At 70.9% G+C, this 56,336-nt stretch carries 52 protein-coding genes and 5 tRNA genes (2 of these 57 running past the window's edge); 32 read left to right on the top strand and 25 right to left on the bottom strand.

Annotated features, from left to right (window positions below; translation table 11 throughout):
- A protein-coding gene (locus ACIOJD_RS29670) for a histidine phosphatase family protein (RefSeq protein WP_401919116.1) crosses the window boundary here: on the top strand, positions 1-160 show its end. The gene continues 416 nt to the left of window position 1, outside the view; 160 of the gene's 576 nt are visible here — the last part of the coding sequence; its start codon lies beyond the left edge, outside the window; the stop codon is at positions 158-160.
- 93 nt (positions 161-253) lie between these two features.
- On the opposite strand, the gene recQ is transcribed toward ACIOJD_RS29670, so the two are convergent.
- Positions 254-2,191 (bottom strand): DNA helicase RecQ, encoded by a 1,938-nt coding sequence (gene recQ / locus ACIOJD_RS29665; protein WP_401919115.1) that lies wholly within the window; start codon positions 2,189-2,191, stop codon positions 254-256.
- Positions 2,192-2,442: 251 nt separating this feature from the next.
- Between recQ and ACIOJD_RS29660 the strand changes: the two genes are divergently transcribed.
- Positions 2,443-3,303: a VOC family protein gene (locus tag ACIOJD_RS29660; RefSeq protein WP_401919114.1), complete on the top strand. Its 861-nt coding sequence runs from the start codon at positions 2,443-2,445 to the stop codon at positions 3,301-3,303.
- A gap of 64 nt (positions 3,304-3,367) precedes the next feature.
- Here the strand turns inward: ACIOJD_RS29660 and ACIOJD_RS29655 are convergent, their stop codons facing one another.
- The 3 genes from ACIOJD_RS29655 to ACIOJD_RS29645 all read right to left on the bottom strand — a co-directional run bounded on the left by ACIOJD_RS29655 (position 3,368) and on the right by ACIOJD_RS29645 (position 6,816).
- Positions 3,368-3,559 (bottom strand): DUF1059 domain-containing protein, encoded by a 192-nt coding sequence (locus ACIOJD_RS29655; RefSeq protein WP_401919113.1) that lies wholly within the window; start codon positions 3,557-3,559, stop codon positions 3,368-3,370.
- A 76-nt stretch (positions 3,560-3,635) separates the two neighbouring features.
- Positions 3,636-5,126 carry a hypothetical protein gene (locus ACIOJD_RS29650; protein ID WP_401919112.1) on the bottom strand — a complete coding sequence of 497 codons (1,491 nt, stop codon included), beginning with the start codon at positions 5,124-5,126 and terminating at the stop codon, positions 3,636-3,638.
- A gap of 115 nt (positions 5,127-5,241) precedes the next feature.
- Complete coding sequence (locus ACIOJD_RS29645) at positions 5,242-6,816, bottom strand: TIGR03086 family metal-binding protein (protein ID WP_401919111.1); 1,575 nt, start codon at positions 6,814-6,816, stop codon at positions 5,242-5,244.
- A gap of 359 nt (positions 6,817-7,175) precedes the next feature.
- Between ACIOJD_RS29645 and ACIOJD_RS29640 the strand changes: the two genes are divergently transcribed.
- Positions 7,176-7,685 carry a GNAT family N-acetyltransferase gene (locus ACIOJD_RS29640; protein ID WP_401919110.1) on the top strand — a complete coding sequence of 170 codons (510 nt, stop codon included), beginning with the start codon at positions 7,176-7,178 and terminating at the stop codon, positions 7,683-7,685.
- 80 nt (positions 7,686-7,765) lie between these two features.
- Here the strand turns inward: ACIOJD_RS29640 and ACIOJD_RS29635 are convergent, their stop codons facing one another.
- Positions 7,766-8,572 carry a GPP34 family phosphoprotein gene (locus ACIOJD_RS29635; RefSeq protein WP_401919109.1) on the bottom strand — a complete coding sequence of 269 codons (807 nt, stop codon included), beginning with the start codon at positions 8,570-8,572 and terminating at the stop codon, positions 7,766-7,768.
- Positions 8,573-8,630: 58 nt separating this feature from the next.
- On the opposite strand from ACIOJD_RS29635, the gene ACIOJD_RS29630 reads away from it, so the two are divergent.
- The 8 genes from ACIOJD_RS29630 (at position 8,631) to ACIOJD_RS29595 (ending at position 16,787) form a co-directional block, all read left to right on the top strand.
- Positions 8,631-9,557 carry an ABC transporter ATP-binding protein gene (locus ACIOJD_RS29630; protein ID WP_401919108.1) on the top strand — a complete coding sequence of 309 codons (927 nt, stop codon included), beginning with the start codon at positions 8,631-8,633 and terminating at the stop codon, positions 9,555-9,557.
- Entirely contained in the window at positions 9,554-10,366 is an 813-nt protein-coding gene (locus ACIOJD_RS29625) for an ABC transporter permease (RefSeq protein WP_401919107.1), read from the top strand. Before ACIOJD_RS29630 ends, ACIOJD_RS29625 begins: the two co-directional genes overlap by 4 nt.
- Before the next feature lie 33 nt (positions 10,367-10,399).
- Entirely contained in the window at positions 10,400-11,668 is a 1,269-nt protein-coding gene (locus tag ACIOJD_RS29620) for a sensor histidine kinase (RefSeq protein WP_401919106.1), read from the top strand.
- A gap of 105 nt (positions 11,669-11,773) precedes the next feature.
- Entirely contained in the window at positions 11,774-12,802 is a 1,029-nt protein-coding gene (gene argC / locus ACIOJD_RS29615; protein WP_401919105.1) for an N-acetyl-gamma-glutamyl-phosphate reductase, read from the top strand.
- Positions 12,803-12,926: 124 nt separating this feature from the next.
- Complete coding sequence (gene argJ, locus ACIOJD_RS29610; RefSeq protein ID WP_401919104.1) at positions 12,927-14,123, top strand: bifunctional glutamate N-acetyltransferase/amino-acid acetyltransferase ArgJ; 1,197 nt, start codon at positions 12,927-12,929, stop codon at positions 14,121-14,123.
- Positions 14,120-15,040, top strand: a complete 921-nt coding sequence (gene argB, locus ACIOJD_RS29605) for an acetylglutamate kinase (protein ID WP_401919103.1) — start codon at positions 14,120-14,122, stop codon at positions 15,038-15,040. The genes argJ and argB overlap by 4 nt, the downstream gene beginning before the upstream one ends.
- Positions 15,037-16,230 carry an acetylornithine transaminase gene (locus tag ACIOJD_RS29600; RefSeq protein ID WP_401919102.1) on the top strand — a complete coding sequence of 398 codons (1,194 nt, stop codon included), beginning with the start codon at positions 15,037-15,039 and terminating at the stop codon, positions 16,228-16,230. The genes argB and ACIOJD_RS29600 overlap by 4 nt, the downstream gene beginning before the upstream one ends.
- A gap of 14 nt (positions 16,231-16,244) precedes the next feature.
- Positions 16,245-16,787: an arginine repressor gene (locus ACIOJD_RS29595; protein ID WP_401919101.1), complete on the top strand. Its 543-nt coding sequence runs from the start codon at positions 16,245-16,247 to the stop codon at positions 16,785-16,787.
- Positions 16,788-16,862: 75 nt separating this feature from the next.
- On the opposite strand, the gene ACIOJD_RS29590 is transcribed toward ACIOJD_RS29595, so the two are convergent.
- The 6 genes from ACIOJD_RS29590 to ACIOJD_RS29565 form a co-directional block, all read right to left on the bottom strand.
- On the bottom strand, positions 16,863-17,594 hold the full coding sequence (locus ACIOJD_RS29590; RefSeq protein ID WP_401919390.1) for an FAD:protein FMN transferase: 732 nt from the start codon (positions 17,592-17,594) through the stop codon (positions 16,863-16,865).
- Between the two features lie 71 nt (positions 17,595-17,665).
- Entirely contained in the window at positions 17,666-18,514 is an 849-nt protein-coding gene (locus ACIOJD_RS29585; RefSeq protein WP_401919100.1) for an FMN-binding protein, read from the bottom strand.
- An 8-nt stretch (positions 18,515-18,522) separates the two neighbouring features.
- Positions 18,523-19,854, bottom strand: a complete 1,332-nt coding sequence (locus ACIOJD_RS29580) for a ferric reductase-like transmembrane domain-containing protein (protein WP_401919099.1) — start codon at positions 19,852-19,854, stop codon at positions 18,523-18,525.
- A gap of 129 nt (positions 19,855-19,983) precedes the next feature.
- Positions 19,984-20,751, bottom strand: a complete 768-nt coding sequence (locus ACIOJD_RS29575; RefSeq protein ID WP_401919389.1) for a L,D-transpeptidase — start codon at positions 20,749-20,751, stop codon at positions 19,984-19,986.
- Between the two features lie 268 nt (positions 20,752-21,019).
- Positions 21,020-21,601 (bottom strand): pyridoxamine 5'-phosphate oxidase family protein, encoded by a 582-nt coding sequence (locus ACIOJD_RS29570; RefSeq protein ID WP_401919098.1) that lies wholly within the window; start codon positions 21,599-21,601, stop codon positions 21,020-21,022.
- Positions 21,602-21,692: 91 nt separating this feature from the next.
- Positions 21,693-22,646 (bottom strand): hypothetical protein, encoded by a 954-nt coding sequence (locus tag ACIOJD_RS29565; RefSeq protein ID WP_401919097.1) that lies wholly within the window; start codon positions 22,644-22,646, stop codon positions 21,693-21,695.
- A gap of 207 nt (positions 22,647-22,853) precedes the next feature.
- On the opposite strand from ACIOJD_RS29565, the gene ACIOJD_RS29560 reads away from it, so the two are divergent.
- The 4 genes from ACIOJD_RS29560 (at position 22,854) to ACIOJD_RS29545 (ending at position 28,079) form a co-directional block, all read left to right on the top strand.
- Entirely contained in the window at positions 22,854-24,047 is a 1,194-nt protein-coding gene (locus tag ACIOJD_RS29560; RefSeq protein ID WP_401883329.1) for an argininosuccinate synthase, read from the top strand.
- An 84-nt stretch (positions 24,048-24,131) separates the two neighbouring features.
- Positions 24,132-25,559: an argininosuccinate lyase gene (gene argH / locus ACIOJD_RS29555; RefSeq protein ID WP_401919095.1), complete on the top strand. Its 1,428-nt coding sequence runs from the start codon at positions 24,132-24,134 to the stop codon at positions 25,557-25,559.
- 433 nt (positions 25,560-25,992) lie between these two features.
- Complete coding sequence (locus tag ACIOJD_RS29550; RefSeq protein ID WP_401919093.1) at positions 25,993-26,541, top strand: TetR/AcrR family transcriptional regulator; 549 nt, start codon at positions 25,993-25,995, stop codon at positions 26,539-26,541.
- Positions 26,538-28,079, top strand: a complete 1,542-nt coding sequence (locus ACIOJD_RS29545; protein WP_401919091.1) for an MFS transporter — start codon at positions 26,538-26,540, stop codon at positions 28,077-28,079. The genes ACIOJD_RS29550 and ACIOJD_RS29545 overlap by 4 nt, the downstream gene beginning before the upstream one ends.
- A gap of 214 nt (positions 28,080-28,293) precedes the next feature.
- Here ACIOJD_RS29545 and ACIOJD_RS29540 read toward each other — a convergent pair whose 3' ends face one another.
- The 6 genes from ACIOJD_RS29540 to ACIOJD_RS29515 form a co-directional block, all read right to left on the bottom strand.
- Complete coding sequence (locus ACIOJD_RS29540; RefSeq protein WP_401919089.1) at positions 28,294-29,733, bottom strand: SLC13 family permease; 1,440 nt, start codon at positions 29,731-29,733, stop codon at positions 28,294-28,296.
- Entirely contained in the window at positions 29,730-30,671 is a 942-nt protein-coding gene (locus ACIOJD_RS29535) for an NAD(P)-dependent oxidoreductase (RefSeq protein WP_401919087.1), read from the bottom strand. The genes ACIOJD_RS29540 and ACIOJD_RS29535 overlap by 4 nt, the downstream gene beginning before the upstream one ends.
- A gap of 142 nt (positions 30,672-30,813) precedes the next feature.
- Positions 30,814-31,671 carry a ketose-bisphosphate aldolase gene (locus tag ACIOJD_RS29530; RefSeq protein ID WP_401919085.1) on the bottom strand — a complete coding sequence of 286 codons (858 nt, stop codon included), beginning with the start codon at positions 31,669-31,671 and terminating at the stop codon, positions 30,814-30,816.
- The gene (locus ACIOJD_RS29525) at positions 31,671-33,122 is read right to left on the bottom strand and encodes a four-carbon acid sugar kinase family protein (RefSeq protein WP_401919083.1); all 1,452 of its coding nucleotides are present in this window, start codon (positions 33,120-33,122) and stop codon (positions 31,671-31,673) included. The genes ACIOJD_RS29530 and ACIOJD_RS29525 overlap by 1 nt, the downstream gene beginning before the upstream one ends.
- A 162-nt stretch (positions 33,123-33,284) precedes the next feature.
- Positions 33,285-33,983: a FadR/GntR family transcriptional regulator gene (locus ACIOJD_RS29520; RefSeq protein WP_401919081.1), complete on the bottom strand. Its 699-nt coding sequence runs from the start codon at positions 33,981-33,983 to the stop codon at positions 33,285-33,287.
- Positions 33,984-34,226: 243 nt separating this feature from the next.
- Positions 34,227-34,856 carry a lysophospholipid acyltransferase family protein gene (locus tag ACIOJD_RS29515; protein ID WP_401919388.1) on the bottom strand — a complete coding sequence of 210 codons (630 nt, stop codon included), beginning with the start codon at positions 34,854-34,856 and terminating at the stop codon, positions 34,227-34,229.
- Positions 34,857-35,205: 349 nt separating this feature from the next.
- On the opposite strand from ACIOJD_RS29515, the gene ACIOJD_RS29510 reads away from it, so the two are divergent.
- From ACIOJD_RS29510 to ACIOJD_RS29500, 3 genes are all read left to right on the top strand, one after another.
- A complete protein-coding gene (locus ACIOJD_RS29510; protein WP_401919079.1) occupies positions 35,206-36,363 on the top strand; it encodes a glycerophosphodiester phosphodiesterase in 1,158 nt (385 codons plus the stop codon).
- A 374-nt stretch (positions 36,364-36,737) separates the two neighbouring features.
- Positions 36,738-37,280 carry a sigma-70 family RNA polymerase sigma factor gene (locus ACIOJD_RS29505; RefSeq protein WP_401919386.1) on the top strand — a complete coding sequence of 181 codons (543 nt, stop codon included), beginning with the start codon at positions 36,738-36,740 and terminating at the stop codon, positions 37,278-37,280.
- A gap of 37 nt (positions 37,281-37,317) precedes the next feature.
- Positions 37,318-37,821 (top strand): GNAT family N-acetyltransferase, encoded by a 504-nt coding sequence (locus ACIOJD_RS29500; RefSeq protein WP_401919077.1) that lies wholly within the window; start codon positions 37,318-37,320, stop codon positions 37,819-37,821.
- 39 nt (positions 37,822-37,860) lie between these two features.
- On the opposite strand, the gene ACIOJD_RS29495 is transcribed toward ACIOJD_RS29500, so the two are convergent.
- Positions 37,861-38,325 carry a hypothetical protein gene (locus ACIOJD_RS29495; RefSeq protein ID WP_401919075.1) on the bottom strand — a complete coding sequence of 155 codons (465 nt, stop codon included), beginning with the start codon at positions 38,323-38,325 and terminating at the stop codon, positions 37,861-37,863.
- A 2-nt stretch (positions 38,326-38,327) separates the two neighbouring features.
- Positions 38,328-38,687, bottom strand: a complete 360-nt coding sequence (locus tag ACIOJD_RS29490; protein WP_401919073.1) for a hypothetical protein — start codon at positions 38,685-38,687, stop codon at positions 38,328-38,330.
- A gap of 209 nt (positions 38,688-38,896) precedes the next feature.
- Between ACIOJD_RS29490 and ACIOJD_RS29485 the strand changes: the two genes are divergently transcribed.
- The 9 genes from ACIOJD_RS29485 to ACIOJD_RS29445 all read left to right on the top strand — a co-directional run bounded on the left by ACIOJD_RS29485 (position 38,897) and on the right by ACIOJD_RS29445 (position 51,796).
- Positions 38,897-39,544 carry an HAD-IA family hydrolase gene (locus tag ACIOJD_RS29485; RefSeq protein ID WP_401919071.1) on the top strand — a complete coding sequence of 216 codons (648 nt, stop codon included), beginning with the start codon at positions 38,897-38,899 and terminating at the stop codon, positions 39,542-39,544.
- A 433-nt stretch (positions 39,545-39,977) separates the two neighbouring features.
- On the top strand, positions 39,978-41,081 hold the full coding sequence (locus ACIOJD_RS29480) for a methionine ABC transporter ATP-binding protein (RefSeq protein ID WP_401919069.1): 1,104 nt from the start codon (positions 39,978-39,980) through the stop codon (positions 41,079-41,081).
- Positions 41,078-41,749, top strand: a complete 672-nt coding sequence (locus ACIOJD_RS29475) for a methionine ABC transporter permease (RefSeq protein ID WP_401919068.1) — start codon at positions 41,078-41,080, stop codon at positions 41,747-41,749. Before ACIOJD_RS29480 ends, ACIOJD_RS29475 begins: the two co-directional genes overlap by 4 nt.
- An 82-nt stretch (positions 41,750-41,831) precedes the next feature.
- Positions 41,832-42,689 carry a MetQ/NlpA family ABC transporter substrate-binding protein gene (locus tag ACIOJD_RS29470; protein ID WP_401919066.1) on the top strand — a complete coding sequence of 286 codons (858 nt, stop codon included), beginning with the start codon at positions 41,832-41,834 and terminating at the stop codon, positions 42,687-42,689.
- Between the two features lie 231 nt (positions 42,690-42,920).
- Positions 42,921-43,559, top strand: coding sequence for a GNAT family N-acetyltransferase (locus ACIOJD_RS29465; RefSeq protein WP_401919065.1), 639 nt, complete (start codon positions 42,921-42,923; stop codon positions 43,557-43,559).
- Between the two features lie 239 nt (positions 43,560-43,798).
- Positions 43,799-45,019, top strand: coding sequence for a precorrin-6y C5,15-methyltransferase (decarboxylating) subunit CbiE (cbiE, locus tag ACIOJD_RS29460; protein ID WP_401919063.1), 1,221 nt, complete (start codon positions 43,799-43,801; stop codon positions 45,017-45,019).
- 364 nt (positions 45,020-45,383) lie between these two features.
- On the top strand, positions 45,384-49,256 hold the full coding sequence (cobT, locus tag ACIOJD_RS29455) for a nicotinate-nucleotide--dimethylbenzimidazole phosphoribosyltransferase (RefSeq protein WP_401919062.1): 3,873 nt from the start codon (positions 45,384-45,386) through the stop codon (positions 49,254-49,256).
- 411 nt (positions 49,257-49,667) lie between these two features.
- Positions 49,668-50,891, top strand: a complete 1,224-nt coding sequence (gene cobA / locus ACIOJD_RS29450; RefSeq protein WP_401919060.1) for a uroporphyrinogen-III C-methyltransferase — start codon at positions 49,668-49,670, stop codon at positions 50,889-50,891.
- Positions 50,892-50,977: 86 nt separating this feature from the next.
- Positions 50,978-51,796 (top strand): TrmH family RNA methyltransferase, encoded by an 819-nt coding sequence (locus ACIOJD_RS29445; protein ID WP_401919058.1) that lies wholly within the window; start codon positions 50,978-50,980, stop codon positions 51,794-51,796.
- 6 nt (positions 51,797-51,802) lie between these two features.
- On the opposite strand, the gene ACIOJD_RS29440 is transcribed toward ACIOJD_RS29445, so the two are convergent.
- Positions 51,803-52,999 (bottom strand): serine/threonine-protein kinase, encoded by a 1,197-nt coding sequence (locus tag ACIOJD_RS29440; RefSeq protein ID WP_401919385.1) that lies wholly within the window; start codon positions 52,997-52,999, stop codon positions 51,803-51,805.
- A 205-nt stretch (positions 53,000-53,204) separates the two neighbouring features.
- On the opposite strand from ACIOJD_RS29440, the gene ACIOJD_RS29435 reads away from it, so the two are divergent.
- From ACIOJD_RS29435 to ACIOJD_RS29420, 4 genes are all read left to right on the top strand, one after another.
- Positions 53,205-53,462: a hypothetical protein gene (locus tag ACIOJD_RS29435; protein WP_401919056.1), complete on the top strand. Its 258-nt coding sequence runs from the start codon at positions 53,205-53,207 to the stop codon at positions 53,460-53,462.
- A gap of 187 nt (positions 53,463-53,649) precedes the next feature.
- Positions 53,650-53,856, top strand: coding sequence for a hypothetical protein (locus tag ACIOJD_RS29430; protein WP_401919055.1), 207 nt, complete (start codon positions 53,650-53,652; stop codon positions 53,854-53,856).
- A gap of 461 nt (positions 53,857-54,317) precedes the next feature.
- Entirely contained in the window at positions 54,318-55,349 is a 1,032-nt protein-coding gene (locus ACIOJD_RS29425; RefSeq protein ID WP_401919054.1) for a phosphotransferase family protein, read from the top strand.
- A gap of 7 nt (positions 55,350-55,356) precedes the next feature.
- A complete protein-coding gene (locus tag ACIOJD_RS29420) occupies positions 55,357-55,656 on the top strand; it encodes a zf-TFIIB domain-containing protein (RefSeq protein WP_401919052.1) in 300 nt (99 codons plus the stop codon).
- Positions 55,657-55,716: 60 nt separating this feature from the next.
- On the opposite strand, the gene ACIOJD_RS29415 is transcribed toward ACIOJD_RS29420, so the two are convergent.
- The 5 genes from ACIOJD_RS29415 to ACIOJD_RS29395 form a co-directional block, all read right to left on the bottom strand.
- Positions 55,717-55,788: transfer RNA gene (locus ACIOJD_RS29415), tRNA-Val, on the bottom strand.
- 29 nt (positions 55,789-55,817) lie between these two features.
- Positions 55,818-55,889 (bottom strand) — tRNA-Val (locus ACIOJD_RS29410).
- A 20-nt stretch (positions 55,890-55,909) separates the two neighbouring features.
- Positions 55,910-55,981, bottom strand: a tRNA-Val gene (locus ACIOJD_RS29405).
- 1 nt (position 55,982) lies between these two features.
- Positions 55,983-56,056 (bottom strand) — tRNA-Cys (locus ACIOJD_RS29400).
- A 37-nt stretch (positions 56,057-56,093) separates the two neighbouring features.
- Positions 56,094-56,166 (bottom strand) — tRNA-Gly (locus tag ACIOJD_RS29395).
- A gap of 157 nt (positions 56,167-56,323) precedes the next feature.
- Here ACIOJD_RS29395 and ACIOJD_RS29390 point away from each other — a divergent pair.
- Positions 56,324-56,336, top strand: partial view of a chorismate-binding protein gene (locus ACIOJD_RS29390; RefSeq protein WP_401919050.1) — the start only. It continues 1,073 nt past the right edge of the window; the window shows 13 of its 1,086 coding nt (coding positions 1-13); its start codon is at positions 56,324-56,326; its stop codon lies off the right edge, out of view.

Here is a 56,336-nt window from a genome sequence, read left to right as displayed (position 1 = left end):
CGTCGCGGTCGCCGAACCCGCCGTCGTACGGGCGGCCCTGGTGTACGCGCTGAAGGCGCCGCCCCGGACCTACTGGTACGTGGATGTCCGGCCGCTGTCGACGGTCACCCTGACGCGCGGCCCCGGCCGTTGGAACCTGTGCCTCGACGCGGGCGCCTGAGACGCGGACGGCTGAATCGTGGACGGCTGAGACGCGGGCGGCTGAGACACGAGTGCCTGAGCAGATCCGTACGGAGCCGGGGCGGCGGGTGGATCACGACGTACCGAGCGTCTCCAGGATCTGCTCCCCGTACTTCGCCAGCTTGTTCTCGCCGACCCCGGTGACCGTGCCGAGTTCCGACAGGCTCGACGGGCTCAGCATCGCGATCTCGCGCAGCGTCGCGTCGTGGAAGACGACATACGCGGGCACGCCCTGCTCCTTCGCCGTCGCGGCCCGCCACGCGCGCAGCGTCTCGAACACCGGCAGGGCCTCCTCCGGCAGATCGACGGGCGCGGCACGGTTCCTGGCCGATTTCTCCGTCCTCTCGCGCGCGGGCGCTGCCGCCTTCTCGGGTTCGCGCCGCAGCGCGACCGGGCGCCGCCCGCCCAGTACCTCGGCGCTCTCGTCCGTGAGGACCAGCGTCCCGTAGTCGCCCTCGACGGCGATCAGCCCCTGCGCCAGCAACTGCCGCACCACACTGCGCCACTCCGCCTCGCGCAGCTCCGTACCGATACCGAACACACTGAGCGCGTCATGATCGAACTGGATGACCTTGGCCGTCTTCTTGCCCAGCAGGATGTCGGTTACCTGTCCCGCGCCGAACTTCTGATTGCGTTCGCGCTTCAGCCTGACCACGGTCGACAGCAACTTCTGCGCGGGCACCGTGCCGTCCCAGGACTCCGCCGGAGTCAGACACGTGTCGCAGTTGCCGCACGCGGTGCTCTTCTGCCCGAAGTACGCAAGCAGTTGGACCCGGCGGCACTCGACCGTCTCGCAGAGCGCGAGCATGGCGTCCACATGCTCGCTCAGCCGCCGCCGGTGCGCCTCGTCGCCCTCGGAGGTGTCGATCATCTTCCGCTGCTGGACGACATCCTGGAGGCCGTACGCCAGCCAGGCCGTGGACGGCAGCCCGTCCCGCCCGGCACGCCCGGTCTCCTGGTAGTACCCCTCGACGGACTTGGGGAGGTCGAGGTGGGCGACGAAGCGTACGTCCGGCTTGTCGATGCCCATCCCGAACGCGATGGTCGCGACCATGACCAGCCCGTCCTCCCGCAGGAAGCGTGACTGGTGCTCGGCGCGCACACGCGAGTCGAGGCCCGCGTGGTACGGCAGCGCGGAGACCCCGTTCTTGACCAGGAATTCGGCGGTCTTCTCCACCGATGCCCGCGAGAGGCAGTAGACGATTCCCGCGTCGCCGGGATGCTCGGCGCGCAGCAGTTGCAGCAGCTGCCGCTTGGGGTCGTTCTTCGGCGCGATGCGGTACTGGATGTTCGGCCGGTCGAAACTCGCGACGAAGTGCCGGGCGTCCTGGAGCTGGAGCCGGGACGCGATCTCCGCGTGCGTGGCCTCGGTGGCGGTCGCGGTCAGCGCGATACGCGGCACATCGGGCCAGCGTTCGTGCAGCGCCGACAGGGCGAGATAGTCGGGGCGGAAGTCGTGCCCCCACTGGGCCACGCAGTGTGCCTCGTCGATGGCGAACAGCGAGATCGTGCCGCGCTCCAGCAGCCGTACGGTCGCCTCGACACGCAGCCGCTCCGGCGCCAGATAGAGCAGATCCAGCTCGCCGGCCAGGAACTCGGCCTCCACCAGCCTGCGTTCGTCCAGATCCTGGGTGGAGTTCAGGAACCCGGCCCTGACGCCGAGCGCCCGCAGAGCGTCGACCTGGTCCTGCATGAGCGCGATGAGCGGCGACACGACGACGCCGACGCCTTTCCGTACCAGCGAGGGGATCTGGTAGCAGAGTGATTTTCCGCCGCCGGTCGGCATGAGGACGAGGGCGTCGCCGCCGCCGACCACATGCTCGATGATCTCCTGCTGGCTCCCGCGGAACGAGTCGTATCCGAAGACGCGGCGCAGGACACTGAGCGCCTCGCTCGCCTCGCTCCCCCCGGGAGGCGCCTCGGAGCCTGTCGCGGCAGCTGTCTCGGAAGGGGCCTCGGGACGGACGTCGGGACGGGTGTCAAGGCCGGTGTCGGAATCGGGAGCGCTCATCCGGCGATTCTACGAGGATCGCGCCACGCCGATCAGGCCGATCCGGCTGCTCTGCCCGATCCGGCCGGACCCGGTGGTCCCGTACGGGGAAACCGTGCCGCCGCCGACCTGGCAAACCGATGTAGGACATGGCCTGACCTGCATGCGATCTAGCGTCGGCCATCCGACCTCGTACCGCGGGGAACGCCCGCGGTACCGGAAACATCCACACCGCGAGGAAAGACTCGCACCGCAGGAAACAGGAGACACCCATGAGCTACGTCACCAGCAATCAGCCGGACGGTACCCCGACATGGATCGATCTTGACGTGCCTGACCTCGGTCGCGCGACGGAGTTCTACGGGGCGCTCCTCGGCTGGGACTTCAGCGTCGAATCGGCGGGGGAGACCACGGGCACGGAGAGCGCGGCAGGGGCCGGGGCAGGGTCCGGCGGCTATGCGATGTGTCTTCTGCGCGGCCGTGCCGTCGCGGGTCTCCGGCAGACCCCGGCGGCCGGAGCCCCCACGGCGGGCACTCCCGGCCACTGGCTCATGTACTTCGCCACCGAGGACTGCGACGCCACCGCCAAGCGCGTCACCGGCGCCGGCGGCACTCTGCTCCAGAGCCCGCAGGACGTCGGAGTGGGCCGCAGAGCCCTCGCGAAAGATCCCGTGGGTGCCCGCTTCGGGCTCTGGCAGGGCCGTACGCACCCCGGCTGCGAGATCGTGAACGAGCCGGGCTCCCTCGTCCGCAATGATCTGACCACCCCGGATCCCGGCCCGGCGCGGGCGTTCTATCCGGCGGTCTTCGACTTCACCCTGGACGCCAACGACGATCTTCCGGACGCCGACTTCACCTTCCTGCGCCGCCCTGACGGTCATGAGATCGGCGGCATCATGGGCGTACCGGCGGCGGACGTACCCACGGCGGACGTACCCACCGCGGCGGCCTCCGTCTGGCAGACGCTCTTCGAGGTCGCCGACACCGACGCCACGGTCCGCCGGGCCGTCGCGGCGGGCGGCACCGCGAGTGCCCCCGTGGACACCATCTATACGCGGATGGCGGAGATCACCGATCCCTTCGGCACCACCTTCCAGGTGGGCGCCAGGCCCCGGGGCGGCCGGGAGAGCTGAGCCGCCCCGGGCGGCGCGGTCGTCCTTCAGGAGCGTCGTCGTACTTCACGTACGTGTGCGTCCTTCAGGCGTGCTGCGGGATCTCGTCCTTGAGCCCGGCGCGGATCTGCTCACGCAGCTCGGGGCCGTCCATGTGCCCGTGCACGGACGCGGCGTGCTCGCCGGCGGCGCGGACCACTTCCTCCTCCTCGCCGGAAATGGCGAGGGTGCATTTCGTCTCGCTGGGGAAATCGCGGCAATCGGCTATTTTGCGCATGATGCACCTCCTCGTACCAGTATCCACCACTCACTGGGTGCTCGGACTGGTCCGGGGCCGGGTTCGATCCCGTACCTCATCCAAACGAAACGCCCTGTTCCTCGTCGTCGTCCTCGTCCTCGATCAGGTCCTCCAGGTCGTCGGCCCCCTTGTCGGCGACCTCCCCGAGGAACCGCGCACAGGTCCAGGCTTCCGGTCCGCTCACGCCTTCCGGTGCCGGGAACTCGTCCGGCGCGTAGAAGTGCGGCATCCCCTCCCGGAACTCCGCGTACCGCAGCCGGGGGTGCTCGTCGGTGTGGGCGCACTCCTGTGGCCGGGGGATGCCGGCGACGGTGCGCAGTACCGGGAGGATGTCGCGGACCACGGGGAGCGCCGGGCTCGGATACGCGACGTGCATCGCCTGGTAGGCGGTGAGCAGCAGTACGGCGCGTTCACGGTCGCCGGAGGAGTGCTCGTACCGCCGGGCCGCCCACAGGCCCAGGTCCTCGGCGTACTCCTCGTTCCAGGGCAGCTCGTCGAGCCGCTCCGTGATCTTCTCGATGTCCAGCCGCCCGTCCGGGCGCAGGTACTCCGCGTCGGCGTGGGAGGTGTCGCGCCGGCCGAAGAGCGCCTCGCGGCGTTCACACAGCTGACCCAGCGAAGCCCGCGCGGTGGCGGCGGTGAATGCCGGGCACAGCAGGGTCTCCAGTGGCGGGGCCCCCATTCCCCTGCGGCGGTCGCGTTCATAGGCGCCCCGGCCGCCGGCGGAGCTCAGCCTGATGCCCAGCTCGGCGGCCGACGGTCCGCTGTCGGGCAGTTGGGGGTGGCCGTCCGGGCCGTGCGGGCACGGACCGGAGTCGTGCGTCAGAGTCTTTTCCAGCGCCTCGATCAGGTCGTCGAGGACCGACTTCTTGCGCACCATGCCGGAGACGGCGTACCAGCTCACCGCCCTGACGACCATGACCCGGCCCGCGCGTTCGTCCGGATCCGCCGCGGTGGACAGGTTCCAGCCCTGCGAGGCGATCTCGTCATCGATGTCGGTCCACGGCTTCGCGTACCCCTCGAGGAGGGCGGAGAGCGTGCTGATGGCGTCCAGCGCCTCCATCGGCAGGCGCGCGGGGATGTCCGTGGCCGAGCCCGGCTCGATGATGTCCATGGCGATCCGCGCGAATCCGGCCGCGTTGAGCGGACAGAGCCACTCGTCCCGGGGCCGGTCCTCCTGCCACTCGTCCGTCTCGTCGGCGAGCGGCGGCAGCAGGGCGGCGAGGTCTTCGTCGTCCTCGTCGGTATGGGTCTCGTACGGGTGGGAGGCGTGGTCGCAGCGCCGGGCCCGCATGGCCTTGTCCGCGGCCCGAAGGGCGTCGACCGCTGCGGTGACCACCCCCTCGCCCGGCAGCCAGGTGAGATAGGGGGCGGTCAGGACCAGCCCGAACGTCCACAGATACGCCAACTCGCCGACGGGGTCGGCGGCGAGGAGGGCGGCGCAGTCGAGGACGGTCCGGTCGTTCCGGCTGTCTTCGGAAACTTGGTGATCCTCGCGGATCCCGTTCCAGGATTGGATGAGTTCATCGAGGGGTGTGCCGTCCATATCCATCACGATCATGACGACGCGACAACGGAGTCTCCGGGTTCCGCCCAGGGGCCGGCGTCTTGGGGCCGACGAGGTGGCCGGGGCCGCTCCCGTCCACGTACGGACGTCGACCTCACGTGACGGTACGGCCGAGGTAGCCGGCCAGACGGTCGAGAGCGGGCGCGTCCTGAGGGGCCGGACGGGACGGAGCGAAGGAGCCGCCCGCGGTTCGGGGCAGGGCGCCGTATATCTCCCGTACCACCGGGAGAGCCGACTCGGCGAGGTCGGCGACGAGGTCGCGCGGGTGCCCGATCGCCTTGGCCAGGTCCCAGCAGTGGACCAGCATTTCGATGATCAACTGCTCGACGAGCCGTCGACCCGGTGCGGGTCCGTACCGCTGGTCGAGCATGCCGGGGCGACGGAAAGCGGCGAGTGTGCCCTGCGCGGCGGAGCGGAACGCCTCGATGTGGTCCTCGCCCAGGTGATCGGCGGTGGCGTCGAGGCGAGGTACGCCGTTGGCCAGGCCGGACCACACCAGGTTCTCCCAGACCAGGTGGTTGAGCAGGGTGCGAACGTCCCAGCCGGCACATGGTGTCGGCCGGTCGAACAGGTCCGGATCCACGGTGGAGACAACGCCGCCCACGGCGTTCAGGGTTCGCTCGCAGGCGTCGAGCACACCCGCGGGTTCCCAGGCTTCGGTCCCGGCGTCGTACAGGTCACCCAACTCCGCCGCGCGTGCCCCGGGTTCGGGGTTGGCGCGCAGCGCTGTCTTCAGCCAGTCCCCGGCCACTCCCATGTTCGGTCGCACGGGTTGGCCATTGATGACGCAGAGCAGCTGCCAGTACCGTTCGACTCCCGTGTCGGAGGCGACTTCAAGTTGTTCCAGCAGCAGACGTCTGGCCGAGGCGCTGTCGGTGCGCACCTTGTCACGGGTCTGTGCCTGGGTGGGGATCCAGGCCGCGACGATGGCCTCGACGACCAGGTCGGCCGCTGGTGAGTCCGGGGCGATCCCCTCCCGTATCGCCGTGTCCACTCGCTGTGTCCAGTCGTCGGTGACCTGCCGCGCGGCCCGGAGGGTCTCCTCGTCGTGTTCGCCCGGGGCGTGCTCGGCGGCGTACCGCGCCATGCGTCGTACGCCGGAGTGCAGAGCGGGATCGGTCACCAGGTCGCTCAGTTCGAGCCACGCGTCGACCTGCTCGTCCGTGGGGTTGTCGGGAAGCTCCGGGGTGGCGGCCAGCAGTCCTCGGCGGTAGCTCGGCACATCAAGGTCTCCGATGGCCCGGGTCACGAAATCGTGGATGATCGTGCGGCGTTCAGCGGTGGACAGCCGGGCCGTTCGGTTCATGAAGGCGAGTCCTTCGGCGGTGGGTTCGTGGCGGATGACGGCGCGCAGTACCGCCTGCTGAGAGCGCAGTGTGCGGATCTGTGCCTCCAACGCGTCGAGGTGGGCCGCGGCCACCTCCGCCAAGGTCCGCTCGCGGTCGAGTACGTCACGGATCACCGGCAGGCCAAGACCGAGGTCCCGCAGTGTCCTTGCCAGCTCCAGCCGGGCCACGGCCTCGCTGTCGAAGGCGCGGTATCCGGCAGCCGTCCGTGCGGTCGGCGGTACGAGCCCCATGTCGGACCAGTGCCGGATGAGCTTCACCGACAGTCCGGTCTTCCCGGCAACCTCTCCGATGCTCCAAGGTCCCCTGTCCTCAACGTGCATGAGCCCACTCTCGGGTCTCCTACGGTGGGAGAGTCAACTGGCCGGGTATTCCCCAGTACTTGCGGCCAACGGAACGGCAGGACAGACCCGGCCGGCCTGGCGTGTCGCTGCATGAGCGGTTGACATTGGCGTGGTGATAGCGTTTCCGACGTTCGTGTCTGATCCGGATTGAGGAAGTGGGGAGGTGAGGTTGATGACCGCGCTCAAGGCCACCGCCATGTGCTCTGCCCGGACCACCCTCACGTCCCGGGCTGTGGCCTGACCTCATCCCTACCTCACTGGATTCGCCCTCGCCGGGAGCGTGAGCTCGCGGGGCACCTCTCATACGAACCAACCATGAAACGGATCTCCGTCCCGTCATGAGCATCAACTGGATCACGCGTGCTGAGACCAGCACCGACATCCCCACCATTCGCGAGATCAGCCTCGCCGCGTTTGACACTCCGTTGGAGGCCGATCTCGTCGACGCGCTGCGCGCCGACTCCTCGTGGATCGACGGACTGTCGATCGTCGCCACCGACCAGGACGGTAAGGTCATCGGCCACGCGCTGCTGACCCGCTGCCATATCGACGACCGTCCGGCCCTGTGTCTGGGCCCCGTCGCCGTCTGGCCCCAGTACCAGAGGACTGGCGTCGGCTCCGCGGCGATCCGTACCTCGTTGCAGGCCGCCAAGGATCTTGGCGAGCACTTCGTCACTGTCCTCGGACACCCGACGTACTACCCGCGGTTCGGCTTCACTCGCGCTTCCGACCACGGCATCGGACTCGGTATCGACGTCCCGGACGAGGCCATGATGGCCCTCGCCCTCGACGCCGACCACCCGCTGCCCAGCGGAACTGTCCACTACGCCGCGCCGTTCGGTATCTAGGACCTGCGACCTGCATGAGGCCCTGTCGGTCGTAGACCATGGCTGTCTCGCCCAGTTCGCCGGTCCTAGGACCGACCGGCCTAAGTGATCACGGAGACAATGGCAACGGTGCTCGCCGCGCTGTTCGCCGCGGCGGTCCGAGCCACCGCGGTGTTCACGGCCGTGGCTCCCCAACTGCCGCGCTCCAGCTCCTTCGCGCGCTCGCTGACCTCGGTCGACCACTTCGGGGCCGGGTGGAACGTCGGTAGCGTCCCGCTCGCGGAGAGCACCGCGATCACCGCCGCTGTGCGAGCGTCGGGGCTCTCGCCGCGCTCCAGTACGGCGCACACCTTCCGCCGGAGTTCGCTCTCGTGCCGCATATCGTCGGTCGGCAGCCTGGTCGTGCGGAACAGGCCCAGCATCCGCTTGCTCTCGCGACGAATGAAGCCGCGCTCGACAAGCCGGTCGATCACCGGTTTCCTGAGGCCGCCTCCGATCTGGAGGAGGAGCGTCTGGACGTCACGGGGCCGCTCGGCGATCTTCTCGTAGGCGGACTGAAGCAGGGGGTCCGGGAGTGGACCATCCCCTACCGCAAGGACTTCGGGACCGTTCAGCCCCGCACGGCCCTTGTCGGTCTCGATCCTGCCGAGGAGCGCGAGTTCGACGAGGACAGCGCCGCCGAGGGTGTAGTGAAGGGTGCCCGCTCCGGCCGGGACCCCCGTCTCGTCGTCGAGCAGCATCAGCATCACGTCGTCGACGATCAGCGTTTCGCTCCGCATGTTCTCCCTTTCGTCTCCGGCCTTCTTCTCCCGTGGCCACTTCATCTCCGGTGGCCACTTCTCCACGCTCTCCTGGAGCAGGCCCCCTTGGCAGTGCGGTCTGTCATGGGTCCCCATGACAGACGTCATGCCGACCCATGACAGACCGCACTGCCATCCGCCTCGTATCGCCGGGAGTGTGGAGTGCATGAACACAGTCATCGAAACCGTCGGACTGAGGCGGAGCTACCGGGGGTTCGACGCCGTACGCGGCATCGACTTCACGGTCGCCCGCGGAGAACTGTTCGCCCTGCTGGGAACGAACGGAGCCGGCAAGACCTCGACACTCGAAATCCTGGAGGGCCAGGTCACTCCGAGCGGCGGGAGCGTCCGGGTGCTGGGCCGGGACCCGTTCCGCGACCGCGCGGCGGTCCGGCCCCGCATCGGAGTGATGCTCCAGGAGGGCGGCTTTCCGCCGGAGTTGACGGTCCTGGAGACCGTACGGATGTGGGCGGGCTGCACCAGCGGAGCCCGCCCCGCCGACGAGGCCCTGGAACTGACCAACCTGCGCGACCGGAGCACGGTGCGGGTCAAGCAGCTCTCCGGCGGTGAACGACGCCGCCTCGATCTCGCACTCGCCCTGCTGGGATGCCCCGAGGTGCTGTTCCTCGACGAGCCGACGACCGGCCTCGACGCGCAGTCCCGCCGCGACACCTGGGAGTTGATCCGCGAGCTGAAGGCCCAGGGCACGACCGTGCTGCTCACCACCCACTACCTGGAGGAGGCGGAGCAACTCGCCGACCGGCTGGCGATCATGCACCAGGGGCTGATCGCCACCACCGGGCGGGTGGCCGACGTGGTGGCCGAACGGCCCTCCCGGATCAGCTTCGAGCTGCCCCAGGACCTCTTCCTGGGTGAACTGCCGCCTCTCGCGCAGATGGGCGTGACCCGGCACGAGACCGCGGGCCGGACCGTCCGTCTGGAGACCCGCGACCTGCAGCACACCGCCACCGCACTGCTCACCTGGGCACAGCAGACCGGGGTGGCGCTGCGCGCCCTGGACGCGCGGTCGGCATCGCTGGAAGAGGCGTTCATGGAGATCGCCAAGAACCTGGAGACGGAAGAGACACGATGACGACGACCACCCCTGCCCGACCGATGGCCACCGGCGCGCCCGTACGGTCCGGATCCGCATCCCGCATGGCCGCCCTCGGCCGCGCGGAGCTGACGCTGCTGCTGCGCAGCAGAGCATCCCTGTTCACGGCGCTCGTACTGCCCGCCACCATGGCCTTCTCGATGCGTGGCATGGTCGAGGACCTTGATCTGGGAGGCACCGGACTGTCGATCGCGACCGTCCTCGTGCCCGGCACCTTGGCCATGGCCCTGATCTTCTCCGTCTACACGAACCTGGTCGGCGTGTACGTCACCCGTCGCGAGAGCCTGGTGCTCAAGCGGCTGCGCACGGGCGAGGTGCGCGACTGGGAGATCCTCGCCGGCGGCGCGCTGCCGGCGCTGGTGCTGGCGTCGGTGCAGTGCGTACTGCTGGCCGTCGGTCTGACAGCGGTCCTGGACGCACCCGCACCGGCAGCCCCGCACCTGGTGGTCCTCGGTCTGCTGATCGGTATGGTGCTGCTCGTGGCCGGAGCCGCGCTGACGGCCGCCATCACCCGGACGGCGGAGAGCGCGCAGTTGACGTTCCTGCCGTTCATGCTGGTGAGCCTGGCCGGATCCGGCCTCTTCCTGCCGCGTAAGGTGCTGCCGGGCATGGCGGCCGACATCAGCGCCTGGCTGCCGTTCTCGCCCGTCATGGATCTCCTCCAGGGCGGCTGGACCGGCGACCTCGGCGGCCTGGACCAGGGCCGACTGATACTCGCCGCTCTGGCCTGGACAGGTGTGGCGGCCCTCGGGGTGCGGCAGTGGTTCCGCTGGGGCCCGCGCCATTGAGTTCGGCCGCCCGGGGCGAGAGAGCTGAGGACCATGAGCGTGAACGACTGGGTGGAACGGCTCGGTGGCCCGGACGGCCCCGGCCGGTACCGCCGGTACGCGCTCGTCAACACGGCCTACTTCGCGCTCATCGAGGCCGGCCTGTGGGCGCTGTGGGTGGCGCAGACGGATGCCGAAGCGCCCGCGCTGGCCTCCGTCGCCGTCCTGGGCGCGGCACACGCCGCCATCCAGGTACCGCTCTCCCGTGCCGCCCTGCGCCACTATCTCGGCTCCGGTCCCCGGCCCGGCCGGCTGGTCGCGCTGTACACGACCGTGACGGTGGCCATGGCCGCCCTGGGGTGTGCGCTGCTGGCCACCGGCCGCATCGACGAGGGGGACCTGGCGCCCTGCCTGTTCTGGCTGTTGATGCTCTACGCAGGCCCTTCCGCACTGGCAATGCCGCGCCGCGCGGGCGCGGTGCTGGTCGCGGTGGTCTCGGTGTCCGCCGTGGGAGGCAGTGTGGCCGCGGGGCTCTCCGGGACACAGTTGGGCCTCGTGATCGGCGGCGCCGTGTTCATGGCGCCGGTCATGGCAGTGGCGTTCCGGGCCACCGGCTGGGGCGTTCGGCTGGTCGAGGAACTGGCCGCGGCACGGCAGACGCAGGCGCGGCTCGCCGTGGCGGAGGAGCGGCTGCGCTTCGGCCGTGACCTGCACGACGTACTGGGCCGCAATCTCGCGGTCGTGGCGCTCAAGAGCGAACTGGCGGCACAACTGGCACGGCGCGGCAGGCCCGAGGCGGTGGATCAGATCCTGGAGGTGCAGGTCATCGCCCAGGAGTCGCAGCGGGAGATCCGGTCAGTGGTACGCGGGTACCGCACCGCCGACCTGCACACCGAACTCGCCGGAGCGCGCTCCGTCCTGGAGGCCGCGGGCATCGCCTGCCACATCGAATACGGGCCGGCCGCCCGGCTGCCCGACAAGGTGCAGGTGGCCCTCGGCTGGGTGGTCCGCGAGGCGACGACGAATGTGCTCCGCCACGCACAGGACGCCTCCTCCTGCACCCTCTCGCTGCGCACCGCGGGTCCGGCCGCGGCCCTGCTGGTGATGCGCAACGACGGCGCCTCCGATGTGCCGTCCGGCGCGGGCACGGGGCCCGGCGCGGGCACGGGCCTCACCGGGCTGAAGGAACGCCTGACCGCACTGAGCGGCACGCTGACCACCGAGCGCCACTCCGGCGGGATATTCCGCCTCACCGCACACATCCCGTGGGAGCCATCGGCGTTCACGGGCGATGCGGGCGGCGACGTGCGTCCTCCAGGGTGAGGAGGGAGGCGGGTGCGCCCCCTCTCGCATACTCGCGCCCGCATACTTATTGCATAAAGCTGCGGCGGAACGTATAGTCATGCCATCACCGAGGAGGGTTTTTCGATGGCTGTACGTGCGGCAGTGGCAGGTGCGAGTGGATACGCGGGCGGTGAAGTGCTGCGTCTGCTCCTCGCCCACCCCGAGGTCGAGATCGGAGCCCTCACCGGCAACTCCAACGCCGGTCAGCGCCTCGGCGGCCTTCAGCCGCACCTGCTGCCACTGGCCGGCCGGGTGCTGGAGGCGACCACCGCCGAGGTGCTCGCCGGGCATGATGTCGTCTTTCTCGCGCTGCCGCACGGGCAGTCCGCCGCCGTCGCCGAGCAGCTCGGCGACGACACGCTCGTGGTCGACATGGGCGCCGACTTCCGGCTGAAGGACGCGTCCGACTGGGAGCGGTTCTATGGTTCCCCCCATGCCGGGACGTGGCCCTACGGCCTCCCCGAGCTGCCGGGGGCCCGCGCCGCGCTGGCGGGGTCCAAGCGCATCGCGGTGCCCGGCTGCTATCCCACCGCCGTCTCGCTCGCGCTCTTCCCGGCGTACGCGGCGGGGCTGGCCGAGCCCGAGGCCGTGATCACCGCCGCGTCCGGCAGCTCCGGGGCCGGCAAGACGGTCAAGCCGCATCTGCTCGGCTCCGAGGTCATGGGGTCCATGTCGCCGTACGGAGTCGGCGGCGGCCACCGGCACACCCCCGAGATGATCCAGAACCTCAGCGAGGCCGCGGGCGAACGGGTCACCGTCTCCTTCACGCCCACCCTCGCCCCCATGCCGCGCGGCATCCTCGCCACCTGCTCCGCCAAGGCGAAGCCCGGCACCACGGCCCAGGACGTACGGGACGCGTACGAGAAGGCGTTCGCCGACGAGCCCTTCGTCCACCTCCTCCCCGAGGGGCAGTGGCCCACCACCGCGTCGGTCTACGGCTCGAACGCCGCGCTCGTCCAGGTCGCGTACGACGAGTCCGCCGGCCGTGTCATCGCGATCAGCGCCATCGACAACCTCACCAAGGGCACCGCGGGCGGCGCGGTGCAGAGCATGAACATCGCCCTCGGGCTCCCCGAGGACATCGGACTCTCCACGACCGGAATCGCACCGTGAGCGACGCACACGCGCCCGCCGCGTCGCGGACGACGACGACATCCGCACCACCGCGCCCAGGCCCTGTCCGGCCGGGCGACAGTGACATCAGCTGCTACCGCAGCGGGGCAGACAAGGAGATGCAGTGAGCGTCACGGCAGCCAAGGGGTTCACGGCGGCGGGCATCGCCGCCGGAATCAAGGAGAACGGCAACCCGGACCTGGCCCTCGTGGTCAACAACGGGCCGCGCCGCGCCGCCGCGGGTGTCTTCACCTCCAACCGTGTCAAGGCGGCCCCCGTCCTCTGGTCCGAGCAGGTCCTCAAGGGCGGCTCGGTCACCGCGGTCGTCCTCAACTCCGGTGGCGCCAACGCCTGTACGGGACCGAAGGGCTTCCAGGACACCCACGCCACCGCCGAGAAGGCCGCCGAGGTCCTCGACGAGCTGAGCGGCGGCGCGCCGGCCGGCGGACACAGCGCCGGCGAGATCGCCGTCGCCTCGACCGGGCTGATCGGGCTGCTGCTCCCGATGGACCGGCTGCTGCCCGGGATCGAGAAGGCCGCGGCCGGACTCTCCGAGCACGGCGGCGAGAAGGCCGCCATCGCCATCAAGACCACCGACACCATCCACAAGACCGCCGTCGCGGGCGGCGAGAGCGCCGACGGACGGCCGTGGACCGTCGGGGGCATGGCCAAGGGCGCGGGCATGCTCGCACCCGGCCTCGCCACCATGCTCGTCGTCCTCACCACCGACGCCGATATCGAGGCGCCGACGCTGGACACCGCGCTGCGCGCCGCCACCCGGACCACCTTCGACCGTGTCGACTCCGACGGCTGCATGTCGACCAACGACACCGTGCTGCTGCTCGCCTCCGGCGCGTCCGGGGTGACGCCCGGGTACGAGGAGTTCGCCGAGGCCGTCCGCACGGTCTGCGCCGATCTGGCACGTCAGCTCATCGGGGACGCCGAGGGCGCCTCCAAGGACGTCCGGATCGAAGTGATCAACGCCGCGACCGAGGACGACGCCGTCGAGGTGGGCCGCTCCATCGCCCGTAACAACCTCCTCAAGTGCGCCATCCACGGAGAGGACCCCAACTGGGGCAGGGTCCTCTCCGCCATCGGTACGACGAGCGCCGCGTTCGATCCGGACCGGCTCAACGTCGCCATCAACGACGTCTGGGTCTGCCGGAACGGATCGGTCGGCGAGGACCGCGACCTGGTCGACATGCGGTACCGCGAGGTGCGGATCACCGCCGACCTGTCGGCCGGAACGGACTCCGCGGTCATCTGGGCCAACGACCTCACCGCCGAGTACGTCCACGAGAACAGCGCGTACAGCTCATGAGCGCCCGCAAGCACACCGCGCTGCCCAAAGCCCGCATCCTCATCGAGGCGCTGCCCTGGCTGACCCGCCACAATGGGAAGATCGTCGTCATCAAGTTCGGCGGCAACGCCATGGTCGACGAGGACCTCAAGGCCGCCTTCGCCCAGGACGTCGTCTTCCTGCGGCAGGCCGGCCTCCGGCCGGTCGTCGTGCACGGCGGCGGTCCGCAGATCAACGCCCAGCTCGACCGGCACGGCCTGGTCAGCGAGTTCAAGGCCGGTCTGCGGGTCACCACCCCCGAGGCGATGGACGTCGTACGGATGGTGCTGGCCGGGCAGGTCCAGCGCGAGCTGGTCGGGCTCCTCAACCAGCACGGCCCGCTCGCCGTCGGACTGACCGGCGAGGACGCCCACACCATCACCGCGACCCGGCACCGCCCGCGCATCGACGGGGAGTTGGTCGACATCGGCCGCGTCGGCGAGATCACCAGGATCGACACGGGCGCCATCGAGGCGCTCCTGGCGGACGGCCGTATCCCGGTCGTCTCCTCCATCGCGCGCAGCGCCGACGACGGGCATGTCTACAACGTCAACGCGGACACCGCCGCCGCCGCGCTCGCCGCCGCGCTGGGCGCCGAGACGCTGATGGTCCTCACCGACGTGGAGGGCCTGTACGAGGACTGGCCCAACAGCGACGACGTGATCAGCCGGCTCACCGCCACGCAGCTGGAGAAGCTGCTGCCCGAGCTGTCCAGCGGCATGGTGCCGAAGATGGAGGGCTGCCTGTTCGCCGTACGGGGCGGAGTCACCACCGCTCGCGTGATCGACGGCCGGGTCCCGCACTCGATCCTGCTGGAGATCTTCACCGACGAGGGCATCGGCACGATGGTCGTGCCGGACGGACAGACCGAGGAAAAGGAAGCAGGCGGAGCGCGGTGACCGGCAACGAGGAGCTCGTCCAGCGCTGGCAAGGCGTCATGACCGACAACTACGGCACGCCGAAGCTGTCCCTCGTACGCGGCGAGGGCGCCCGTATCTGGGACGCCGACGGCACCTCGTACACCGACTTCGTCGGTGGTATCGCGGTCAACGCCCTCGGCCACGCGCATCCCGCCGTCGTCGAGGCCGTCTCCCGCCAGATCGCCTCTCTCGGCCATGTCTCCAACCTCTTCGTCGCCGAGCCGCCCCTGGCCCTGGCCGAGCGGCTGATCCAGCTCTCGGGCCGACCGGGCAGGGTGTTCTTCTGCAACTCCGGCGCCGAGGCGAACGAAGCCGCCTTCAAGATCGGCCGGCTGACGGGCCGTTCGCACATGGTCGCCACCGAAGGCGGCTTCCACGGCCGCACCATGGGCGCGCTCGCCCTGACCGGCCAGCCCGCGAAGCAGGAGCCGTTCCGGCCGTTGCCCGGGGATGTCACGCATGTCCCCTACGGAGACGCCGAGGCGCTGCGGGCCGCGGTCACCGAGGAGACGGCGTTCGTGATCATCGAGCCGATCCAGGGTGAGAACGGCGTGGTCGTCCCGCCCAGGGGCTATCTGGAAGCGGCCCGGGAGATCACCCGCGCCACCGGCACCCTGCTCGTCCTGGACGAGGTGCAGACGGGCATAGGCCGGACGGGGAACTGGTTCGAGTACCAGGCCCACCAAGGCGTCGAGCCCGACCTCGTCACCCTCGCCAAGGGCCTCGGCGGAGGGCTGCCGCTCGGCGCGGCCGTCGCGTTCGGCGAGGCCGCCGATCTGCTGCTGCCCGGTCAGCACGGTACGACGTTCGGCGGCAATCCCGTCGCCTGCGCGGCCGGGCTCGCCGTACTCGACACGCTCGCCGCCGGCGGACACCTCGACGAGGTCAAGCGGCTCGGCGAGAAACTGCGCGACGGCATCGAGGGTCTCGGCCATCCGCTGGTCTCACATGTCCGTGGCTCGGGCCTGCTCCTGGGTATCGTGCTCACCGAGCCCCTTGCGCCCCAGGTGCAACAGGCGGCTCAGGGTGCCGGTTTCCTGGTGAATGTACCCGCCTCCGATGTCGTACGGCTCATGCCGCCGCTGATCATCGGCGACGACGAGGTGGACGCGCTCATCGAGGCGTTCCCCGGCATCCTCGACCACGCGCACGAGGACGGGCGATCCTGAGAGATGAGACGACGATGACCGAGGCCCAGGGACAGGAATCCGAGCAGGGCGGACCGTCGGTGCCGCAGACCAGAACGGCGCGCCACCGCAGGATCGTCGACATCCTCAACCGGCAGCCGGTGCGCTCCCAGAGCCAGTTGGCGAAGCTGCTCGCGTACACCGGGCTGAGCGTCACGCAGGCGACGCTCTCCCGGGACCTGGACGAACTGGGCGCGGTGAAGATCCGTAACACCGGCGGCGAGTTGATCTACGCGGTCCCCAGCGAGGGCGGCTTCCGCACCCCGCACGCCCCGCTCGGCGAGTCGGCGAAGGAGGAGCGGATGCGCAGGCTGGCCGGCGAACTGCTGATCTCCGCCGAGGCGTCGGCCAATCTCGTCGTCCTGCGCACGCCCCCGGGCGCGGCCCAGTTCCTCGCCTCGTCGATCGACCAGGCGGAACTGAGCGATGTCCTCGGCACCATCGCGGGTGACGACACCCTGATGCTGATCAGCCGCGATCCGGCGGGCGGCCAGTCCCTCGCGGACCACTTGCTGAAACTGGCTCAGAACGACCGCTGAGGTGTGTGGTCCGGGTCCTCGATCGCGCTCGCTGTTCGAGGACCCCGCACCAGAAGTCCCGGCGAAGGCCCCGTGTCAGGCGTTCAGCTTCGCCGTGTAGCGGTGGAAGCCACTGGTCTTCCAGGTGCCTCCGTCCGTGGTGACGGCGAAGCCCTCGGCGCCCGGCAGCGCCTCCAGCCAGTCCCGCGCCCGCTCACCCATGGCGTACGCGGCGGTCGCCCTCGCATCCGCCATGGTCAGACCCTCCCGGCAGACGACCGTGAGCGAGGCGAGAGCGTCGACCGGGGCCTCGCCCGTATGCGGGTCGAGGACATGACAGCCGCGCTCGGCCGGGCCCGAGGTGGCCACTCCCAGGCCCTCCTGTGTCTCGATCACCATGGCCAGTTCGCCCGGGTGCAGTGGATCGGCGATGCCCACCCGCCAGGGACCGCCGAGCAGTTGGACGTCGCCGCCGCCGTTGAGACACACCGAGGCGGCACCGGACGAGGCGATCATCCGTACCGCCCGTTCCACCGCCCAGCCCTTCACCAGCCCCGTCGGATCGAGGCCGCCGCCGTAGCCGGTGGTGAACCAGCCGTCGCTCTCCCGCTCCGCCCGCGTGCACAACTCCAGCACCTCGGGGACCTCCGTCACACAGTCGGACAGGGCCAGTTCGCCTCGGCCCAGCCGCATGATCTGGCTGTCGGGACGGAACGGCGAGAAGACCTCGTCCACGCGGTGCAGGGAGGCCACGGCCGCCCGGAGCCCGGCACGGACCCTGGCCTCGTCCTGGGCGCCGCGGATGTCGAACGAGAAGACCGTGCCCATGGACTCCTCGACATGACGCAACCGGCCCGCGTCCCCCGAGACCACATCACCCGACGCCGCGTCCCCCGGCATCAGAGACCCGCCTTGTCGAGCGCGCTCTGGAGGGATTCTTGGTATCCCTTGCTGGTGTAGCTGGCTCCGGATATGGCGTCGACTTGGGCGCTTTGTGTGGTGAGGGTGGCTTGGTTGAGTTGGGGTACGGCGTCGGCGGTGATGGATTGGCTGCGTGCGTCGGAGTTGGGTGCTTGGACGGCTTCGGCCTTGGTGATCTTGCCGTTGTCGAGGGTGAGTTGGACCTGGACGGGGCCGTACTGGGTGTTCACGGCATCCCCGAGTACGGTCTGACCGCCCCCGGATCCGGCACCGGCCCCGGCCTCCTGGCCCGCGCCGGCCTCGGCTCCTGAATCCGCGCCCGCCCCGGCCTCCGCCCCACCGCTCGCGGAACCGGAACCCGCCTTGTCGAGCGCGCTCTGGAGGGACTGTTGGTATCCCTTGCTGGTGTAGCTGGCTCCGGATATGGCGTCGACTTGGGCGCTTTGTGTGGTGAGGGTGGCTTGGTTGAGTTGGGGTACGGCGTCGGCGGTGATGGATTGGCTGCGTGCGTCGGAGTTGGGTGCTTGGACGGCTTCGGCCTTGGTGATCTTGCCGTTGTCGAGGGTGAGTTGGACCTGGACCGGGCCGTACTGGGTCTTCACCGCGTCCCCGAGCACGGTCTGCCCGCCGGCGGCGGCCCCCGCGGCGGCCCCCGCGGCGGCCCCCGCGGCGGCCCCCGCGGCGGCCCCCGCCCCGGCGCCCGCCTGGGAGGACACCCCGCCGACCGGTGACCCGCCCGGCTGCTTCAGTGCGAGCAGCAGCACAACCCCCGACGCCGTCGCGGCGGCACCGATCATGATCCGCCGGAGCGGGTGCTTCCTCTTCATGGACTGCCTCACATCTCGAAGGACTCATGATGGATACGGCGGGCCGGCACGCCCGCTTCACGCAGGGCTTCGTACGACTGACGAGCGAGCCCGGTGGGCCCGCAGACATAGACGTCGTGTTCGTCGATGTCCGGCAGCAGCTCCCGCAGCCGCTGCGGGGTGATCTCGGGCCGTACGCCGTCGGGCCCGTTGACCGCGTACAGCAACCGGGCCCCGCGCGCCGACGCGATCTGCCGCAACTCGCCCCAGAGCGCCAGGTCCTCGGTCTTGCTGGCCCGGTAGAGGAGGGTCAGATGGCCGGATTCGCCGGGCAGCGTCTCGAACAGGGCGCGCATCGGGGTGATACCGGCGCCACCCGCGATCATCAGCACCTTCTCCTTGCTGCGCCGGGCCGCCGTCATGGCTCCGTACGGCCCCTCCGCCCACACCCGGGTGCCCGGTTCGAGCCGGGACAGGGCCGCGCTGTGCTCGCCGTTCGCCTTGACGGTGATCCGCAGCAGATCGGGCCGGGGCGGAGCCGACAGGGAGTACGGATTGGAGCTCCAGCGCAGCCCGTCGGTCAGGAACCGCCAGCGGAAGAACTGGCCTGGCTGGGCGCCGAGCCGGTGCAGCCGTCGCCCGGTGATCAGTACGGAGACCACACCGGGCGCCTCGTACACGGTCTTCTCGACCCGCATCCGGTGGCGCTGGTTGAGCCGGATCGGGGCCAGCACGCGGTACCAGACCAGCAGGGCGCCGGCCGCGCCGTACAACACGTACCAGGCGGTACGGGCCGTCTGGTTCGCGACGAACTCGGCGCCGGTGGCGAGTTGGTGCCAGAAGGTCAGATAGACCGCGGCATAGGTGAGCAGATGGAGGTAGTACCAGGTCTCGTAACGCACCTTGCGGCGCACCGCCCCCGCCGAGACGAAGCCGATCACCAGGAAGAGCGCGGTTCCGGCGGTCGCCTCGATCATCCGGGGGAACTCGGTGACCACGCTGACGGTCTGTTCCACGAACCCGGTCCCGGACTGCACCGCGTATCCCCAGACGGTCAGTCCGACATGCGCGATCACCAGGCTGATCGCGTACCGGCCGCTCATCGCGTGCCAGCGCGCCACCCGGTCGGAGCCCACCCGCCGCTCCAGCGCGGGAACGCGCGCCATCAGCAGCACCACGATCGCGATCAGGTAGCCGCCGAGCAGCCCGGTGAGCCGGCCCGCCCCGGTCAGCCACTCGGCCATGTCCATCCGTACGACCAGGGTGTTCTGCCACCACAGGGCCATGACGGCCGCCGCGCCCGCCCAGCACAGCACCAACAGCGGCAGCGCGCCCGACCGCTGCGGGCGGATCGCGCGCATGGTCTGTCTTCTGGCGGCCCGACCGTTGTGCAACATCGCCACGGCACTGCTCCTCAACTCTCCTGGTGTCCGCCGATACGGATTTGAGCGACGGCGGGTTCAACCAGGAGAGGACGGGGAGCCGTGAATTCAGTTTTTGGCTGTTCCTCCGAGTGCGGCACGGGCGTTGTCGGCGGTGACCGCCGTGATGGCGGTCGGTCCGGTGGATGTGCCGATCGCGAGGTGCGGGCTCCGGTCCGAGTCGGCCCAGGCGAGGATGCGCAACATCGCGTCGGCGGGGACCGACACGCAACCGGCGGTGGCACCACGCCCGTTGACATGGAGGAAGATCCCGGCGCCCCGGCCGCGCACGGGACGGTCGTAGTTGAAGTCGGTGATCAGACCGTGGTCGTACTGCCCGGTGTACGTGATCATGTGCTCGGCCTCGGCGGCCCGACAGCTGCCGGGCAGGGGCTCGACCCAGCGGTTGTAGTGCGGGGAGTCGTTGTCCTGGCACCACCAGGACCGGTCGGTGACCCGGCGGTAGGGGAATCTCGTACCGTCGGGCGCGTCCTTGATACCGAAGGCGTACGGGAAGCCGTACAGCCCGACCGGAGTGGTGGAGGTGCCCTGGCGCCGCTCCGTCCCCTCCACGAGCCCGCCCGAGCCGAACCGGGCTTCGGCCGATCCCGCCCGGTGCCAGCGGTCCTGCCGCAGCTCCCACCAGGTGAGGGTGCCGGTGGTGGAAGACGTGCGTGGGGCCTCGGCGGTGATCAGCTGGGTGCCGCCGCCGGTGTCGGCCATCCGTTCGGGGAGCGAGGCGCCGGCCGGCGTGGGGTCCGGGCAGGGGGCGGCCGCCAGGGTGAGCTGGGCGAGCAGGGCGGCGGCACAGGCGACGGCGAAGCGCTTACGGAAGATGCGGGGCGTCCGGTTCGAGGCCGTGAGGGGCTTGCCGGGCCGGAGAGGTCTGATGGGTCTGAGCGGCTTGAGAAATCCGAGGGACCTGCGAAATCGGAGAGACCCGCGGGGCTCGATGGGCCGGTGGGGCTCGGCAGGTCTGACGGGTCTGACCGGCTCGACGGGCTCGGTGGACTCGGCGGGCTCGACGGGTCTGATCGCTGTGACAGGGGAGTTCGCTGTGGCGCCTGCGGACATGGGGCAGCCCCTTCGTACGGTCGGTGTGATCTCAGACCGTACGTGCGGGCAGCGGCAGCGGCAGCGCGGGTAGGCCATCCAGGCTCACCCCGACGTGGTCCTTCTTCTCGCAGTACGCGGCGAACTCCTCGTCCGACTTCCGGCCGAAGTGCTCGGCGTGCTGGGTGCGTTCCGCCCGGTAGTCCATGAAGGGCACGGCGAATCCACACGCGTCGCTGACGCGCAGGGCGTGGATCACGATGATCGCGCGGGCGCTCGGCCCGTCGGTCTCCTGGAAGTGCCGGATGTACGTGGCCCAGCGCGGGTCGTCGCGGAAGACGGGCTCGCCCCGGCCGTGCACCCGCAGCACCTTGGGCGGTCCGGTGAAGGCGCACCACATCAGGGTGATGCGGCCGTTCTCCCGCAGATGCGCGATGGTCTCGGCGCCACTGCCGCCGAAGTCGAGATAGGCCAGCGTCAGCTCGTCGATCACCACCAGCGTTCCGGCCCGTCCCTTGGGCGAGACATTGACATGACCGTCGTCCGCGAGCGGGGCGGTGGCGGTGAAGAAGACGGGCTGCTCCTCGATGAAGGCGCGGATTCTTCCGTCGATGCGTTCGTAGAGTTTTCCCATATGGATGATTATCGTCCGGCGGCGGCGCCGAACAAGGGAATACGGGGCGGGGGAAGGGCGATGCCGACGCCCTTCCCCCGCCCCGTACCGGTCAGTTGTTCAGCGTGCAGGGAGCGAGCGCGTCCAGGCCGGCGGGCTTTTCGGCGGTGCGGCCGATGGCGGTGGCCATGCGGTTGATGGTGGCGACGCGCTTGTCGGCGAGGGGGCCGAGGATGGCGTTCTGTACGAAGTTGGCGCCGCCTTGGCCGACGGTGTCGATCAGGCGCTGGTTGGCCTCGGCGATCTGGGTGTCCAGGAGGGCGAGGTTCCGGTCGATCTCGGCCTGGGCCGAGGTGGGCACGACGGGCAGGCTGGAGGCGACGTCGGGGCAGTTCACCGTACCGACGCCACTCGCGTCCCCGGCTCCCGCTTCGCCCGCCCCGGCTCCCGCACCGGCGTCTCCGGCTCCCGCGTTCCCGGCGCCGGCGTCTCCCGCACCCGCGTTCCCGGCGCCGGCGTCTCCGGCACCAGCGTCGCCCGCGTCGGCGTCCCCGGCGCCGGCGTCCCCCGCACCAGCGTCTCCGGCACCAGCGTCGCCACCCGCCGCGTCGCCGCCTCCCGCGTTCAGCGTGCAGGTGGCGAGTGAGTCGAGTCCGGCGGGCTTTTCGGCGGTGCGGCCGATGGCGGTGGCCATGCGGTTGATGGTGGCGACGCGCTTGTCGGCGAGGGGGCCGAGGATGGCGTTCTGTACGAAGTTGGCGCCGCCTTGGCCGACGGTGTCGATCAGGCGCTGGTTGGCCTCGGCGATCTGGGTGTCCAGAAGCGCGAGGTTCCGGTCGATCTCGGCCTGCGCGGAGGCCGGGACCTCGGGGAGGCTGGGCGCGACGTCCGGGCAGTTCACCGTTCCGGGTGACGCCGCGGCCGCCGCGCCGCCCGCGCCCTGTCCGCTGTCGCCCTCCCCGGCCATGGCGTTACTGACGATCACGGCCCCGGACAACACGACCGCGGCCGCGCCGCCCGCGATGAGGACACGGCGCTTGTTGTACTTCGGAAGAGCCCTGGACATGCGGAAACCTCACTCGGATCAGGGTGGGGCAGGGGCCGCCCGGGTGCGCTGCCGGACGGCTCTCCCTGGGTGGTGAAACGCGGCGCCTGCGTTCGGTGGGGGATACGAGGCGCGGTCGTCCCACGTTCAATCAGGGCCGAGATTGACGAATCATACGGAGGGATGCATACTTATGCCCATCAGTGAATGCATCGTAAGGAGATACCCGTGACCGAGCGCGTCGTACTCGCCTACTCGGGCGGCCTGGACACCTCCGTCGCCATCGGCTGGATCGCCGAGGAGACGGGCGCCGAGGTCATCGCCGTTGCCGTGGACGTCGGCCAGGGCGGCGAGGACCTGGACGTCATCCGCAAGCGCGCGCTCGCCTGCGGTGCCGTCGAAGCCGAGGTCGCGGACGCCAAGGACGAGTTCGCCGAGGAGTACTGCCTCCCGGCGATCAAGGCCAACGCCCTTTACATGGACCGTTACCCCCTGGTCTCCGCCCTTTCCCGGCCGACGATCGTCAAGCACCTCGTCGCCGCCGCGAACAAGCACAACGCCGGGATCGTCGCCCACGGCTGCACCGGCAAGGGCAATGACCAGGTGCGGTTCGAGGCCGGCATCACCGCCCTCGGTCCCGACCTGAAATGCATCGCCCCGGTCCGTGACTACGCGATGACGCGGGACAAGGCGATCGCCTTCTGCGAGGAGAAGAACCTCCCGATCGCGACCACCAAGAAGTCCCCGTACTCCATCGACCAGAACGTCTTCGGACGCGCCGTCGAGACGGGCTTCCTGGAGGACATCTGGAACGGCCCGATCGAGGACGTGTACGAGTACACCTCGAACCCGGCCACGCCGCGTGAGGCCGACGAGGTCGTCATCTCCTTCAAGGAGGGCGTCCCGGTCGCCATCGACGGCAAGCCCGTCACCGTTCTCCAGGCCATCCAGCAGCTCAACGAGCGGGCCGGCGCCCAGGGCATCGGCCGGATCGACATGGTCGAGGACCGCCTCGTAGGCATCAAGTCCCGGGAGATCTACGAGGCTCCGGGCGCCATCGCGCTGATCACCGCGCACCAGGAGCTGGAGAATGTGACGGTCGAGCGCGAGCTGGCCCGCTACAAGCGGCAGGTCGAGCAGCGCTGGGGCGAGATCGTCTACGACGGCCTGTGGTTCTCGCCGCTCAAGCGTGCCCTGGACGGCTTCATCAACGAGGCCAACCAGCACGTCACCGGTGACATCCGGATGACACTGCACGGCGGCCGCGCCGTCGTCACCGGCCGTAAGTCGGACGAGTCGCTGTACGACTTCAACCTCGCCACCTACGACTCGGGCGACACCTTCGACCAGTCCAAGGCGCAGGGCTTCATCGAGATCTTCGGCCTCTCGTCGAAGATCGCCGCGCGGCGTGACCTCGCCTGATCCGAGTCGTTCGACAGTCCGCCTCCCCGATCCTCAGCGGCGGGGAGGCGGTCGTTCTTTCCCGACCCCCTCCAAGGAGCAGCAGTGAGCAGCAACAACGGTGACGTCCGGCTCTGGGGCGGCCGTTTCGCCGACGGCCCGTCGGACGCGCTGGCAGCCTTGTCTGCGTCGGTCCACTTCGACTGGCGGCTCGCGCCGTACGACATCGCGGGCTCCCGCGCCCACGCCCGTGCGCTCCACAAGGCCGGGCTGCTCACCGATGACGAGCTGACCCGCATGCTGGCCGGTCTCGACCAGCTCGAAGCCGATGTGGCCGACGGCTCGTTCACCGGCACCGTCGCCGACGAGGACGTCCACACCGCTCTGGAGCGTGGCCTGCTGGAGCGTCTCGGCGCCGACCTCGGCGGCAAGCTGCGCGCCGGACGGTCGCGTAACGACCAGGTCGCCACGCTCTTCCGGATGTACCTCCGCGACCATGCCCGGACCATCGGTGGTCTGATCGCCGACCTCCAGGACGCCCTGGTGGGCCTCGCCCAGAAGCACGCGGACGTCGCGATGCCGGGCCGCACGCACCTCCAGCACGCGCAGCCCGTCCTCTTCGCCCACCATGTGCTGGCCCATGTGCAGTCCCTGTCCCGGGACGCGGAGCGGCTGCGGCAGTGGGACAAGCGCACGGCGGTCTCCCCGTACGGCTCCGGCGCGCTGGCCGGATCCTCGCTCGGGCTCGACCCCGAGGGCGTCGCCATGGACCTCGGCTTCGAGCGCGGTTCCGCCGGGAATTCCATCGACGGCACGGCCTCGCGCGACTTCGTCGCCGAGTTCGCCTTCGTCACCGCGATGATCGGCGTCAACCTGTCGCGGATCGCCGAGGAGATCATCCTCTGGAACACGAAGGAGTTCTCCTTCGTCACCCTCCACGACGCGTTCTCCACCGGCTCGTCGATCATGCCGCAGAAGAAGAACCCGGACATCGCGGAGCTGGCGCGCGGCAAGTCGGGCCGGCTCATCGGCAATCTGACCGGGCTGCTGGCCACGCTGAAGGCGCTGCCGCTCGCGTACAACCGTGATCTCCAGGAGGACAAGGAGCCGGTCTTCGACTCCTGCGACCAGCTGGAGGTGCTGCTCCCGGCCTTCACCGGGATGATGGCGACGCTGACGGTCAACCGGCAGCGGATGGAGGAGCTCGCCCCGGCCGGTTTCTCGCTCGCCACGGACATCGCCGAGTGGCTGGTCCGGCAGGGTGTGCCGTTCCGGGTGGCGCACGAGGTCGCGGGGGAGTGCGTCAAGCAGTGCGAGGCGCTGGGCATCGAGCTGGACGAGCTGACGGACGAGCAATTCGCGAAGATCTCCGAACACCTCACTCCCGAGGTGCGGTCCGTGCTCAATGTGCCGGGCGCGCTGGCCTCCCGTAACGGCCGTGGTGGTACGGCTCCGTCCGCCGTGGCCGTTCAGCTCTCCGAGGTCAAGGCCGATCTGGTGATACAGCACGCCTGGGCCGACGCCAAGAAGTAGCTGTCGGAACCAGCCCTCGGAAGTAGCCGTCGGCGCGAGCCGGCGGTCGTACCTACAGCGCCGCCGCCCAGTCCGCGAGCGTGTCGAAGTCCGGCCGGGCCGACCCGGTGCCGGGATCGATCCGCGGCAACAGGGCGGCGGCGTCGTGCTGTTGGTCCACCCACTCGTGGTCTCACGACGTGATCTCGTCGTCTCGACCCAGGTGAACGGCCGCCCGGCCGCTGCCGCGTGCAGCCCTCCGGCGGCATTGGGCCGCAGAGGGCGGCGTACGGGTTCAGCGACCCGTCGACATCGATCAGCAGCAGCGGCTTCACCGGTCTCACGCGACTCGCATGCTTCCGGACGGGCTCATCGCGGGTTCCTTCCCGGCGGGTCGGCTTCGGCCACCGTAGAGAATGAGACGTTGATGTCTCGTATGGGTTACTCTCGCCTCATGGCCGTTGATCGAGATCAGATGCTGCGCACCGCCGCCGCGCTCCTCACCCGTAAGCCGACGGCCACCATGGACGAGGTCGCCAGGGCCGCCGGGATCGGCCGCGCGACACTCCACCGGCACTTCGCCGGGCGGGAGGCGCTGATCAAGGCGCTGGAGGAGCTGGGCATACGGGAGATGGAGAAGGCGCTCGACGCCGCCCGGCTCGACGAGGGTCCGGCGGGCGACGCGCTGCGACGGCTCGTCGGGCTCGTCGAGCCCGCCGCCGGACTGCTCGCCTTCCTCATCACCGAGAACCAGCTCTTCGAGGGCGACATCGACACCGGCTGGGACCGGATCGACGGCCGCTTCTCCGCGCTGTTCCGGCGCGGGCAGGAGCAGGGTGAGTTCCGGATCGACCTCAGCCCCGCCTGGCTGACCGAGGCGCTCTACGGACTCATAGGCGCCGGAGCCTGGGCGGTCCAGGACGGGCGGGTCGCCGCCAAAGACTTCCAGTACATGATCATCGAGCTGCTGCTCGGCGGCGCACGACGGAGTGTGAACACATGACCAGTACCCACCGGGCGGCGACGGAGAGCGAGTTCACCCCCCGTCCCGGGCGGTGGATCGCACTCGCGGTGCTGGTGCTGGCCGTCCTGCTGGTGGCCGTGGATGCCACGGTGCTGGGCCTGGCCACCCCGTTCCTGAGCGAGGATCTGAAGCCGACGGGCACCCAGCTGCTGTGGATCGGTGACATCTACTCGTTCGTCATCGCCGGGCTGCTGGTCACGATGGGCAGCCTCGGTGACCGTATCGGCCGGAAGAAGCTGCTGCTGACGGGCGCGGTCGCGTTCGGCGGGGTCTCCGTACTCAACGCCTATGCGACCAGCCCGGAGATGATGATCGTGGCCAGGGCGCTGCTGGGGGTCGCGGGCGCGACCCTGATGCCGTCCACGCTCGCTCTGATCCGCAATATCTTCCACGACCCCAAGGAACGCAGTCTCGCCATCGGCATCTGGGGAGCGATGGCCAGCGCGGGCACGGCCGTCGGCCCCGTCGTCGGCGGCTTCCTGCTGGAGCACTTCTGGTGGGGCTCGGTCTTCCTCATCAATCTGCCGGTGATGGCGCTGCTGGTGCTCGTGGGCATCAAGACGCTGCCCGAATCGAAGAACCCGGCGCCGGGCCCCTGGGACCCGGCCAGTGTGCTGCTGTCACTCGTCGGCATCGTCGGCATCGTGTACGCGGTCAAGGAGCTGGCGGCGCACGGCCCGAGCCCGCATGTCGTCGTGGTGGGCCTGCTCGGCGCGGGCGGGCTGTACTGGTTCGTACGGCGTCAGCTCACACTGCCGGCCCCGCTGCTGGACATGCGGCTGTTCCACCACCGCGGTTTCTCCGGCGCGGTGCTGGCGGATCTGCTGACCATTCTCGGCCTGTCGGGGCTGGTCTTCTTCCTGTCGCAGTATCTGCAACTGGTCCAGGGACGTTCGCCGTTGGAAGCGGGCCTGGCCGAACTGCCCGCGGCGGTCGGCGCGGTGACGGCGGGGCTCATCGCGGGGACGACCGCGCGCCGCTTCTCCGTGCGGTCCGTGGTGGCCGGCGGGCTCGGGGCGATCGGTGTGGCCCTCGCGGTCGTGACCGGAATCAGTCAGTCCACCGGCTATCCGCTGCTGGGCGCGGTGCTGCTGGTCGTCGGAGTCGGCGCGGGGTTCTCCTTCACCGTCACCGCGGACGTGATCCTCTCCAGCGTCCCCACGGAACAGGCGGGCTCGGCCTCCGCCGTGTCCGAGACGGCGTACGAACTGGGTGCCGCGCTCGGTATCGCGGTGCTGGGCTCGATCGTCACCGGCGTCTACCGGGATTTCCCCACCCCGGCCGGAGTCCCGGCGGCGGCGTCGTCGGCCGCCCACGAATCGCTGGGCGGCGCGGTCGAGGCGGCGGCCCGCCTCCACGACGCCTCGGGCGCGGCCCTGGTCGCCGCGGCGCAGGACGCCTTCGTGGACGGCCTGCGGCTCGCGGCGGGTGTCGGGGCGGCGGTGCTGCTGGCGACATCGGCCGCCGCGTGGTTCCTGCTGCGCGGCCAGAAGCTGGAGGACGGTGTGGAGCACTGAGCAGTTCCTGTCCGTGACCCGGACAGGAACCGGACGAGACCTTGTCCGCGACCTGGGGCCTCTTGTTTGGCTCTTGCCGGGCTCGCGTGCCCTGGTGCCGCGCCTCGCCGCGTTGTCGTCAGTCCACGACGCTCCGCGTCGCCTCGCTCCTCCGCCTTGCGATCCACGGCACCAGACCCCGCTCCCTGATCCGGCCTGATCCAAACGAAAGACCCTAGACCACCAGCCAGAGCAGGCCCGTCAGCGCGAAACCGAACACCCCCATCGCCGTCGTCAGGACGGTCCACGTCCGCAGACCGTCCCCCACCTCCAGCCCCGCCAGCTTGGTGAACATCCAGTACCCGGCGTCATTGATGTGCGACACCGCCAGCGCGCCCGCGCCCATCGCCAGGCAGACCAGGGCCAGTTGCTGCGCCGACAGATCGGTGCGGTGCAGCAGCGGGGTGATCAGACCGGCCGTCGCCACCAGCGCGACCGTCGCCGACCCCTGTACCGCCCGCAGCAGCAGCGTCATCACGAACGCCAGTGCCAGCAGCGGCAGTCCGGTGCGGTCCAGGATGTCGGCCACCGCGTCCCCGATGCCGGTCTGGACCAGCACCTTGCCGAACACGCCGCCCGCGCCCGCCACCAGGATGACCATCGCCACGCCCGGCAGCGCCGACCCCATCACGCTGGATATCTGGCCGCTCGACCAGCCGCGCCGTACGCCCAGGAAGTACGCGGCCAGCCCCGCCGCGATCAGCAGCGCGACCATCGGCGCGCCCAGCACGGTCAGCACAGCGCGGGTGACCGAGCCCTCGGCGAGGGTGTTCGTACCGATGGTGCCCAGCAGGATGAGGGCGATCGGGGTGATGATCAGGCTCACGACCATGCCGAAGGACGGCGGGTTCGCGCTCCCGCTCACCGGCTGTCCTCCCGGACCTCCTGGGACGCTCCCGCCGCTGCCGGAATCCCCGCCGGACGCGATGGACTCGGGAGAATCGACGGGCTCGCCGCCACCGTCGCCGTAGACCTTCTCGTACACATCGGCCGTCAGCGTGTACTCACGTCGGGTCATGCGCTTGGCGAGCAGATGGCCCGCGAGGATCACGACCGCCGTCAGCGGTATGCCGAAGAGCAGCACCCACCCCTGGTCGGCGCCGATCGTGGCTGCCGCCGCCACCGCACCGGGATGCGGCGGCAGGAAGGCGTGGACGGTGAGCATGGCCGCCGCCATCGGCAGGGCGTAGACGAGCAGCGGCTTACGGGAGGCACGGGCGACCCCGTACGCGATCGGCATCAGGATGATCAGACCGACCTCGAAGAAGACCGGGATGCCGAGCAGGAAGCCCGCGACCGTGAGCGCGAGCGGCGTGCGTTTCTCGCCGAAGCGCGCGATGAGGGAGTGCGCCAAGGAGGCCGCGCCACCGGAGAGTTCGACGATCCGGCCGATCATGGCGCCGAGCGCGATGATCGTGGCGATATGGCCGAGCGTCGAGCCCATGCCGTCCTCGATGGTCGACACGAGGTCGGCCGCGGGCACACCCGCCGCCAGCGCCACCCCGATACTCACGACCATGAGCGCGACGAACGGCTGGACCTTCGCCTTGATGATCAGCAGGAGCAGCAGTGCCACCCCCGCCGCGGCGATCAACAGCAGGGAGTTGTGACTCATCGGTCCTCACCGTCCGCTGGGGAGAGCACGGTGACGATGGAGGAGTCGTCGCGGCCGGCCAGCCCCGCCCGCTCGCCCAGCAGGTAGAGCTGTTCGGCGGCGGCGGCCAGCGGCACCGGCACATGCGCGTTCTTCGCGATACCGGTCACGATCCCCATGTCCTTGACGAAGATGTCGAGGCGCGAGCGGACCTCGACCGCTTCCGCGTCCTCCCCGTACGCCTGCGCCATGCGCGGTCCGCGGTCGGCGAACATGAACGATCCCGCCGCGCCCTGGCTCAGACTGTCGATCACCGTCCGCGGGTCCAGGTCGAGGCCGCGCGCGAGGGCCACGGCCTCGGCCGCGGCGGCGATGTGCACGCCGGCCAGAAGCTGGTTGATGGCCTTGAGCGCCTGGCCGTCGCCGGGCCTGCCGCCGATCACGGTGAGCGTCGAGGCGAGCCGGTCCAGGACCGGCCGGGCCAGGTCGAGGGCGGCCGGGTCGGCGCCGACGACGATCAGCAGATCCCCGGTCCCGGCGCGGGCCGGGCCCCCGCTGACCGGGGCGTCCACGAGCAGGGCGCCGTGCTCGGCGAGGGCGGCGGCGGTCGCACGGGCCGCGTCGGGGCCGACCGTGCTGGTGAGCACGACCACGGCTCCGGCGCGTACGGTCCGCGCGACCCCGTTCTCGCCGAACAGCGCGCTGTCGACCTGGGCCTGGTCCCGTACGGCGAGGAGAACGACATCGGCGTCGCGCGCGGCCTCGGCGGGGGTGGCCGCTTCCGAGGCGCCGTCGGCGACGGCGAGCGCGCGCCGCTCGTCGGAGATGTCGAAGACCGTCACGGGCAGTGCGCCCGCCAGGTGCCGGGCCATCGGCAGGCCCATGGCGCCCAGGCCGATGACGGCGGTACGCGGGGCGGCGGAGGAGGACGTGGCGGACACGGGAGTGGAAGAAGGCATGCGGGTTCCTTGGAGGTGGGTAAGGCGGGGTGCGGGGAAGAAGCACAGGGGTGAGAAGGAGACAGGGCGATGCAGCCGGTGAGCGGCGGTCGGGTGCCGCGATCGCGCCGGACCCGTCAGCGGCGGCGCGCCCGCGCCCGTCTCACACCGGGGAGCCGGCCGACGCGAGGCGCTCGGTGATACGCAGCGCCGTGGCCGCCACCGCGTCGCGGCCGGCCGTCCAGGTGGCGACGGCGTCGGCGCCCGGCAGGGCTCCGGGCAGGACGGCGGCGACGGCGGTCAGCCAGGCGCGGCGCAGTTCCGCGTTGACGTTGACCTTCGCGACGCCGCGCCGTACCGCCCCCAGCAACTGCTCCTCGGGCAGGCCGCTGGCGCCGTGCAGCACCAGCGGTACGGGGACCAGCGTCCGGATGCGCTCCAGCCGGCCGAGGTCGAGGCGTACCGGCTCGGCGGTGAAGCCATGGACATTGCCGACCGCGACGGCCAGCGCGTCCACACCGGTGGCGGCGACGAACTCGGCCGCCTGTTCCGGATCGGTCATCGATCCGCCCGCCGCCGTCGCGCCGGTCGACACGTCCTCGTCGCCCGCGAGGGCGCCGAGTTCGGCCTCGGCCCAGACGCCCGCTTCGTGGGCGAGTTCCACGGCCCGGCGGGTGAGCGCCACGTTCTGCGCGAAGGGCAGGTGCGAGCCGTCGATCATGACCGAGGTGTAGCCCGCCTCGACGCAGGCGGCGATCTCGTCCAGGTCCCGGCTGTGGTCCAGGTGTACGCCGATCCGCGCGCTCGAATCACGCGCGGCCCGCAGCGCGAGGGCCATCAGCGCCTCGCTGCCCGCGTGCTTGAACGCGCTCGACCCGGCCTGGAGCAGCACTGGACGGCCGGACTTCTCGGCCGCGGCCACGATGCCCTGAGCCGTTTCGAGGTTGTAGGCGACGAAGCCGGGAATCGCCGAGCCCTCGCGGGCGGCGTCGGCCAGGGCCTCGGTTCCGTGCAGCAGCATCAACGGCTCCGGAGCAGGTCGACCACCTCGGCGAGGGCGTCCTCGCCCCCGACGTTTCCGGCGAACACGATGTACGGGATTCCGACGCTCGGTCCCGACACCGGCTCCCACAGCGAGACGATCCCCGGCAGCAGGGTCCCGCGCGCCCAGGCACGGCGGATCTCCAGCCCCTGGGTCGCCACATCGCTGGAGGTGATGCCGCCCTTGGCGACGACGAAGGCGGGCCGCCGTTCGGCGGTGATCGCGCGTACGGTCTCGACCACGGCGCCGGACACGGCGCGCGCGATGGCGAGCGAGTCGTCGGCGTCGGCGCCCGTGACGAGGGCGCGGGTGGTCCGTAGCACCACCTCACCGCCGGCGAGCGCCTCGGCACAGGCCCGCGCCACCTCGGCGACATGGATGGCGCGCCGGTCATCGTCGAGCAGCGAGGGCACATCGAGTTCGAACTCGGCGAGCCCGCCGCGCTCACGCAGCCGGTCCAACTGCCGTGTGGTGAGCCCGACATGGGACCCGACGGCGATCAGTCCGTGCGACGCCGGTTGGGCGTCGGCGGCCTCGGAAGCCGCTGTCGGCGAGGCCCCCGGGTGGGAGAAGGCCCGCAACCGCGCCGCCGTGAGCGGGGGGTGCGCGGCCTGCCCGGCCCGTGCGCGTACGAACGACGGTCCGACGCGGTAGAGCAGCCGGGCGCCGGACCCCTCGGCCGCCGCGCAGGCCAGCGCCAGCACCCGCAGATCGTCGTCGCAGAGCGCGTCCACCACCGCGGGGCGGCCGTCGCTCAGCGAGGTCAGCAGGCCGGCGACGTGCTCGGCCCCGCGCAGCCGGATGTCCTCCAGCGTGATGCGCAGGACCTCCCCGGCGGGTATCCGGCCGTCGGTCTTCTCCTCGATCCACTCCGGCAGGCCGGAGTTGGCGTAACCGAAGGTCGCGTCCTTGGCGAACTCGCTCTCCGCGACGGGCAGCATCCCCTCCGCCGTACGCATCCAGTGCACCGAACCGGCGGTGAGCCGACCCGCCTCGATGTACGCGGGAACGAGGACGACGCCGTCCACCGCAACCTCCTGTGCCAGGACGTCCGTCTCCAGCGGGAAGTGCCCGCGCAGCGTGGAGTCACCGCGACTGGCCAGCACGAAGCCGGTGCCCTCGGCGGCCGACGCCTCCGTCAGGGCCCGTACGACCTCACGGTTGCGGGCGGCGGCGGCCTCCGGCGCCAGGCTGCGGGTGTTGGTGAGCACGAAGAACGCCGCGCTGTCCTGGCGCAGCGCCCACCGCAGGTCGTCCACGGTCCAGGTGGTGAGGACGGGTACGCCGGCGACCGTCTGGGTGCCGGTCGGGTCGTCGTCCAGGACGACCAGACGGCGGCCATCGGCGATCGCGGCGCGTACCTCGGCGGGGTCGACCTCGCGGACCGGCGGCAGTTCGGCTGCCTCGGGGAAACGGAGGGTGTGGAGCATGAGCGGCTCTGCTTTCGTGTCGCGTTTCGTGTCGTGGGGCATGCGAGCGGGCGGCGCGGTGCCACGGGCAGGGGCATGAGCGGGCGCACGGAGGTGGTGGGGAGAGGGGTGAGCCGGCCTCCGGGCCTGTCCCCGGGCGGGCTCGAGCCCGACGGCCCCAGCTCAGGCCTTTTTGTCGATGACGTGGGTCCGCAGGTCGTCCGCGGTCTGCGCCATGTGGTCGTCCATGGCCAGCCGTGCCATCTCCGGATCGCCCGCGCGCAGCGCCGCCAGCACGGCCTCGTGGTGCCGGACGGCGTTCGTACGGATCTGGGGCACGGCCGAGGTCTGGCGGCGGCCCTCGACCAGCAGTCGCCCGAAGGGTTCGAAGAGCAGCGGTACGAAGGCGTTTCCGGAGGCGCGCATCACCACTTCGTGGAAGGCGATGTCGGCCTGTACGAACTGCTCGGTGTCCCCGTCCAGGGCCGCTGTCCGCATCTCGTCGAGGGTCTCCTCGAGTTCGGCGAGGTCCTCGTCGGTACGCCGTGTCGCGGCGAGCCGGGCGGCGCCGATCTCGATCATCTGCCGCGCCTCGATCAGCTTCTCGGAGATCGCCCCACCGGCGGGCGGGGCCGCCGCGGCCCTGATCATCGGTTCGAGGGCGGTCCACCGGTCGGGGGCGTTGACGAACGTACCGCGACCCCGCTGGATACGGACGACGTTCTGCGACCGCAGGACCTTGACCGCCTCGCGGACCGTCAGCCGGCTGACCGCGTGCTCGTCGGCCAGCACTCCCTCGGAGGGGAGCGCGGTTCCGGGCGGGTACTGGCCATCGATGATCGAGGACAGCACGCGTTCGGCGATCTCGTCGGACAGCGGCATTGCTGTCGACCTCCTAGCATTCGGAGACATCAGACGTCTGATGTCTCCGAGTGAAACTAGGCGGGTGTTTTCGCGGACGTCAAGACCTTCGGCCGGGAAATTTCGGAAAGACGCCCAGGTGGCAGCCCCGCCTGAGCTGCCCTCACGGGGCCCTCGCTTCGCCCATGGCACATACGGCGATGTGATGCGGGGCTCAACACCCCTGGTTGCAGGCCGGGTTGCCCGAGCCGCGTCCGGACGGACTCAGGCCGCCTTCGCCTTCGTGGCGTACATGTCCACGTACTCCTGCCCCGACAGCTCCATGACCTCGGTCATCACCGAGTCCGTCACCGCGCGCAGCACATAACGGTCGCGGTCCATGCCCTCGTACCGCGAGAACTCCATCGGCTTGCCGAAACGCACCGTCACCTTGCCGCTGCGCGGCATGCCCGCGCCGTTCGGCTGGAGCTTGTCCGTACCGATCACCGCGAAGGGCACCACCGGCGCGCCCGTCATCAGCGTCAGCCGCGCGATGCCCGTACGGCCGCGGTAGAGACGGCCGTCGGGGGAGCGGGTGCCCTCCGGGTAGATGCCGAAGATCTGCCCGCTTTCCAGCACCCGGCGGCCGGTCATCAGCGCCGCGGCACCGCCGCGGCCGCCGTCGCGGTCCACCGGGATCATGCCGGACCCCGTGAAGAACCACGCCATCAGGCGGCCCTTGAGGCCACGGCCGGTCACGTACTCGTCCTTGCCGATGAAGAAGACCTGACGGTCGCAGACCAGGGGCAGGAACATCGAGTCGATGAAGGTCAGATGATTGCCGGCGAGGATCACAGGACCGCTCCCGGGGATGTTCTCCGCGCCCTCCACCCGTGTACGGAACATCAGGCGCATGATCGGTCCGAGCACTGCCTTGATGAGCGCGAAGCGGGACAACGGGTCCTCCGGTGTCGTGGGCGGTCCGAAGATGTACGGCCGGGAACCGTGAGCGAGGTCCGGTCGGGACCGGGGGCCGGTCCGCCTCTCCGTCTGTCTGTGGTCTATGAAGTCTATGCAGGTGAGGACGATACTCGCGGGTTGTGGCGGAACGCACGTCGGGTTCATCGACTTGATACACGGTGTTGACGTGAGTTTCCTTCACGTTCCCCCAGGGTCTCCCGTACGGAAGGCGCGGACGCCTACGCTCGGGCCTCGCTTGGCAGGTGCGGGACATCACAGCGGTACTTCATATCAAGGAGCGTTCATGACACAGGGTGCGCGGAACACGCCCGGACGACGGACCGTCCTGGGAGCGGCGGTGCTCGGCTCGGCCGCCATGGCAATTCCCGGAGCGGCGCAGGCGCAGGCCGCCGAGCAGGGCCGGGGCGGCCACGGACCGTCGCGGCCCGGCCTGCCCGTGCCCACGATCGTCGGCCACCGCGGGGCCAGCGGCTACCGCCCGGAGCACACCCTCGGCTCGTACCAACTCGCCCTCGACATGGGCGCGCACGTGATCGAGCAGGACCTGGTGCCCACCAAGGACGGGCACCTGGTGTGCCGTCACGAGAACGACATCACGGCGACCACCGATGTCGCCGACCACCCCGAGTTCGCGAGCCGCAAGGCCACCAAGAGCGTCGACGGCGTCAGCCTCACCGGCTGGTTCACCGAGGACTTCACGCTCGCCGAGCTGAAGACCCTGCGCGCCAAGGAGCGCATCCCCGGCAACCGTCAGCACAACACCCTCTACAACGGCCGCTGGGAGATCCCCACCTTCGAAGAGGTGCTGCGCTGGGCGGACGAGCAGGGCCGCCGCCGGGGCCGCCCGGTCTGGCTGTACACCGAGACCAAGCACCCCACCTACTTCCGCGGCCTCGGCCTCGGCCTGGAGGAGCCCTTCGCGAAGCTGCTGCGCCGGTACGGGCGCGACCGCGCGAACTCCCCGATCTTCCTCCAGTCCTTCGAGCCCACCAGCATGCAGCGGATGGCGAAGCTGGTCTCCTCGCCGCGCGTCGTCCTCTTCGACGCCGCCGACACCACTCCCTGGGACCTCAAGGAGGCGGGCGACCCGCGCACGGTCGCCGATCTGGTCAAGCCCGAGGGCCTGAAGTGGATCGCGTCCTTCGCCCAGGGCATCGGCCCGTGGCTCGAACTGGTCATCCCGACGGACAAGGCGGGCAAGCTGGGCACGCCCACGACGCTGGTACGGGACGCGCACGCGAAGGACCTGATCGTCCACCCGTACACGCTGCGCGACGAGAACACCTTCCTGCCCGCCGACTTCCGGCGCGGTACGGACCCGAACGCGTACGGCGACGCCTTCGGCGCCTTCAAGGCCTACTTCGAGACGGGCATCGACGGCATCTTCACCGACAACCCGGACACGGGTCTGCTGGCGCGGGAAGACTTCGTCAGCGGCTGACCGAGGTTGCCCCGGTCGGGTGATGGCCCGGCCGGGGAGCAACCGTCCGTCGTCGCGTGAACGTCACGCCGGGCATGACGCCGGACAGCACGCCACCCCGAGCCACCACGTCCCGCCGCGCACCCCGGCCGCCCCGGCCCACCGGGGCCCGCGCCGCGCCCGGGGCCGCGTCTGAGCGGCACCGGGCGGGACCGGCCGTACGCACACAGCCCTCGCTCCCGCCGGCCGTCCTCACCTCCTCGGCCTCCACTCCCTCAGCTCTCACTCCCTCCGTCCTCACCCCCGTCGCCGTCACTTCCTCAGCCCTCACCTCCTGCGCCCCGGCACAGCGCCGAACCTCCGCCGCCACTCCCGCGCCCGGTGCCGACGCCGCCGTGGACGCCGATCCCGCGTCCGCTCCGGAGGACCTGTTCCACGCGCTGCTCCCGCTGGTGCGCGCGGAGGCCGCGGCGGAGGCGCCGGTGGCCGGAGCGGAGGCCGGAGACCTCGAACAAGGCGTCTGGGTCAGGCTGCTGGAGCGGCTGGCGGCCGAGGGCCCGCCATTGCCCGCCGGTCTCGGCCGCTGGGTACGGGACGCGGTACGGGCGGAGGCGAGCCTGGCCCGGCGTGCCGCCGCCCACGAACACCCGTACCGGGGCGATCCCGCCACCGGCCCCGAGTCCGATCCCGAGCGGCTCGCGCTGCGCATCGACCGGAGGCGCACGCTCCGCGCGGCGGTGGGCCGTACGCCCGGCCGTTGCCCCCGCGTCCTGGCCGCGATGCTGTCGCCCCAGGACCTCACCTACCGGGAGATCGCAGGGAAGTTGGGTATGTCACAGGGCAGTTTGGGCCCATTGCGCTCCAGATGCCTGGGATGCCTGCGTCGAATGCTGGCGGCGGAGGTTGGGGCTCCTGAACGTGGGGGAAAGGAGCGATAGACAATCGGCGGACCAAGTGAGCGGGAGGCATGCACACATGGGCATGAGCGTGACCATCTCAGCGGCGACTGCGCAGGACGCGGAGCACATCCTCAAGCTTCAGTACTTGTGCTATCAGAACGAGGCGGAGCTGTACGGCGACTACTCCATCGAGCCGCTCACGCAGACTCTCGACGGCCTCAAGGCCGAACTGGACAGCGGCCATGGTCTGGTGGCGCGCCTCGGCGACGAGGTGGTGGCTTCCGTCCGGGGCAGTGTCGACGCGACGGGCACCGCCCGTATCGCCAAGCTCATCGTCCATCCGCGACTGCGGCACCACGGTCTCGGCGGCCGGCTGCTCGACGCCATCGAGTCGCATTTCGCGGGGGAGCCGGCGGCCCAGCGCTTCCAGCTCTTCACCGGCCACCGCAGCGAGGGCAATCTGCGGCTCTACCGCAGCCGGGGCTACGCGCCCGTGTCGACACAGCAGCTCGGCCCGCGGCTGAGCCTCGTCACCCTGGAGAAGCCGGCCGCCACCGCGGCGTACATGGCGAGCGCCTGACGCGAGCGTGGAATCCCCCGGCGCTGGGGGATTCCGTCGTTACCGTCGCGCGTTGCGCAGCCAGAGGATGCCCGTGACCGGCAGCAGGACCGGGATGAACAGATAGCCCATGCCGTAGTCCGACCAGACCGTGGCGTCCGGGAAGGCCGAGGGCGCGGCCAGCGTCCAGGTTCCGACGGTCAGTACGCCCACGAGTTCGGCGGCACAGCACACCAGCGCCGCCTTGCGGGCCGTCTCCCCGCCCCGTACCAGCGTGTACGTGATGAACGCGTAGACCACGGCCGCGACGGCGGAGAGCGTGTACGCCAGCGGTGCCCGGTGGAGTTCGGTGCCGATCTGGTAGACCGACCGGGAGACGGCGCCCACGGACATCACGCCGTACAGCCAGACGAGCAGCAGACCGGGCCCCTGGACGAGCCTCTTGCCGTTCCCGCGCTTGCCGCCGGACGCGGTCCCGTTCCCCGTCTCGACCCCGGCCTTGTCCGTCACCGTTTCCCCGTCCATCGTCAGCCTCCCCAGATGTCGTGGAGCCGTACTTCCAGCACCGCCAGGACGACGGCTCCGGCGGACACCGTCACCGAGCCCCAGCGGGTCCGCTCGCTCAACGACAGGAAGCCCGCCGCCGGCACGGCGAGCACGGCGCCGAGCAGATACGAGACGAAGAGCACCGCCCCCTGGTCGGCGGTGTCGCCGCCCGCCAGCCGTACGATCCCCACCACCAGCTGGACCAGCGCCAGCACCGACACCACGGCCATGCCGATGAAGTGCCAGTCCTTGGTGGGCTGGTCGCGGTACGCGGCGAAACCGCACCAGGCGGCGAGGACGAGCGCGGTCACGGAGACCGTGACCGTCAGGGCGACAAGCATGAGCCGAGAGTATTACGGCGCAAAAGGCCCCCCGCGCGCGCCCCCGCACACGCTCCGCCTGTCCTCCGCCTGTCCTCCGGCCCCTCTTCCCGTCTGTTTTTCCCGTCTCTTTCGCACGCGCACCTCTTTCGCATCCGCGCCCGGCCATGAGGATCATCACCTCGGACCGCTGGGCCTGTGGCCCAGACCCGCACGTAGGGTCGATCACCATGAGGATCCACGCCGAAGCCCTGCTGTTCGACAACGACGGAACCCTTGTCTCCTCCCTGGAGTCGGTGAACCGCTGCTGGTCCCGATGGGCGCGCGAGTTCGGTGTGACGGCGGAGGACTTCGTACGGGTCGGGCTGCACGGCCGTCCCGCCGCCGAGATCGCCGCCGACCTGCTGCCCGCGGACGTGGTGCCGCGCGCCGTGGCCCGTATCGAAGAGCTCGAGGTCGACGACGTCGTCGGCGGGGTCGTCCTGCTGCCCGGCAGCGCCGACCTGCTCGCCTCCCTGCCCGCCGAGCGCTGGGCCGTGGTCACCTCGGCCTCCCGGCGGCTCGCGGAGGCCCGCCTCGGCGAGGTCGGCGTCCGGCCCAAGTCGATGATCACCGCCGATGACATCACGCGTGGCAAGCCCGACCCGGAACCGTTCCTGCTCGGCGCGCGGCTGCTCGGGGTGGACCCGGAGCGCTGTGTGGTCTTCGAGGACGCCCCGGCGGGACTCGCGGCGGCCCGCGCCGCCGGCATGCGGACCGTGGCCTTGACCACAACACACCAGCGTTCCGAGCTGGACGCGGATGTGGTGGTCGGCGACCTCTCCGAGGTGTCGGCACAGGTCGTCGCCGGGGGAGTGGAGATCCGCACGGCCGGGTGACGGCCTCCCGGGCCACCCCCGCCTCCCGGCCGCCCGTCCGAATGGCGCGACAGAAAGGTCCGCTATGCGGACCAGCTTCTTGAGGCGATGCCACCGTCTGTTTTACTTGCGTCATGACCACGACGAGCAACCGCGCCCCCGCGACCGAGGCGATCACGACGCCCGGTGCTCGTTGTCTGTGTCGAATGTGCGCCACCTGAGGGTCCCCGCCCGAGTCTCGCGCCCCGAAGCGAGGCATCGATGGCCCAGACCGTGCCCGTATGCCACGAGGGTCGTGAAAGCCACGCCCCGAAGGCCGGCCGGTCCACCGCGCCCCCGCCCCGCGCTCGCTGCCTCCCCGGTCACCCGCCGCGTCAGCGTGCCGCGTCGGAATGACGAATGCCCCGTGCCCGGCGGACCCCTCGCCGGGCACTCGACAGTGACGGAAACCCCTGTGATCACTACTACGGGCCTGACGAAGGTGTACCGGTCCGCGCGGTCGCGCGGCCGGGAAGTCACCGCTCTCGACGGCGTCGACCTGCATGTCCGCGAGGGCGAGGTCTTCGGAGTCGTCGGACAGAGCGGCGCCGGAAAGTCCTCGCTCATCCGCTGCGTCAACCTCCTGGAGCGCCCCACCGACGGCACCGTGACCGTCGACGGCCAGGACCTCACCGCACTCGCCGGCCGAGGCCGGCGCGCGGGCAAGGAGCTGCGCCGCGCGCGCAGCTCGATCGGCATGGTCTTCCAGCACTTCAATCTGCTGTCCTCCCGCACGGTCAAGGACAACGTCGAACTGCCGCTGGAGATCCTCGGCGTCTCCGGCCATGAGCGCACCCGCCGCGCCCTGGAACTGCTGGACCTGGTCGGTCTCGCCGACAAGGCCCATTCCTACCCGGCCCAGCTCTCCGGCGGTCAGAAGCAGCGCGTCGGCATCGCCCGCGCGCTGGCCGGCGACCCCAAGGTGCTGCTCTCCGACGAGGCGACCAGCGCCCTCGACCCCGAGACCACCCGCTCGATCCTCCAGTTGCTGCGCGACCTCAACCAGCAGCTCGGTCTGACGATCCTGCTCATCACGCACGAGATGGACGTGGTGAAGACGATCTGCGACTCGGCGGCGCTGATGCGCAAGGGCAGGATCGTCGAGTCCGGCACCGTCGACGAACTGCTGGCCACCCCCGGCTCGCAGCTGGCGCAGGAGCTGTTCCCGGTGGGCGGCGCCGCCTCGGGCCCCGACCGCACGGTTGTCGACGTCACCTTCCACGGCGAGGCGGCTGGCCGGCCGGTGATCTCGCAGCTCTCCCGTACGTACAACATCGACATATCGATCCTGGGCGCCGCGATGGACACCGTCGGAGGACGGCAGATCGGCCGGATGCGGATCGAGCTGCCCGGCGCGTACGAGGACAACGTCGTGCCGGTCGGCTTCCTGCGGGAACAGGGCCTCCAGGCCGAGATCGTCGACGAGAAGGCCGCCGACGCGGGCGAAGGCCCCGGCCCCTCCGCCACTGCGGCCGTCCCCGCCCAGAACGCCACACTGTCGAAGGAAGATGCCAAGTGACCTGGTCGGAGATGCAGCCGCTGCTGTCCCAGGGAACCATCGACACCCTCTACATGGTGCTGTGGTCCGGACTCGTCACCATCGGCGGCGGGCTGCCCCTCGGCATCCTGCTGGTCCTCACCGACAAGGGCGGACTGCTCCAGAACGCCCCGGTGAACAAGGCGGTGGGCGTGATCGTGAACATCGGCCGCTCGCTGCCGTTCATGATCCTGCTGATCGCGCTGATCCCGTTCACCACCCTGGTCGTCGGTACGTTCATCGGCCCCACCGCGATGATCGTGCCGCTGGCGATCGGTGCCATCCCGTTCTTCGCGCGCCTGGTCGAGACCGCGATCCGCGAGGTCGACCACGGGCTGGTCGAGGCGGTCCAGTCGATGGGCGGGTCGATCCCCACGATCGTCGGGAAGGTGCTGCTGCCGCAGGCCCTGCCCTCGCTGATCTCCGCCGTCACCACCACCGTGATCGTGCTCATCGGCTACTCGGCCATGGCGGGAGCGGTCGGCGGTGAGGGGCTCGGCTCCAAGGCGGTCACCTACGGATTCCAGCGCTTCGAGAACGGCTTCATGATCGCCACGGTCGTGATCCTCATCGCGATCGTCACGGTGGTCCAGCTGATCGGCGACGGTGCCGTGCGCCTGCTGTCGCGTCGCGGCCGTACCGCCTCCTGAGCCCCCTGCAACTGCCCCTCCCCATAAGGCCCGCACTCCTTGTCCGGGCTTCCCGACGCATCACCGGAAAGAGGCACTCTTCGTGCGTACCACCGTCAAGTTCAGCGCGGCCGCTGCCGCCACCGCTGCCCTCGCCCTCGGCCTCAGCGCCTGCGGCACCGCTTCCGACCCGGGTTCCACATCCGACGGAGCGACGGCGGACACCTCGAAGCCGCTGGTCGTCGCCGCGAGCCCGACACCGCACGCCGACATCCTGAACTTCGTCAAGAAGAACCTCGCCGAAAAGGACGGACTCAAGCTGGAGGTCAAGGAGTTCACGGACTACGTCCTGCCGAACACCGCCACGCAGAGCGGCGAGGTCGGCGCCAACTTCTTCCAGCACAAGCCTTATCTGGACGACTTCAACAAGAAGAAGGGCACCGACATCGTGCCCGTCGTCAATGTCGAACTGGAACCCCTCGGCCTCTACTCCAAGAAGGTCAAGGACCTGAAGGACCTCAAGGCCGGTCAGACGCTCGCGATTCCGAACGACACCACCAACGAGGGCCGCGCGCTCAAGCTGCTCGCGGACAACGGTGTGATCACGCTGAAGGACGGTGCGGGAACCGACGCCAACCTTTCCAGCATCGAGGACGCGAAGGGCCTCAAGTTCAAGGAGCTGGAGGCCGCCACGCTGCCCCGCGCCCTGAACGATGTCGACGCCGCCATCATCAACGGCAATTACGCCATCGAGGCCAAGCTCAAGCCCGCGGAGGACTCGCTGGCCCTGGAGAAGGCCATGGACAATCCGTACAGCAATTTCCTCGCCGTCAAGCGCGGCAACGAGAAGGACCCGCGGGTGCAGAAGCTCGCGAAGCTCCTCAACTCGCCCGAGGTCAAGAAGTACATCAATGACACCTACGACGGTTCGGTCGTACCCGCCTTCGGCGCGGTCAAGTAGAAGAGCGGTCGAGCAAGCAGAAGAGCGGTCGAGCTGGGGACCGGCAGCGGCCGGTCCCCAGTAGGCCGAACAGCCCGTCAAGTCGTCGCAGCAGTAACGTTCTTGCCGGCGTGGGCCCCGCACACACCCGTTGTGTGCGGGGCCCACGCATCCGTACCGCCCCGGCCATGCGCATTCCCACCCGATGCTGCATGCTGTGCATTTATGACGGACTGAGGCATGGAGCTGTGCATGACTACCACCTTTCCGGACGTTTCCATCAGCACGGAGCGGTTGGTGCTGCGCCCCTTCGAACCGGCGGACATCCCGGCGCACATCGAGATGATGAACGACGAGATGGTCACGGCGTGGACCTCCGTACCGCATCCGTACACCAGAAGGGACGCCGAGGAGTGGGTCCGCCGGATCGCTCCCGCCGAACGTGTCAAGGGACGCGGGATCGCCTTCGCCGTCACCGAGTTCCTCACCCAGCGGCTGGTCGGTGTCGTACGGCTGCGGAACACCAACTGGCATGCCCTCGCCACCGAGGCGGCCTATGTGACCGCCCCGTGGGCCCGCGGTGAGGGATACGCCACCGAATCGGTGCTCGCCGTCGCCCAATGGCTCTTCCGCGACCAGAAGTTCGAGCGCATCGAGGTGCGTACGCCCGCCGACAACACCGCCTCCCAGCAGGTCGCGCAGAAGATGGGATGCATCAGCGAGGGCGTTCTGCGCAATGCCTGGATAGCGCGCACCCAGACCGAGGACGGCGGCTGGACGGACATCCGGACCGACCTGATCGTCTGGAGTCTGCTGCCCGAGGACCTCGAAGGCATCGCCGAACAGCTGGCCGACACCACCGGCTACGCCTCGTTCACCGACTGGAACTGACGGGCACCCCCCTACCGCCCGGCCGCCCCCGAACCCGGCCAGGTACTCTCAGCCTGCCTACCTGACCTGCCCACGACCGTACGGTCGGCACCCTTGCGCGACGACCGTGGTCCGCTCCACCGGCCACCGGTCCGCGTCGGCGGCCCGTGACCAGGAACGACGGCCACGGGCGAGGCCACAGGCGACGACCACGGGCGGCGATGCGCCCCCATCCGCGACAACTTCGGGAGACTGACGAGATGGCCGACCGCGTCACGGTGATCGGCTGGGACGGCTCGCCCCTCACCGCCGGGGCCAGGTCCGCACTCTCGGCCGCCACCCTGGTGGCCGGAGCCGGCCACCACCTGGCGCTCCCCGAGGTGCCGGCCAAGGCCGAGCGCGTCCGGCTCGGCAGCATCGACCTGGCGGCCCGCCGCATCGCGGGACACCGGGGCAGCGCGGTCGTCCTCGCCGACGGTGACCCCGGCTTCTTCGGTGTCGTACGCACCCTGCGCGCCCCCGAGCACGGCCTGGAAGTCGAAGTGGTCCCCGCCGTCTCCGCCGTGGCCGGTGCCTTCGCGCGGGCCGGTATGGCCTGGGACGACGCCCAGGTCGTCGTCGCCCACCGCCGCACCCTGCGCCGCGCCGTCAACGTCTGCCGGGCGCACACCAAGGTCGCCGTCCTCACCTCACCCGGCGCCGGGCCCGCCGAACTCGCACTGCTCCTCGACGGCGTCCACCGCACCTTCGTCATCTGCGAGGAACTCGGCACCGACCGCGAACAGGTCACCGTCCTCACCTCCGACAAGGCCGCCGACCACGTCTGGCGCGACCCCAATGTCGTGATCGTCATCGGCGGAGTCGGCGCCGCGGCCTCTCCAGGCGGCGGCTGGCTCGCCGGCCGCGACCCCGGCTACCCGCCCGCCGTACGGGGCTGGGCGCTGCCCACCGCGGAGTACGGCATAGATCTCGACGAGGGCGAGTCGACCTGGCTGCGCGCCGCCCAACTGGCCCGGATCGGCGCCCGTAGCGGCGACCTGATCTGGGACATCGGCTCCGGCAGCGGAGCACTCGCGGCCGAGGCGGCCCGCTTCGGCGCGGCCGTGATCGCCGTGGACGACGAGCCGGGAGCCTGCGCCAGCACGGACGCCGCCGCCCGCCGCGCGGGCGTTCAGCTCCAGGTGGTCCAGGGGCGGGCGCCGCATGTGCTGGAGCGGCTGCCCGAACCCGATGTCGTACGGATAGGTGGCGGCGGCATCGATGTGGTGATCGCCTGCGCCGACCGCAGGCCCGAGCGCATCGTCACCCACGCGGCGACCCGGGACGAGGCGGAGGCGGTCGGAACTGCCTTGGCCGAGGGCGGATATGAGGTGGAGTGCGCTCTCCTCCAGTCCGTCGACCTGGACACCGTCGCCTGGTCGGAGCGCGAGCGGTCCGTCGTCTTCCTCGTCTCGGGGCGGCGACCGGAAAGCGCCCCCTGACCCTGCTGACGCACGACGCGAGGTAGGCTGGCCGATCGTTGTACCGCAGCCGGGTGTTCGTCGATTCGTTCGTCAATGTCCGGAAAAGGGGCCCGTTTTGGGGCCTCATGTGGTACGGCGGAAACCGGGGGACGCGCCGACGTGGCGCAGTCCACAGCGGGTCGTGGCGGGTCCTCCGCCACGGCTGCGAAGGGCCGCGGGAAGCCGAGAGGTTCGGAGAGCCGAGCGATTTCGGGGACGACCGCCGGTCGTTCGTGCCGCGCGGGGCCCACGCTCGTTGTTCCCGACGGGTGCCGGAAGCGCCGTGGACGAGGCGCCCCGGGTGATGGGCCGAAGGAGCACAACCAATGGGCGAGGGGTACGCATGACTGACACCGGCCAGGTCCCGGGCCAGGGACTGCCGGAGAACGCAGGCATGGTGGAACAGCCGCCGGGCATCCCCGCTCCCGGCGAGTACACCTACCTGAACCCCTCCGAGCCCACCGCCGAAGACGAAGACCTGCTGCTGATGCCGAGCGCGCAGGGCGGGTGGAACGATCCGCAGGTGGTACCCGCGGAGACGCCCGTCGCCTACACCACACCCGACGGTTACGCGGTTCCCGAGGGATACGCGTCTCCCGAGACGTACGGATACGCGGTTCCGGAGGGATACGCCGTCCCGGAGGGGTACGCCGTGCCGGACAGCTATGCCGTGCCGGACGGGTATGCGGTTCCGGAGGGGTACGCGGTTCCGGAGGGTTACGCGGATCCCGGGCAGCAGGCGCAGGTGCAGCAGCAGGTGCCGCCCATAGAACAGCCGGCGCCGATGGCGGAGCCGGTGTCACAGGTTCCGGCGCAGGCGCCGGACGCGGTCCAGGCACCGCACGAGGCCCCCGCCGAGGCCTTTGCCGAGCAGCAGATCCACCCCGAGTTCCAGGACCTTGCTTCGACGGGCCAGGACGTTGTGGCCGAGCCCGGGGCGTCGGTTCCGGAAGCACCGGTCCCCGAGGCCGGGGTGCCGGTTCAGCAGGTGGCTCCCGAAGATCCGGAAGGGGCTGCCGTGCAGCCGCCGCAGGAAACCGCCGAACAGGCGCAGACCCCGCACCAGCCGGGTGCGCACGAGACCGGAGGCCGGGACACCGGCTCGGTGGACCTCAGCGGCGTACGTATCCCGCAGCCCGTGTCGGCACCCGCCCCGGCTCCGGCCCAGGCCGCGGCACCCGCCCCCGCGCCCGCCCGCCGTCCGCTGCACATGGGCCCGCCGGTGCCCGACCCGACGGGCGGTGTGGTGCGCTCGCTCGCGGACCGCGGGCCCGCGGGCGCGCCGACGCAGGCGGTCCGTGTACGCCCCCAGGTGCAGGCCCAGGCCCGGGTGCGGGAACAGCCCCTGGCGCAGCCTCAGGAGCAGGTCCAGACCCAGGTCCAGGAGCAGCCTCAGGTCCAGGAGCAGGCGCAGGAACAGGTTCAGGAGCGGCCGCCCGCCGCGGGCCCGGAGTACCTGGATGTGCCGCGCGAGGAGCCGGCCGTACTGCCGGGGCCGCAGCTCGGCGAGATGCCGCCGCAGGCGGGGGAGCCCTGGACGACGGAGCCGCCCCAGTCGGATCCGCCCCAGTCGGAGGCTGCTCCCGAGGTGCCTGAGGCAGCGGTCGAGGCTCCTGTGGTGCCGGAGGCCCCCGAAGCGGTCGAGGTGCCGGAGATCCCAGCAGAAACGGTCGTCCCGGAGCCGGAGCCGGAGCCGGAGGCCGCCACCGAATCGGTCGCTGAGCCGGTCGCCGAGGCCCAAGTGGCCGAGGAGGTCCCGGAGGTCCAGGAGCCCCTTGAGGCCCCGGAGGTTCCCGAGGCCCAGGAGACGGTCGAGTCCGCTCCCGTACCGGACGTTCCCGCCGCGCCCGTCGAGCCGGAACCGGAGCCGGTCGAGGCAGCCATCGCCGAGCCGGAACCGGAACCGCAGCCCGAGCCCGCCGCACCCGAGCCCACTGAAGCGGAAGAAGTCCCCGCGGCCGAGGGGCGGATCGAGCGCGTCGCGGATGACGAGGTGATCCTGGCCCCCGCCGTGGAGCAGCCGGCCGCTGTGGAGGAACCGCTTGCCGGGGCGCCGCTCGCAGAGGTGCCGATCGTGGAGGCCCAGCCCGAGGTCGAGCCCGTAGCCGCACAGGAGTCCGTGCCGGAACCCGAGCCGGAGCCGGAATCCGTGCCCGAGCCCGCGCAGGAGGCTCCCCAGGCACCCCCATCGGAGCCCGAGGCGGTCCCGGAGCCTGAAGCCGAGCCCGTGCCTGCGGCCGAGGCCGTACCGGAGCCGGAGCCGGAGCCGGCGTCGGAGTCAGAACCGGAGCCGGAGCCGGAAGCTGAGCCCGCACTTGAGGCCGAGCCCGAGCCCGAGACTGCCCCCGAGGCAGCTCCCGAACCCGCGTCCGCCCTCGCCGCCGACGACTCCACCGCCCCCGCCGACCTGCCCGTGACCGGACCCGTCACCGAACCGGCTTCCGAGCCCGTCCCTCAGCCCGAGTCCGTCCCGCAGGAAGGGACAGCCGCCGAGTCCGGGTACGACGACGCCGAGCGCGAGGCCGTGCTCCGGGTGATGCGCGAGCGCCGGGACATCCGTAACGGCTTCCGGTCCGACCCCATCCCGCACGAGGTGCTGCTGCGCGTCCTGGAGGCCGCGCACACCGCGCCCAGCGTCGGTCACTCCCAGCCCTGGGACTTCGTCGTCATCCGCTCCGCCGAGACCCGGCGGTCCATGCACGAACTGGCCCAGCGCCAGCGCGACGCCTATGCCAAGTCGCTGCCCAAGGGCCGGGCCAAGCAGTTCAAGGAACTGAAGATCGAGGCCATCCTCGACACCCCGGTGAACATCGTCGTCACCGCGGACCCGACCCGCGGCGGCCGCCACACCCTCGGCCGGCACACCCAGCCGCAGATGGCGCCCTACTCCTCCGCACTCGCCGTCGAGAACCTCTGGCTCGCCGCCCGCGCCGAGGGCCTCGGCGTCGGCTGGGTCAGCTTCTTCGACGAGCGCGAGATGGTGCGCGCGCTGGGTCTGCCCGAGCACCTCGAAGTCGTGGCGTACCTCTGCGTCGGCTACGTGGACGAGTTCCCGCAGGACCCCGAGCTGATGCAGGCGGGCTGGTCCAAGCGCCGGCCGCTGTCGTGGGTCGTCCACGAGGAGACGTACGGCCGCCGGGCCCTGCCGGGCGAGGAGCCGCACGACCTGCTCCAGGAGACCATCGCCGGGATCCGCCCGCTGGACGCCAAGGCGCTGGGCGAGGCCTGGGAGCGGCAGAAGCGGATGACGAAGCCGGCCGGCGCGCTCGGCATGCTGGAGATCATCTCCGCACAGCTCAGCGGCCTGTCCCGGCTGTGCCCGCCGCCGATTCCGGAGCCCGCCGCCGTCGCGATCTTCGCCGGTGACCACGGAGTGCACGCACAGGGAGTGACTCCCTGGCCCCAGGAGGTGACCGCGCAGATGGTCGCCAATTTCCTGGGCGGCGGCGCGGTGTGCAACGCGTTCGCGAACCAGGTGGGCGCGGAGGTGTGCGTCGTGGACGTGGGCGTCGCGAGCGAACTCCCCGCGACACCGGGCCTGCTGCCCCGCAAGGTCCGCGCCGGTACGGGCGACTTCACGACGGGCCCGGCCCTGAGCCGCGAGGACGTCCTGTCGGCGATCGAGGTCGGCATCGAGACGGCCCGTGACCTGGTGGCCGCGGGCAACAAGGCGCTGCTCACCGGTGAGATGGGCATCGCCAACACCACGGTGTCGGCCGCGCTGATCTGCGTCTACACCGGCCAGGACCCGGCCGAGGTCACCGGACGAGGCACCGGCATCAACGACGAGATGCACGCCCGCAAGGTCGACGTCGTCCGCCGCGCCCTGGACTTCCACCAGCCGGACCCGGCCGATCCGATCGGCGTGCTCGCGGCGGTCGGCGGCCTGGAACACGCGGCGCTGGTCGGGTTCCTGCTGGGCGGCGCCTCCATGCGTACGCCGGTGGTCCTGGACGGCGTGAGCGCCGGAGCGGCGGCACTGGTGGCGCGAGCGATCGCGCCGGAGGCCCTGGCGGCCTGCATCGCGGGCCACCGCAGCGCGGAGCCGGGCCATGTGGCGGCCCTCAACAAACTGGGCCTGCGCCCGCTGGTCGACCTGGACCTGCGGCTCGGCGAGGGCACGGGCGCGCTGCTGGCACTGCCGGTGATCCAGAGCGCGGCACGGGCGATGCACGAGGTGGCGACGTTCGACGCGGCGGGCGTAACGGAGAAGTAGCCACGGCCGCCAGGCCGGGCGCGGGGACCGGGCGACCCCCGCGCCCCGCGGATCCCCACCGGGGAAGGCGCCGGGCGCGGAAGATGACGCGTCCGGACGCGGATCGCGATGGACGCGCGGACCGACACGGTCACCCGGCAACCGGTCCGCACACGCACGTCACACGGTCCGCACGCGCCGTGCACCACACGGTCCGGACACGCTCCGACGGTGCCCCGGCCCCGGCGGCTCGCACCACACCCGGCGAGCGTTCCGTACCCCAGAAGGCCCCGCCCCGCCGGACAGCGCTCCGTACCCGTCCCCAGCCACCCGGACCCCCGCCCCCGTAAGCTGGGCGCCGGGGCCGTACCCCACCCCACCAGCCGCTTCACCGCCGCAGCGGACCCGCGCACCCGAGGAGCCCCCACCGACATGGCCGAGCACGCCGAGCACCCCGCCTATCCCGTCGGACTCCGCCTGTCCGGGCGTCGCGTCGTCGTCATCGGCGGCGGTCAGGTCGCGCAGCGCAGGCTTCCGGCGCTCATCGCGGCGGGAGCCGACATCGTCCTGGTGTCGCCGTCGGCGAAGCCGTCCGTCGAGGCCATGGCCGAGGCCGGCGAGATCCGCTGGGAGCGACGGCGCTACGAAGAGGGCGACCTCACCGGCGCCTGGTACGCCCTCGTCGCGTCCAGCGACCCCGCCGCCAACCAGACCGCCTCCGCCGAGGCCGAGCGCACCCGGATCTGGTGCGTACGCAGCGACGACGCGGAGGCGGCCACCGCCTGGACCCCCGCCACCGGCCGCGGCGAGGGCGTCACCGTCGCCGTTCTCACCGGACGTGACCCGCGCCGCTCCGCCGCCGTACGGGACGCCATCGTCGAGGGGCTGCGCGACGGCACCCTCGCCGCGCCCCACCACCGCACCCGCACCCCCGGCGTCGCCCTGGTCGGCGGCGGTCCCGGCGACCCCGACCTGATCACCGTGCGCGGCCGCAGGCTCCTCGCCGAGGCGGACGTCGTCATCGCCGACCGCCTCGGCCCCCGTGATCTGCTCGACGAACTGCCGCCGCACGTCGAGGTGATCGACGCCGCGAAGATCCCGTACGGCCGCGCCATGGCCCAGGAGGCCATCAACGACGCGCTGATCGAGCACGCCAAGGCGGGCAAGGCCGTGGTCCGCCTCAAGGGCGGCGACCCCTTCGTCTTCGGCCGCGGCATGGAAGAGGCCCACGCGCTCGCCGAAGCGGGCATCCCCTGCACCGTGGTGCCCGGTATCTCCAGCTCCATCAGCGTGCCGGGCGCCGCCGGAATCCCGGTCACCCACCGGGGAGTCGCCCACGAGTTCACGGTCGTCAGCGGTCATGTCACCCCCGACGACGACCGCTCGCTCGTGGACTGGGCCGCGCTCGCGCGCCTGCGCGGCACGCTCGTCCTGCTGATGGCGGTCGACAAGATCGGCGCCATCGCCCAGGCGCTCATCGAGCACGGCAAGGCCCCCGGGACACCCGTCGCCCTCGTCCAGGAAGGCACCACCGCCGCCCAGCGACGGATCGACGCGACACTCGCGACGGTGGGGGAGACGGCGCGCACCGAACAGGTACGGCCCCCTGCCGTCATCGTCATCGGTGAGGTCGTCGCCCTGGGAGACGGACGGTAACCGCCCACCCCGGCGCGCACCGAAGATCCCTGCCGGGCTCCCGACGCCCCGCCTCTCACTCATCCTGGACAAGGCAGTACCACCCTGTGGCTGAACTCCTCACCGTCGACGACCCCGACGACCCGCGCCTGCGCGACTACACCGGCCTGACCGACGTCGAACTGCGGCGCCGGCGCGAACCCGCCGAAGGCCTGTTCATCGCCGAGGGCGAGAAGGTCATCCGCCGGGCCGGGCAGGCCGGTTACGCGATGCGGTCGATGCTGCTCTCGGCCAAGTGGGTCGACACCATGCGGGACATCATCGACGAGGCTCCGGCCCCGGTGTACGTGGTCAGCCCCGAACTCGCCGAGCGGGTCACCGGCTACCACGTGCACCGCGGCGCCCTCGCCTCCATGCAGCGCAAGCCGCTGCCCAGCGTGGACGAGGTGCTCCGCACGGCCCGCCGCGTCGCCGTGATGGAAGCCGTCAACGACCACACCAACATCGGCGCGATCTTCCGCAGCGCCGCCGCTCTCGGCATGGACGCCGTCCTGCTCTCCCCGGACTGCGCCGATCCGCTCTACCGGCGCTCGGTGAAGGTCTCCATGGGCGCGGTGTTCTCCGTCCCCTACGCCCGGCTCGACGGCTGGCCCAGGTCGCTGGGAACCGTACGGGAGGCAGGCTTCAGGCTGCTGGCCCTCACCCCCCACGAACAGGCCACCACCATGGACGCCGCAGCCCCGCACAAGCTGGAGCGTGTCGCCCTGATGCTCGGCGCGGAGGGCGACGGGCTGTCCGCACGGGCGCTCGAAGCCGCCGACGCATGGGTACGCATCCCCATGGCGCACGGCGTGGACTCACTGAACGTGGGCGCGGCCGCGGCGGTCGCGTTCTACGCGGTCACGACGGGCCGCCCGGCGATCTGACCCGGCTCAGAGCTGCTGGGCCGCGGCGATCCCCAGGGCGACCACCAGGGTCACGACGACAAAGACGATCAGCCGCTGCCGCAGCAGTCGCGGGTTGGCGGGCCGGAGTCCGCCCGACGTCGGCCGTGAACCGGGCCGCTGACGGCCGTCCGTACGGGAATCACCACGGGGCCGAGGCGGCCGCGAACGGCCGGTACGCGCCGAGGAGCCCGTGCCCCGCGACGGCCCCGGACGGGAGGCCGAACCACCGGAAGCGCCCGGCGCACGCCCCTGAGGGGCCCGCTCGGGGCCGCGCTCCGTGTACCGCTCGGTCAGCCGCCCCGTCGACAGCTCCTGGCCGTCGCGAGCCCGCCGCACACGCGGCCGGCTGTCGGAGAGCCCCTGGGCCTCCCTGGCCGCGATCTCCTTGAGCCGCATCGACAGTTGGAGGGTGCTGGGCCGCTCCTCCGGATCCTTCGCGAGACAGGCCCGCACCAGCGGCGCCAGCGCGTCCGGGACCCCGTACAGGTGCGCCTCCTCATGCACCACCCGGTAGAGCATGACCTCGGAACTGCCGTGCCCGAACGGGGAATCGGCGGTCGCGGCATACGCCAGCGTGGCCCCCAGCGAGAACACGTCCGTCGCCGGAGTCACCGCCGCGCCCCGCACCTGCTCGGGGGCGAGGAAGCCGGGCGAACCCACCGCCGTACCGACATGCGTCAGCGTGCTCGCGCCGGTCGCCCAGGCGATACCGAAGTCGATGATGCGCGGGCCCTTGGGGGAGAGCAGGATGTTCGACGGCTTGAGATCGCGATGGACCACCCCGGCCTCGTGCACGGCCACCAGCCCCTCGGACAGCGCGGCGCCCACCGAGGCCACCTCGGCGGCGGTGAGGGGCCCTTCCTCGTTCACCTTGTCGTGCAGTGAGGGACCCGGCACGTACTGAGTGGCGAACCACGGCCGGTCCGCGTCCAGATCAGCGGCCACCAGCCGCGCCGTACAGCCGCCACGGATCCGCCGCGCGGCGGACACCTCACGGGCGAACCGCGACCGGAACTCCTGATCCTCGGCCAGGTCCGGCCGGATCACCTTGAGCGCGACCCGCTGGCCGCGCCGGTCGGAACCCAGATAAACCACGCCCATGCCGCCCGCGCCCAGCCGCCGGTGGAGTCTGAACGAACCGACGACACGCGGGTCCTCGCGCCGGAGCCGCATCATCGCCATGTCCATCCCCGCTGCCCGGTCGTCCGTGTGACGTGGCACAGCTTACGTACCCGCGCCCCGGCGCGCTCATAGGCCGCGCCCTCCCGGACCGACCGATTGTCAGTGCGGGGTGGGAAACTTGAGGAGTGGTCAGGGGACGGGGGATCCCAGGTCCTCCACTCCCGCGGGAGATCTCAAAGATCTGTCACAGAAGGGGGATTGGATCGTGAAAGGTGACCGTGTGGAGATAGTCGTGGACGCCGGTGACACGACACGGACGTACGAAGTGGTGGCCGGCAGGGCGGGCCGCCGGGTGGAGACGGCGGTGCGGCGGGGCGTGGTGGAAGTGAGTGAAGTCACCCGCAACGGGGCGGTGGTCAGGACGGCCCGCTTCATGGCCACGCGCGTTCTCGCACTGGTCGAGCAGCCGGTACCCAGGGAGGACTCCTCGGAGCGTCCCCTCAGGGAAGACCCCAAGGCGTAGGACCACCTCTCCACCCAGGGGAGTACGCCGCCGGTCCACGGCTCATCCTCGGGGAGGCCCGGGAATGGGTACGCGGGCATGACGACCCGGGCCCGCCGGATCCCTAGGCTTGAGGTCAAGCGGCGGGTGCGCACTCGTCCCCCGAGATCAGACACTCGCCGCTGCTGAATGGACAGGGAGAGGGACCATGGCGGACACGGCATCGCGGGCAATGATCCGGACGCAGGGGCGCAAGGCATTCGCCGCGTTCGGCGGACGCCAGTCCGGTACGCGTCATCCGCTGGTGGCGACGGCGATGGTCCTTCCTCTGGCGGCGCTGCTCGTGGTCGTTTTCGGCGGCTGGGACGCGGTGGTCACACAAGCGTCGTCCGTGGGCGTGATGCTGGGGCGCTGAGCGGCGCTCCAGGCCCGGGAGAGCGGCCCGGGTCGGGGACATCCGGCCAACAACCCCGTGGGGACGGGGGTGCGGCGGACGGCAGCGATCGGCCGGTCAGCTGGGGAGCTGACCGGCCGTCGCGCTGTCGGCGTCCGGCGAGGGCGGTGTGGTGTGTGGGTGGTGCGGGGCCGGGGCCTCCGGAGGTACATGTCCGGACGGCATGATGTACGGCGCGTGCGGGTCTTTTGCTGGGTGTGGCGCACACCGGCCGTCCGGCTACGACGAGACCCGCACGCGCCGTACATCGTGCAGTGCAGGACATGGCCCCGGATCGGCACCCGGCAACAACCCGCGACGAACCACTCACCGGCCCCGGACCATGCCCTCGCCGGACGGCGTACCGCACCCCGACCACGCCCCCGCCGGAGGGCGAACCCGTACGCTCGCGCCGGAACGCTTCGTATCTCCGGGGGAAACCAGTGACCGCATCCGTCATACGCGCGCTCGGGATCGTCGCCCGCGGTGCCGCCCACCCCGCCGGAGGTCGCCCAACCCGCTGTCCGGCGTGCGGGCACGAAGAGGACGTGCTCGCGGACCGGGCGGACGGAGTTGTCGTACGGCACGGCAAGGTCGTCGCCAAGGCGCACGCCGGTGGTACGGATGCAGCCGGTCACCGCGCCAGGCTCGCCGTCGCCGCGCACCCGCGGCTCGGCGGCATCCTCCTGCCGCCGCTAACGGCGGATACCGAGAACCTGTACGGGCGGCCTGTCACCGCCTGGCCCTACGGCACGCCGGTCGACCCGGCCGACCCCGACGGCGCCCCCTGGGAGCAGGCCGGGGAACTCGTCGCGCGGCTGCACGCCGTACCGCTCGCCGTCCTGCCCGGCCCCGGCAGCCTGCCGCCCACGTGCGGGCCCGCCAAAGTGGCCCTCGCGCTCGCCCGGATGCACGCAGCCGGGCCGCACCCCGCCGCAGGACCCGTGCGGCGGGCCGGAGAGCGGCTCCCCGCCTGGGCGCGCGGTGAGGCGGGGGCGCCGGGGCCGTATGCCCTCTGCCATGGTGACCTGCATCTCGGCCAGCTCGTACGCCACCCGGCGCCCGACGGGCCCTGGCTGCTCATCGACGTGGACGACCTGGGAATCGGCGACCCGGCCTGGGACTTGGCCCGGCCGGCGGCCTGGTACGCCGCCGGGCTGCTGCCCCCGGAGGTCTGGCAGCGCTTTCTCGGCGCGTACCGGTCCGCGCACGGCCCCGCCGTGCCCGCCGTCGGCGATCCATGGCCCCGACTGGATGTCCCCGCCCGCGCGCTCACCGTCCAGACCGCCGCGCTCGCCGTCGCCAAGTCCGTGGCGGAGGGCCGCGATCCGGATGAGGTCGAGCAGTTGATGATCGATGCCTGTGCCCGAATCGCGGACCTCCCGCCCGAGTTGGAAACACCTGGTCGTCGTAGGCTGAACCGACCGTCGCCGGACACGTGTTCCGGCGATGCCAGACGAACGGCGAGGAGCTGAGCCGACGATGCAGTGTCCGAAGTGCCATGCACCGATGCATACGTACAACCGCAATGGCGTCCAGATAGAACAGTGCAGCGGCTGTCGGGGGATCTTTCTCGACTACGGCGAGCTGGAGTCCCTGACCCGCCTGGAGTCGCAGTGGTCGCAGCAGGCCCCGCCGCCGCCCGGACCGCCGGCCCCGCAGGCCTACCCGGGTGCGCCCGCGCCCGCCTGGGGAGCCCCGCAGCACCACGGTGGGCATCATGGCGGCCACCACGGCGGTCACCACCGTCAGGGCTTCGGCCGGATGCTCTTCTCCTCCTGACCGAGGCGGGCGGCACGACGAAGCCCCCGGTCGTGGATCCGACCGGGGGCTTTTCGACAGTGCGCGATACTGGGATTGAACCAGTGACCTCTTCCGTGTCAGGGAAGCGCTCTCCCGCTGAGCTAATCGCGCAGGTCACCCTGCGTTTGCTGCCTACTGCGTGCGCGATACTGGGATTGAACCAGTGACCTCTTCCGTGTCAGGGAAGCGCTCTCCCGCTGAGCTAATCGCGCGGGAATCCGGATGGATCCAGTGGACGATACTGGGATTGAACCAGTGACCTCTTCCGTGTCAGGGAAGCGCTCTCCCGCTGAGCTAATCGTCCTTGGAGGTGGAGACGGGATTTGAACCCGTGTAGACGGCTTTGCAGGCCGTTGCCTCGCCTCTCGGCCACTCCACCAGGAGTGCGGGGGTCCGCAAAAGATCCCCCACATTCGAGCGGACGACCAGGTTCGAACTGGCGACCTCAACCTTGGCAAGGTTGCGCTCTACCAACTGAGCTACGTCCGCGTGTCGTTTCCCGGTCCGTCTTCACGCCCCGGCGACGTGTTGAACTCTAGCGGATTCCGGGGCCAGTACAAAAACGCGTTTCCGCAGCGTGCTGCGGTGCGTTTGCCGCAGGTTCAGGCCCGAGTGGCCCGACGGAGGCTGTTCTAGACTCGCAATCGTGCACGACCTCG

Source organism: Streptomyces sp. NPDC088116, from assembly GCF_044741745.1.
Taxonomy (GTDB): Bacteria; Actinomycetota; Actinomycetes; order Streptomycetales; family Streptomycetaceae; genus Streptomyces.
Note: the sequence above shows the minus strand (reverse complement) of the source record. Positions and strands in the feature narration are given on the sequence as shown.

Bases quoted from the DNA above. Each gene is read 5' to 3' on its own strand.
- recQ (WP_401919115.1), bottom strand. From the start codon at position 2,191: ATGAGCGCTCCCGATTCCGACACCGGCCTTGACACCCGTCCCGACGTC.
- ACIOJD_RS29660 (WP_401919114.1), top strand. From the start codon at position 2,443: ATGAGCTACGTCACCAGCAATCAGCCGGACGGTACCCCGACATGGATC.
- ACIOJD_RS29655 (WP_401919113.1), bottom strand. From the start codon at position 3,559: ATGCGCAAAATAGCCGATTGCCGCGATTTCCCCAGCGAGACGAAATGC.
- ACIOJD_RS29650 (WP_401919112.1), bottom strand. From the start codon at position 5,126: ATGGACGGCACACCCCTCGATGAACTCATCCAATCCTGGAACGGGATC.
- ACIOJD_RS29645 (WP_401919111.1), bottom strand. From the start codon at position 6,816: ATGCACGTTGAGGACAGGGGACCTTGGAGCATCGGAGAGGTTGCCGGG.
- ACIOJD_RS29640 (WP_401919110.1), top strand. From the start codon at position 7,176: ATGAGCATCAACTGGATCACGCGTGCTGAGACCAGCACCGACATCCCC.
- ACIOJD_RS29635 (WP_401919109.1), bottom strand. From the start codon at position 8,572: ATGACGTCTGTCATGGGGACCCATGACAGACCGCACTGCCAAGGGGGC.
- ACIOJD_RS29630 (WP_401919108.1), top strand. From the start codon at position 8,631: ATGAACACAGTCATCGAAACCGTCGGACTGAGGCGGAGCTACCGGGGG.
- ACIOJD_RS29625 (WP_401919107.1), top strand. From the start codon at position 9,554: ATGACGACGACCACCCCTGCCCGACCGATGGCCACCGGCGCGCCCGTA.
- ACIOJD_RS29620 (WP_401919106.1), top strand. From the start codon at position 10,400: ATGAGCGTGAACGACTGGGTGGAACGGCTCGGTGGCCCGGACGGCCCC.
- argC (WP_401919105.1), top strand. From the start codon at position 11,774: ATGGCTGTACGTGCGGCAGTGGCAGGTGCGAGTGGATACGCGGGCGGT.
- argB (WP_401919103.1), top strand. From the start codon at position 14,120: ATGAGCGCCCGCAAGCACACCGCGCTGCCCAAAGCCCGCATCCTCATC.
- ACIOJD_RS29595 (WP_401919101.1), top strand. From the start codon at position 16,245: ATGACCGAGGCCCAGGGACAGGAATCCGAGCAGGGCGGACCGTCGGTG.
- ACIOJD_RS29590 (WP_401919390.1), bottom strand. From the start codon at position 17,594: ATGGGCACGGTCTTCTCGTTCGACATCCGCGGCGCCCAGGACGAGGCC.
- ACIOJD_RS29585 (WP_401919100.1), bottom strand. From the start codon at position 18,514: ATGAAGAGGAAGCACCCGCTCCGGCGGATCATGATCGGTGCCGCCGCG.
- ACIOJD_RS29580 (WP_401919099.1), bottom strand. From the start codon at position 19,854: ATGCGCGCGATCCGCCCGCAGCGGTCGGGCGCGCTGCCGCTGTTGGTG.
- ACIOJD_RS29570 (WP_401919098.1), bottom strand. From the start codon at position 21,601: ATGGGAAAACTCTACGAACGCATCGACGGAAGAATCCGCGCCTTCATC.
- ACIOJD_RS29565 (WP_401919097.1), bottom strand. From the start codon at position 22,646: ATGTCCAGGGCTCTTCCGAAGTACAACAAGCGCCGTGTCCTCATCGCG.
- ACIOJD_RS29550 (WP_401919093.1), top strand. From the start codon at position 25,993: ATGGCCGTTGATCGAGATCAGATGCTGCGCACCGCCGCCGCGCTCCTC.
- ACIOJD_RS29545 (WP_401919091.1), top strand. From the start codon at position 26,538: ATGACCAGTACCCACCGGGCGGCGACGGAGAGCGAGTTCACCCCCCGT.
- ACIOJD_RS29540 (WP_401919089.1), bottom strand. From the start codon at position 29,733: ATGAGTCACAACTCCCTGCTGTTGATCGCCGCGGCGGGGGTGGCACTG.
- ACIOJD_RS29535 (WP_401919087.1), bottom strand. From the start codon at position 30,671: ATGCCTTCTTCCACTCCCGTGTCCGCCACGTCCTCCTCCGCCGCCCCG.
- ACIOJD_RS29530 (WP_401919085.1), bottom strand. From the start codon at position 31,671: ATGCTGCTGCACGGAACCGAGGCCCTGGCCGACGCCGCCCGCGAGGGC.
- ACIOJD_RS29525 (WP_401919083.1), bottom strand. From the start codon at position 33,122: ATGCTCCACACCCTCCGTTTCCCCGAGGCAGCCGAACTGCCGCCGGTC.
- ACIOJD_RS29520 (WP_401919081.1), bottom strand. From the start codon at position 33,983: ATGCCGCTGTCCGACGAGATCGCCGAACGCGTGCTGTCCTCGATCATC.
- ACIOJD_RS29515 (WP_401919388.1), bottom strand. From the start codon at position 34,856: ATGCGCCTGATGTTCCGTACACGGGTGGAGGGCGCGGAGAACATCCCC.
- ACIOJD_RS29510 (WP_401919079.1), top strand. From the start codon at position 35,206: ATGACACAGGGTGCGCGGAACACGCCCGGACGACGGACCGTCCTGGGA.
- ACIOJD_RS29500 (WP_401919077.1), top strand. From the start codon at position 37,318: ATGGGCATGAGCGTGACCATCTCAGCGGCGACTGCGCAGGACGCGGAG.
- ACIOJD_RS29495 (WP_401919075.1), bottom strand. From the start codon at position 38,325: ATGGACGGGGAAACGGTGACGGACAAGGCCGGGGTCGAGACGGGGAAC.
- ACIOJD_RS29490 (WP_401919073.1), bottom strand. From the start codon at position 38,687: ATGCTTGTCGCCCTGACGGTCACGGTCTCCGTGACCGCGCTCGTCCTC.
- ACIOJD_RS29485 (WP_401919071.1), top strand. From the start codon at position 38,897: ATGAGGATCCACGCCGAAGCCCTGCTGTTCGACAACGACGGAACCCTT.
- ACIOJD_RS29465 (WP_401919065.1), top strand. From the start codon at position 42,921: ATGACTACCACCTTTCCGGACGTTTCCATCAGCACGGAGCGGTTGGTG.
- cbiE (WP_401919063.1), top strand. From the start codon at position 43,799: ATGGCCGACCGCGTCACGGTGATCGGCTGGGACGGCTCGCCCCTCACC.
- cobT (WP_401919062.1), top strand. From the start codon at position 45,384: ATGACTGACACCGGCCAGGTCCCGGGCCAGGGACTGCCGGAGAACGCA.
- cobA (WP_401919060.1), top strand. From the start codon at position 49,668: ATGGCCGAGCACGCCGAGCACCCCGCCTATCCCGTCGGACTCCGCCTG.
- ACIOJD_RS29440 (WP_401919385.1), bottom strand. From the start codon at position 52,999: ATGGCGATGATGCGGCTCCGGCGCGAGGACCCGCGTGTCGTCGGTTCG.
- ACIOJD_RS29430 (WP_401919055.1), top strand. From the start codon at position 53,650: ATGGCGGACACGGCATCGCGGGCAATGATCCGGACGCAGGGGCGCAAG.
- ACIOJD_RS29420 (WP_401919052.1), top strand. From the start codon at position 55,357: ATGCAGTGTCCGAAGTGCCATGCACCGATGCATACGTACAACCGCAAT.